Origin of the sequence: Burkholderia sp. Cy-637 (assembly GCF_011753175.1) — a bacterium.
GTDB classification, from domain to species: Bacteria; Pseudomonadota; Gammaproteobacteria; order Burkholderiales; family Burkholderiaceae; genus Burkholderia; species Burkholderia gladioli.
Window position 1 is genome coordinate 57672 of sequence record NZ_VWWC01000008.1, and the last position, 45854, is coordinate 103525.

The following is a 45854-nucleotide window of genomic DNA, read 5'->3' on the forward strand; positions in this document are numbered from 1 at the left end:
CCGTGGCTCCGAGACTGGAGACCCGATCCCGCGCCAATCCACCTCCATGTCGCGCCGTCGGCGTCGGCCACGATCGACTCGACGATTACGCAAATGAAGCTGGCCGCGCATCTCGTGCTGATGCCCGACGTGCAACCAAGCCAGATGAAAGGCATGATGCGGATGTATTTCCTTGATCCATACGCGCTGCCGTTCCAGTTGGATATGTTGCTTGCCAAACGTCGCGCATACCTCGCATGCAGCGTGCCCCTGGATTCACAAGGACGTCGACCGGAATCGTCGAGACGAATCAGGCATCTTCGACAGCAAGCAGCAACAAACCTATGACACCGAATACGAAGCGCATTGGGTCTGCAATGGTGATCACGATAATCGTGACAGCGTCCGCATGCGGCCGCTGCGCACCCGGCAGCCAGTCGGAAAGCCTCGGACCCCGCTCCGAAAGCCAGTGGAACGATCCCAATGTCAACATCGTCACGGCGGGCTCCTATAACTACACCGATTACGACATCTACGGTGTCTACCTTCTGCCGCCAGACACGAACAGCCTCGACTACGCGGCAAGCGCGGACGGCGCGAGGGCCACGCCACGATCCGAGACAGCTTGGTCCGGCGGCCCGGGGTCGCGAGCGAGCCTGGCATGGAATTTTCGCTGGAAGACGCCAAAGAGGATCAAGGTATGGTGGGAGCGTGTGGTCGACAAACGCCTGATGGACGCTTCGGCCAGGAATTACGACCCATACACGCAACGGCAAACGCAGCCAGGTATGGCTTGGTGCGAGGGAGAAATTACCATCACGCGGCCTCCAATCAAGGACAAGAATAGCGGGCTGCTTCTACATTTCTTTCCAGACGGACGTGTGGAGGGCGATATGGATCTGTTCGTCGGCACGGCCCCTGAGAAAGTCGATATTGCCAAGCGAAATGACCAGCCCCGGTTGACGGATCGACCATGCTTGAAGGAGATCCCCAATCCGTTCTATGGCCGCAAGAAGCCGGTTCAGTGGAACTGAAGCCAGCGAGAACTGCTGAACTACCTAAACACCGCCGAAGCCCTATCAGCTTCGGCGGGCAGGAGACTGAACGGGCAACGAAAAGGAGCCAATCGCTGCCCTTTAGCCACGCACGGGCATAACAATGCCCGCAGCCACTGAATTGCGCTCTCCTGCGAAGCATTCTCCGTCTCACGGTAATGCACCCGACTCGGCTACGAGCGATCCCGGCAGATCACCACCGTAGTTCCCGCCCCGCTCGAGTGCGGCCGCAACGATCGGCCCGATCCTCGCGAGTGCCTGTGCGCTCATCATCGTTTCGTGCAGGCACTCGACGTCATGCGTCTCGATTCGGCCCTGCACATAGGGCTGCCATGCACCGACCTCGCGCTGTGGATAAGCATCCGCCTGACTGAGCGCGGCCCTAAGAAACAGCACATCGCCATGGAATATCTCCGGCACGAACATGCCGGCCAGGGCTGGTGCGATCTGGAATTGCCGCACGATCGATGCGAACGTCGGATCGCTGATCGTCTGGAACATCGGATTGCTCCGCGCCAGGTGCGCTTTCAGCGTTGCTATCGTCAACGGTTCGGCGGTTGTCGGTTGCGGTGAATCCGAGAACGCTTGCATCAGCACCCCCATGACCTCCGATTCCGTCGGCGAGGAAATAGCCTCGATCTCCGCCATCGGATAACCGTCGAGCATCGCGAGCAACGCTACGCTCTCGCCGGCGAGTTGTAGCTGCGTGGCAATCGCATGCGCGATATGGCATCCGAGCGACCAGCCGAGCAGATGATAAGGGCCGCTGGGCTGCACGCCGCGGATTTGCCGGACGTAATCCAGTGCCATCTCCTCGATCGACTCCACTTGTTCGTCTGCTTCCGCGAGCGCGCGCGCTTGCAGGCCATAGAGCGGACGATTCGGCAGATGGTGAGCGAGGCCCGCGTATGGCCAGCTGAAACCGCCAGCCGGGTGGATGCAGAACAGCGGCGGTTTCGATCCCAGCGTCTGAATCGGCAGGAGCATGGCCAGCGCGTCGGACTGAACCGCTGTGTGTACTCGCGGCGCCAATTGCGAGACAGTCGGCGCCTCGAAGAGCGTGCGAATCGATACGTCGTGTCCGAATGCTTCACGCAGCCGCGCGAGCATGCGGGTGGCGAGCAGCGAATGGCCGCCGAGCGCGAAGAAGTTGTCGTGCCGGCCCACGCGCTCGACGCCGAGCAGTTCGGCCCACAGCGCGGCGATGGTCTGCTCGGTTTCGCCTTGCGGCGCTTCGTATTGCGCCTGCGCGAACGCCTCGTCATCCGGCTCCGGCAACGCGCGACGGTCCACCTTGCCGTTCGGCGTCAGCGGCAAGGCGTCGAGCACGACGAACGCGGCCGGCACCATGTATTCCGGCAGCCGCGCAGCAAGGTGCTCGCGCAAGCCTCGAACAAGCTCGGCACGCGGCGCCGCGTCAAGCAAGCTCACGTAGGCCAGCAAGCGAGCATTGCCCGCCGGATCCTGCCGAGCGACGACGATCGTCTCGCGCACCGCTTCGTGCGTGGCGAGCTGCGCCTCGATCTCCCCGGGTTCGACGCGGAAGCCACGGACCTTGACCTGCTCGTCGTTACGACCGAGGAACACGATGTTGCCGTCTGGCTGGTAGCGCGCGAGGTCACCGGTTCGATACATGCGCGCCTCGGCATCGCCCGCAGCACGCGCGAACGGATCGGCAAGGAAGCGTTGCGCAGTGAGATCCGGTCGATTGAGATAGCCTCGCGCGACACCGGCACCGCCGATGTAGAGTTCGCCGACAGCGCCCAAGGGAACCAGCGCCTGGTTCTCATCGAGCAAGTAAATGCGCGTATTCGCGATCGGCTTGCCGATCGGATAAACCGCGTCGCCGGCAGACGGCTCGATCTCGGCCGAGGTCGCAACGACCGTGGTTTCGGTCGGGCCATAGTTGTTGACGATGCGCAGCGATGGCGGCAACCCCGAAGGCAGCGACGTCACGCGATCGCCGCCGATCAGCAGCGATTTCAGCCTCGGCGGCAATTCAGACTGCATCGCCAGCAGCGCCAGCGGCGTGACGAGGAATGCGCAATCCATCGACTGTTGTCGCCACCAGTTCAACAACGCGGCAGCATCGGACGACAGCCCAGGCGGCAGCAGCAACAAGCTTGCACCGGCACACAGCACGGGCCAAAGCTCCCACACGCTCGCGTCGAAGGCCAGGCTTGCGGTGGCTGGGACACGAGAGCCCACCCGAAACTCGAAGCGATCGATATGCCAAGTCACGAGATTCGAGAGTTGGCGATGCTCGACCATGACGCCCTTGGGCGTGCCGGTGGAACCTGACGTGTAGATCACATAGGCAAGATGCGATGAATCCAGCCCGAGCGAGCGCGGCGGAAGATTGTCAGAAGCCAGTTCATCCCACGGCGCAGAAGACACGCTCAAATCAACCATCACATGCTTGGCCAGACGCGCCTCGCCGAGCGCTTCACGCCCAACCGCATCGGCCAGCATGACGGGCGGTGCCGCATCATCGAGGATATGAGCGAGGCGCGCACTCGAATAAGCGGGATCGATCGACAGGTAAGCGCCGCCCGCCTTGAATACCGCAAGCAACGCAACAACCATCGCGACGCTGCGCTCCGCGCACACGGCAACCGGAATATCCGGTCCAACGCCGAGCTTGACGAGATAACGAGCAAGCCGATTCGCACGCGCATTGAGATCGCCATAGGTCAACCGCTCATCGCCAGCAACCAGCGCAATCGCCTCGGGCATCTGCCCTGCCCGATCCTCGACCAACTCATGAACACATCGATGCCGCGGATAATCCGCTCCCGTCGCATTCCACGTCTGCAGCAACAAACGCCGCTCGTCGGCATCGAGCAAATCGATCCGCTCGATCAGTTGCTCCTCGTCGCGGACCATGACACGCAAGGCCGCAAGCAAATATGCGCAATGACGCGCGATCGAGGCTTCCTCGAACAAGGCGGTGGCATAACGCAGCGCCCCGGATATCACCTGCCCATCGTCGAGCAGGTCGAGTTCGAGATCGAACTTCGCGCGATCGAACGCGCCGCCCACCGGCGTGAACGCCAGATCCGGCAATTCGATGGTTCGCATGTCGGTGTTCTGCCACGAGATCATCACCTGGAATATCGAGGTGTGAGCAAGCCGCCGTTGCGGCTTCACGATCTCCACGACCTGCTCGAACGGAAGATCCTGATGGTCCTGCGCGGCGACGACCGTCGATTGAACGCGGTCGAGCAGTTGCGCGACGGACGGCATGCCCGACAAATCGATGCGCAGTGCCAGGGTGTTTACGAACAGACCAACGACAGCCTCGAGTTCGGGTTTGGAGCGATTCGCCACCGGCGTGCCGATGACGACATCCTCCTGGCCCGCGAGGCGCCCCAGCACTGCCGCCCACGCCGCGGTGACGACCGCGAAGACAGTCGTGCCGCGTCGTGCAGCGAGTCGTCTCAAGTCCTGCGTGAGCATCGGGTCGAGCTCGAGCGGCAGGCGTGCCGCATCGAACTGCTGCTGCGCGGGACGAGGATGATCCGTCGGCAGATCCAACAGCGTCGGAATACCCGCCAGCGTTGTTTTCCAATAAACGGCTTCGCGTTCGCGACGCTCAGCGCCGAACCATTGGCGCTGCCAACTCACATAGTCGGGATACTGGATCGTCAGTGCGCCGAGCGGATCCGGGCGCTCCTCCGTCACGGCACGATAAAGCGCGCCGAGCTCCTTGACGAGCACCGCCAGGGACCATCCATCGCAGATGATGTGATGCAGGGTGAGCATGAGCGTGTGCTCGTTGGCGGCCAGCCTGACGAGACGCGCTCGCACCAGCGGCCCGCGTGCGAGATCGAACGCTTGCGTGGCTTCCTCCTCGCACAGAAGCAACCATTCGTCTTGCGAAGCATCGAGTCTCGAGGACAAATCGTCCTCCCGCCAGGGCATGCCATCGTCGGCTGGGAGCAGTTCCGCGTCACCGCCCTCGCCAGTTCCAGACGTGTCGAGAAATACCGTACGCAATGCTTCGTGACGCGCCCATAACATGTCGAGGGCACGACGCAATGCGTTTATGTCCAACTTGCCGTCGATACGCAACACGAGCGGGACGTGATAGATCGTGCTTGCGCCATCGAAACCGCTCAGGAACATCATGCGCTGCTGGGCGAACGACAGAGGAAGGCGCGCGTCGCGAGCCACGCGAACGATCGAAGGCGCGACGCTTCGGCTTCCGAAGCCGATCGCCTGGGCAACTGCGCTCACGGTTGGATGATCGAACAATGAGGAAAGCGATAGATCCACCGCTTGCGTCACCCGCAAGCGATTCAACATCCTCACGGCAAGCAGCGAATGGCCGCCGAGCGCGAAGAAGTTGTCATGTCGGCCGATTCGTTCGATGCCGAGCAGCTCGGACCAAAGCGCTGCGATGGTCTGCTCGGTTTCGCCTTGCGGTGCTTCGTATCGAGACTGGACGAAGGCGTCGTCGGCGGGCTCCGGCAGCGCGCGGCGGTCCAGCTTGCCGTTCGGCGTCAGCGGCAGCGTTTCGAGAACCACGAACGCGGCAGGCACCATGTATTCGGGTAGCCGAGCCGTCAAATGCTCGCGCAGGCTTCGGGCCAGTTCCTCCCGCTGTGCCGACTCCTGGGACGTCACGTAAGCCAGAAGCCGCGCGTTACCCGCCGAATCCTGCCGTGCGATGACGATCGCCTCGCGCACCGCTTCGTGCTTGGCGAGCTGCACCTCGATTTCGCCGAGCTCGATACGGAAGCCACGAATTTTGACCTGGTCGTCGTTGCGGCCGAGGAAGACGATATTGCCATCCGGCAGGTAGCGAGCCAGATCGCCCGTGCGGTACATCCTCGCTTCAGGATGACCGGCGGCACGCGCGAACGGATCGCCAAGGAATCGCTGCGCGGTGAGATCAGCGCGATTCAGGTAACCACGCGCGACGCCAACTCCGCCGATGTAAAGCTCGCCTATCGCACCCAACGGCACAGGTTCCTGATGCTCATCGAGCAGATAGATACGTGTGTTGGCGATGGGTTTGCCGATCGGAACGGCTTGCGCGTCGAAATCCGGCGGGCAGGTAAACGCAGTGACGTCGATGGCCGCTTCGGTCGGGCCGTAGAGATTGTGCAACTGCGCATGAGGCAGCCGCTCCAGGCATCGTCGGGCGATCGGAGCCGGCAAAGCCTCGCCGCTGCAGATGATTCGCGAGAGCGTCTTGCAGCGCGTTAGATCCTGCGCCTCAAGGAAGCCAGCGAGCATCGAGGGGACGAAGTGCAACGTGGTAACACCGTGCTTCGCGATGATCTCGGTCAGATAGTCGGCATCGCGATGCGCGCCGGGCTCGGCCATGACCAGTGTGGCGCCATTGGCCAGCGTCCAGAAGAACTCCCAAACCGATACGTCGAAGCTGAACGGGGTCTTCTGCAGCACGACATCTTGCCCACCGAGCCGATAAGCCTCCTGCATCCATGTCAGACGATTGACCAACGCATCATGCTCGTTCTGCACGCCCTTGGGCATGCCGGTAGAGCCTGAGGTGTAGATCACATAGGCGAGATGGCGTGGATTCAATCCAAGCGCGCTCGGCGAGAGCGGATCGGAAGAGAGCTTATTCCAAGGCGCAGATGCGGCACTCACATCGATCAATCCCTGCTCGGCCAGCTTTTCATCGCCGAGCGCATCGACAAGAGCCTCGCGCCCCGTCGCATCAACCAGCACGACAGCAGGCGCGGAATCGGAAACGATATGCGCGATGCGCGGCCCTGGATAAGCAGGATCGATCGGCACATAAGCCCCGCCCGCCTTGAGGATGCCAATCAGCGAAACAACCATCGCCGTGCTGCGTTCGAGACAAACGGCAACAAGCGCATCGGGACCAACGCCCAGATCGACCAGGTACCGAGCGAACCGATTCGCGCACGCATCGAGCTCGGCATAAGACAGCCGCTCGTCACCGGCAATCAACGCGATAGCCTCGGGCGTGCGCCGAACCTGCGCCTCGAAAAGCCCATGCAGATACTGATTCCGATCGTAAGGCGAATCCGTCGCGTTCAGCGTATCGATCAGCAAGGCCCGTTCGTCACTCGACACGAGTTCGATCCCCCGAGCCGACACGCTATCGTCCTCGCACGCGTGCTCGATAAAATCAAGCAAACGTCCCGCATGCCGCTCGACAGATTCCGAATCGAATGCATTGCCGTTGTATCGGAGCTCGATATCGATCGGCGCGCTCCTGCCGAACTGGGTAAACAGGAACGAGAGGCCATGCTCGGGCCCGGACAACCACTGAACATGCGCGGGCTGGCCGCCCACTTCAACGGGATGGCGCAGGAACAGGGTATTGACGCTGATCTCGATATGCCGGGGATCGAACCCGTAACGCCTGACCATCTCGCCGAACGGAAATCGTCCGTGCTGCATCACGTCCTTGAATGCATCGCGAATTCCGTTCAACGTCGCCGAAAGGGGAATATCGCCCTGCCCGATCGATACCGGAAGCGGAATGACCTTGGCGAACTGCCCCGGAATATCGAGCGCTTCCCGAGTTCGGTTCAGGAACGACACGCCGAGTACCGTGCTCCTTTCACCCGTGACCCGCATCAGATACAGAGCGGTCAACGCGGTCAGGCATTCCGCTGGCGACAACGAGAGCTTCCGCGCAGCGTTCAGGACCCGCTCTTGCAGCGTCTGCGGAAACACCTTGCGCAAGGATCGAACCACGCCGCGCGCATCCACGGGGTGAGCATGGTCGGCCACGAGCGTTACCAATGGCTGCCCGTCGATTCGCGCGCATGCCGATTGCCAGAACGCGGCGTCGCGCTCGTAGGTCGGCGAGCAGAGATAACGTTCGTCGAGCGACAAGGTATCGAGAAAGATCCGATCCATGTCGAACGTGCGGGCCGGGTCGCTCTCGAGCGCGGCGTAGTTCCTGCCGATGCGCTCGAAGTATCGAATCGCAGACCATCCGTCGTTCTGCACATGAGGCGAGCGCAACGCCACCAGCACGCTACCAGGAGAGTCGAACACGGCGACAGCACCGGACTTGTCGCGCGGATCCTCGTTGAGCTTCTCATGCCACTCGATCACCGCCCGTCGCATCGCTTCGTCGGTCATCGTCGTTGGTTCGACGAAATGCTGGAAGCGTGTCGTCGGCATGGGCGCCTCGCATTGCAGGCCAGCGTCGGAAACTTGAAGCCAGAACGCCTGGTTCTGATCGATCAAAGCTCGCGAGGCAGCAACCAGACGCATTCGATCGACCTCCGGCGCGCAGCGCATGGCCGCGACCGAGAAGAACGACGTCCCCGGCCGCGCCGCCTGCTCCTGCAGCCAGACTGCCTGCTGCGCCGGCGAGAGCGCGTACCAGGTTCCCGCCGGGCTGCCCGGGCGGTCGATCAGACGCGAGGCATCCGGGCCCGACGCCGCGGCCCTCGCACTGGCGACGCCGGCATCCCAAAGCTCGTCAACCACCGCATCGGGCCGCTGCACGCTTTCCGCCAGGAAGCGCAGGAACAGTTCGATCAGCGCATCGATGCTCTCGGCGTCGAACAGATCGGCGCTGTATGAGACGTCCGCACTGAGATATTCGCCCGCGTCCAGGAACACGACCGCGAGATCGGCACCTCGCGCCATGCGCGTGCGCGGAATGGCTTCGATCGTCATGTCGGCGATCGTCTCGCGAGTCTTTCCAGGGCCTTGCTGGAACTGGCAAAACACCTGGAAGATCGGATCGTGGGAAGACGCGCGCGGTGGATTGACGGCAGCCACCACGTCGGCGAACGGCAGTTCGCTCGCCTCGAGTGCGGAAAGAAGTTCACGCGAGGTCGCGAGCAAGTGACTCGCGACGGAGGCGGTTCGATCCAGCCGATGGCGCAGCGGCAGTGTGTTGACGAACAGGCCGACCATATCCTCGGTGGCGGCATGCGTTCTCCCTTCGGCCACCGTGCCTATCACGATGTCGCGGCTGCGCGCGAGTTGCGCGCAAGCGATTGCGAGCGTGGTCTCCAGCACGATAAAGGGCGTGACCTTGTATGCCGTGGCGATCCGTCGGATCCCTTGCACCAGATCCGGCGCGAGCATGCGTTCGATCCGTCCCGCGCGGTCCGACAATTTGTCCGGCCTTGGCCGGTCAGCGGGTAGATCCAGGTAGACAGGCGCACCAGCGAGACGCTCCCGCCAGGTCTGCCGCAATTGAGCGAGACGCTCGGCATCGACCTGTCTTGTCGTCCAGGCCGCATAGTCCCGGTACTGCAGCGCCAACGGGGCCAGCGCTGGCGGTTCGTCGGCGGCCAGCGCGGCATACGCCTGCCGGAAATCGCGCCAGACGATGTTCCAGGACGCGGCGTCCATCGCGATGTGGTGAATCGCTATCATCAGGATCGCGCGCTGCGGTGACTCGACAAACAGCGTCGCGCCGAAGACCGGCCCCCGGAAGCAGTCGAGATGCCTGGCGGCTTCCGATTGCGCGATCGGCATCGCGTCGTCCTCGGCCACTTCGCGGCGCTCGAGGCGGAAGAGTGCCGAGCGCCCGATGACCGGCACGAACGACCCGGTGGCCTCGTCGTCCGCATAATGCGTGCGCAGGATCTCGTGACGCTCGACCACCGCGCGCAAGGCACGATCCAGCACATCCTCGCGCACGCGCCCCGACAGGATGAAAAGACGCGATGAGTTGAGCATCGCGCCACGCGTGCCACCCGCTTCGATCGCGAGCACCCGTTCCTCGGCGAAGGACAGCGGCATCGTCACATTGCGGTCGATGCGAACGAGATCATGAGCGCGTTCTGACGACGTCACATCCGAGAGTGCGAGAGCCAGTTCCGCGAGCGTCGGTGCTTCGAACACCTTTCGCAGCGGCAGGGACTTTCCGGTTGCATTGACGATGCGCGAAATCATTCGGATTGCGACGAGCGAATGGCCGCCGAGCGCAAAGAAGTTGTCGTGTCGGCCGATGCGTTCGATGCCGAGCAGGTCTGACCAAAGCGCGGCGATGGCCTGCTCGGTTTCGCCTTGCGGTGCTTCGTATCTGGACTGGACGAAAGCGTCGTCAGCCGGCTCCGGCAGCGCGCGGCGGTCCAGCTTGCCGTTCGGCGTCAGCGGCAGCGTTTCAAGAACCACGAACGCGGCAGGCACCATGTATTCGGGTAGCCGAGCCGTCAAATGCTCGCGCAGGCTTCGGGCCAGTTCCTCGCGCGATGCCGATTCCTGAGGAGTCACGTAAGCCAACAATCGAGCGTTACCCGTCGGATCCTGCCGAGCGATGACGATCGCCTCGCGCACCACTTCGTGCTTGGCGAGCTGCACCTCGATTTCGCCGAGCTCGATGCGGAAGCCACGGATCTTGACTTGGTCGTCGTTGCGGCCGAGGAAGACAATATTGCCATCCGGCAGGTAGCGAGCCAGATCGCCCGTGCGGTACATCCTCGCTTCAGGATGACCGGCGGCACGCGCGAACGGATCGCCAAGGAATCGCTGCGCAGTGAGATCAGCGCGATTCAGGTAACCACGCGCGACTCCAACTCCACCGATGTAAAGCTCGCCTATCGCGCCCAACGGCACAGGTGCCTGACGCTCATCGAGCAGATAGATACGTGTGTTGGCGATGGGTTTGCCGATCGGAACGGCCTGCGCGTCAAAACCCGGAGGACAAGTAAACGCAGTGACGTCGATGGCCGCTTCGGTCGGGCCATAGAGATTGTGCAACTGCGCATGAGGCAGCCGCTCCAGGCATCGTCGCGCGATCGGAGCCGGCAAGGCCTCGCCGCTGCAGATGATTCGCGAGAGCGTCTTGCAGCGAGTCAGATCCTGCGCCTCCAGGAAGCCAGCGAGCATCGAGGGGACGAAGTGCAACGTGGTAACGCCGTGCTTCGCGATGATCTCGGTCAGATAGTCGGCATCGCGATGCGCGCCGGGCTCGGCCATGACCAGCGTCGCGCCATTGGCCAACGTCCAGAAGAACTCCCAAACCGATACGTCGAAGCTGAACGGGGTCTTCTGCAGCACGACATCTTGCCCACCGAGCCGATAAGCCTCCTGCATCCAGGTCAGACGATTGATCAACGCATCATGCTCGTTCTGAACACCCTTGGGCATACCGGTAGAGCCTGAGGTGTAGATCACATAGGCGAGATGGCGTGGATTCAATCCAAGCGCGTTCGGCGAAAGCGACTCGGAAGAGAGCCCAACCCAAGGTACAGACGTGACATCTACATCGATCAGCCCATACTCGGCCAGCTTTTCATCGCCGAGCGCATCGACAAGAGCCTCGCACCCCGTCGCATCAACCAGCACGACAGCAGGCGCGGAATCGGAAACGATATGCGCAATGCGCGGCCCCGGATAAGCAGGATCGATCGGCACATAAGCTCCGCCCGCCTTGAGGATGCCAAGCAGCGAAACGACCATCGCCGTGCTGCGTTCGAGACAAACGGCAACAAGCGCATCGGGACCAACGCCCAGATCGACCAGGTACCGAGCAAACCGATTCGCACGCGCATCGAGCTCGGCATAAGACAGCCGCTCGTCACCGGCAATCAACGCGGTAGCCTCGGGCGTGCGCCGAACCTGCGCCTCGAAAAGCCCGTGCAGATACTGATTCCGATCGTAAGGCGCATCCGTCGCGTTCAACGTATCGATCAGCAGCGCTCGCTCATCCTCAGGCACCACCTGCAGATGATCGAGCGATCTCGATCCCGCATCGAGTGCATCCGCCAATTGCTCCAACGCATGCTGCATATACGCGCATATCCTGTCGGGCAGCTCCGGCGCGATGACCTGCGCGGCAAACTCCAACGCATCGCCGTAATCCTCGACGGACAGCGTCAACGGATAGTTCGTCCGCTCATGCGCCTCCAGCAGCTCGACATCGCGCGGCCATTGCGAAGGAGCATCGAGACGCACGTTATGGCGGTAATTCAGCAGCGCGCTGAAAAGCGGCGCGTTCGCGCCGATCCCGCTGCATCGTTGCGCCAGCGCCAGCGATGCGTGCTCGTGTGCCAACAAACCGGCGAGCCGTATCTGTGTATCGCGAACCGCCGCTCGCACATCGGTCGCGTCGATATCGATGCGCAGCGGCAGCGTATTGATGTACAGGCCCATGGTGCGATCGCTGCCGGCTCCAGCCGCCATGCGCCCGAACAACACCGTTCCGAACACGACCTGCCTCTGCCCGCTGGTGCGTGCCAGAACCATCGCCCAAGCGAGATGGCACATAGTCGCGAGGCTCACGCCGATGGTTCTCGACAGCGCGCGCAACCGCGCATCGAGCCCGGCCGGCACGATTCGACGCGCTTCGTACACCGGCGCCATGTCGTCATGTGCAAGCGCGAGGCCGAATGGAAGCGTGGGCGTATCGACGTCGCCCAGCATCTTGCTGAAGAACGCTTCGTGAGCACTGGCGGGTAACCCCAGCCTGGCGTGCGCGACCAGGTTGCGATAGGGCTGCGGTTCGGGAAGAAGATGGGCCTGCCCGTCGATCGTCGCCTGGACTTCCTCGTTCAGGATCGCGAGGGTGGAATGGTCGCCGACGAGGTGATGAAGCAGCATGATCGCCTGCCAGCGCCCTCCCGCCTCTTCGGCAACCACGAAGCGCAGCAGCGGCGCCTGCGCCAGGTCCATCCTGTAGCGCGCCGGATGGATGCGATCCTGCAACTGCTTCGCGATTGGCTCGCCGTTGCCGTCGAGGGCAAGCTCGCTCACCTTGACACTCGCCTGCCGCAGGACGACCTGCACCGGCGAGCTCAGCCCTTCCCACAGCACGGCGGTGCGCAGGATGTCGTGCCGCTCGACGAGGCCCGCTATCGCGTGAAGGTAGCGATCGAGCGCCGCGCGATCGGCAAAGGCCAGATGCGCGCTCAACAGATAGGGATCGCCGTGCGTGCTGAGAACATGGTGAAACAGGATGCCGTCTTGCAACGGCGAAAGCGCGTAGATATCCTGGATGTTCGCGATACCGCCTGGAACCTGGGCGACGATGCGATCGATATCGGCTTGCGATAGATCGGCAAGCGGCAGGAGATCGGGCGTGATGGCTCGCGTGTCGGGGCCGATCCGGTTCTCCGGAACCACGACTTCACGCGATTGACCAAGCGTGGCGGAAAGCGCGGCAAGTGCCGGTTGCTCGAACAAGTCGCGGATGGCGAGCGTCAAGCCGATCTGGCGCAGACGCTCGATAAGCTGAACGGCCAGCAGCGAATGGCCGCCGAGCGCGAAGAAGTTGTCGTGCCGGCCAACGCGCTCGACGCCGAGCAGTTCGGCCCACAGCGCGGCGATGGTCTGCTCGGTTTCGCCTTGCGGCGCTTCGTATTCCGCCTGCGCGAACGCTTCGTCATCCGGCTCCGGCAACGCGCGACGGTCCACCTTGCCGTTCGGCGTAAGCGGCAAGGCGTCGAGCACGACGAACGCAGCCGGCACCATGTATTCCGGCAGCCGCGCAACAAGGTGCTCGCGCAAGCCTCGAACAAGCTCGGTACGCGGCGCCGCGTCCTGCAGGCTCACATAAGCCAGCAAGCGAGCATTGCCCGCTGGATCCTGCCGGGCGACGACGATCGTCTCGCGCACCGCTTCGTGCGTGGCGAGCTGCGCCTCGATCTCCCCGGGTTCGACTCGGAAGCCACGGACCTTGACCTGCTCGTCGTTACGACCGAGGAACACGATGTTGCCGTCAGGTTGGTAGCGCGCGAGATCCCCCGTGCGATACATGCGCGCCTCGGCATCGCCCTCAGCACGCGCGAACGGATCCGCAAGGAAGCGTTGCGCGGTGAGATCCGGTCGATTGAGGTAGCCTCGCGCGACACCGGCACCCCCGATGTAGAGTTCGCCGACAGCACCCAAGGGAACCAGCGCTTGGTTCTCATCGAGCAAGTAAATGCGCGTATTCGCGATCGGCTTGCCGATCGGATAAACCGTGTCGCCGGCAGACGGCTCGATCTCGCCCGAGGTCGCAACGACCGTGGTTTCGGTCGGGCCATAGTTGTTGACGATGCGCAGCGATGGCGGCAACCCAGAAGGCAGCGATGTCACACGATCGCCGCCGATCAGCAGCGATTTCAGCCCCGGCGGCAATTCAGATTGCATCGCCAGCAGCGCCAGCGGCGTGACGAGGAATGCGCAATCCATCGACTGCTGGCGCCACCAGTTCAACAACGCGGCAGCATCGGATGACAGCCCAGGCGGCGGCAGCAACAAGCTTGCGCCAGCACACAGCACGGGCCAAAGCTCCCACACGCTGGCGTCGAAGGCCAGGCTTGCGGTGGCCGGAACGCGATAGCCCACCCGTAACTCGAAGCGATCGATATGCCAAGTCACGAGATTCGAGAGTTGGCGGTGTTCAACCATCACGCCCTTGGGCGTGCCGGTGGAACCTGACGTGTAGATCACATAGGCAAGATGCGATGAATCCAGCCCGAGCGAGCGCGGCGGAAGATCATCTGAAGGCAAGTCATCCCACGGCGCAGAAGACACGCTCAAGTCAACCATCACATGCTTGCTCAGACGCGCCTCGCCAAGCGCGTCACGCCCAACCGCGTCGGCCAGCATGACGGGCGGTGCCGCATCATCGAGGATATGAGCGAGGCGCGCACTCGAATAAGCGGGATCGATCGACAAGTACGCGCCGCCCGCCTTGAACACCGCAAGCAACGCAACAACCATCGCGACGCTGCGCTGCGCGCACACGGCAACCGGAATATCCGGTCCAACGCCGAGCTTGACGAGATAGCGAGCAAGCCGATTCGCACGCGCATTGAGCTCGCCATAAGAAAGCTGATCATCGCCAGCAACCAGCGCAATCGCCTCGGGCATCTGCCCAGCCCGATCCTCGACCAATTCATGAACACATCGAAGCCGCGGATAATCCGCTCCCGTCGCATTCCACGTCTGCAGCAACAAACGTCGCTCATCAGCATCGAGCAAATCGATCCGCTCGATCGGCTGCTCCGGATCCGCCAGCGCCGCCTCGATGAAGTGCAGCAAGCGCTTCCGATGCGCCTGCACGCTGGCGTCGTCGTAAAGCTCGGCGTTCGCATCCACATGCAGCGTGCAGCCGGGATCGCGGGGATTGCCCGTCACGGTCACCGCGAAATCGTTGACCAAGCCATTGGCGAGCGCGTGCAAGGTCGCGCGACCGTCATCGAACTCCCAGCGGTTGTCGTAGGGAACGATATTGATGCGCGGACCGAACACCGGCCCGGCGAACGCACCGCGCATCTGCCTGATCTCCTTCACGCGGAACTGCTGGTGCTTCATATGCGCGAAGACTTCGGTGCTCACCTGGCGCGTCAGCTCCGTCAGCGTCGTGCCCGGCGTGATGGGCAGCCGCATCGGCAGGATATTGGCGAACATGCCGGGCAGCGCACGCGTCTCCTTGCTGCGCGCCGAAACCGGAAAATCGAACACGGTTACACGGCCGTTGCTCATCCGGTAGAGATAGGCCGCCACGATGGCGGTGAGCACGAGCGGCCACTTCGCGATCCGCGTCTCGATCTGGTCGAGCTGGTCGATGAATGCAGCGGGAAGCGGCGCCGATGCCCGATTGAAGGAACCGCTCGCGCGGGGCGCCGCACCGACGATCGTCTCCGTGGCAGGCAAGGCATGGACGTAGTCCTGCCAATACTGGCGGTCGCTCGCGTAGCGCGGCGAGGACCGATACGCGCGATCGCCGCTCATCATCAGATCGATCGCCCCGAAGTCCGCCTCGGGAACCGGCGCCTGCCGCATCAGCGCCGTGTAGATCGCCGCCACCCGGCGCGTCGCGAGCGGGATGCTGGCGCCATCCATCACGATATGGTGATAGCGCTGGTACCAGACATGCCGCTGGTCGCCCAGCTTGAACAGCGTTTGACTGAACAGCCTGCCGGAGAGGACATCGTAGGGACGATTCGATTCGGCCTGCATCGCGCTCCAGCAAGCCGCGAATGGATCGTCCTCGCGCGAGACGTCGATGAACGTCGGTTCGAAGGCATCTCCGCCAGCTTCGAATTGAACCGGCCCCGACGATGTTTCAAGGAAACGGAAATGCAGGATCCGGGCTTCCTCGATGAAACGGCGCACCGCCGCCTCGAAAGCCGGGTAATGGATCGCCCCCCCGATATCCACATAAGCGCGGCTGTCGAACAAGGGATTGTCGGGCTCGCGTTGCTGCGAAAACCACATTTCCAATTGCGCCGCGGTGAGTTCCAGAATTTCCTGAGGGTTTTTGGCGTTCAAAATTATCCTCGTCATTATTTAGCGCAGGCAATGCGCCACGGCAGCGCGGGAATTATTGGCGGTTGCCCATGCAATATCATCGAGCGTTTGATAAATCGAAAAACCAGGCTGATTCTTGCCGATTTCAAGGCAATTCGGGGGTGGACATAGCCGATCGCCCAGGCAAGACCAACCGAGCCGGGCATGAAAGCCCGGCTCGGTTTTTCGATTTACCTGGATTGAATATTCCGTCTACGGAAAGATTTGAAACATACTGTATCACGACGATGACAAGGAAATTACCCCGTGCATACCGATACATTTGAAATCAGGCACCATCAATAACAAATGGCACCTTTGATTTGAATTTCAGTAATGGTGAAAATAATCGCCGCTCAATTTCAATTCCATCGACCAATTCGACCTTCCTGATCGCCGCGCCGCGGGCGGCCACGCGGCACGCCGCCATCGTTTCAATCCGGCCCCACGCGATACCGCGAAGCCGCCGCTCGATCACGGCACAGCCGAAACGACTGCCGCTCCCCGCGATGGATTGCGCCCCTCACGCCTGAAATTTGAACATCACGGAGTTGTCGAACGTTCAGCGTAAAATGCCGCCAACCGCCGCGACACACCGGCGTAGGCCTTTACGTCAGTAATGCACGTCGACCTTCTTACCCTATATTTCCTCGCGATCGGAACGCTGTTCGCCAGTGCCGGACTGACGTTCTGGGAGCACCAGGCTCATCCCCATCGCAGCAAGGCATTGCGGATCCTGGCCGCCGGCTACACCACGCTCGGCGTGGGCTGCGCCGTGGTGCTGGTGCGCCGCGCCATGCCCGGCGCGTCGGGCGCCGTGCTCAGCAACCTGGTGATCCTCGGCGGCTACCTGCTGATCCTGGGCGGGGTGGCGGCGCTGAACGGCCGCCGCGCGACGCGCGTGGCGATCGGCGTGCTGACGGTGGACGCGCTGGCCTGGGCGATCTGCTGGACGCGCTGGGCGGACTTGATGTGGTACTACATCAGCGCCCTGCCGATCGCCTTCGTGAGCGGCATGACCACCCGCGAACTGCTGCGCTGCGAGGGCATGAAGGCCCTGCAGGCGCGCCGCATCGCGATCCTCGTCACCGGCCTGCATGCGCTGTTCTATATTGCGCGGGCGCTGGTGCTGCCCTGGCTGGCGCAGCGCTACGGCATGCCGCTGGTGATGCTGGCGAGCCAGGCCACGCTCTACGAGGGCGTGCTGTATTCCGTGATCCTGCCGATGACGCTGCTGCGGCTGATCCGCGAGGAAACCCATGGCCGCCTGCTGCGCGAGGCCCAGACCGACTACCTGACGCGCCTGGGCAATCGCCGCTGGTTCTTCGAGGAAGGCACGCGGGCGATCCAGGCGGCCGGCGGCAAGCTGCCGTTCGCCGTGCTGGCGCTCGACCTCGATCAGTTCAAGCGCATCAACGACCGTTACGGCCATCACACCGGCGACGAGGTGCTGAAATCGTTTGCGGAGGTGGCGCGCACCGTGTTGGGGTCCGAAACGATCCTGGCGCGCATCGGCGGCGAGGAATTCGCGGCGCTGCTGTCGAGCTACGACGCCTCGCGCGCCGCGGAACTCGGCGAGTACGTCGCGCAGCGCTTCGCCGAGACGATCGCCGCCAAGATCGACGGCATCGACATCCAGGCCACCGTCAGCATCGGCCTGGCGCGCTACGAAGCGAACTCGGTGCCGGCCCTGGCCGAGATGCTGGCCGCCGCCGACGCCGCGCTCTACACGGCGAAATCGCTCGGCGGCAACCGGCTGGTGCAGGGCTAGGCGCACCGCCTGGAGCCGCCGCCCGCTGCCTGGGCACTAGCACTTCACCAGGTCGAACAGCTCGCGCATCGAGCGCCGCGCCAGATGGCGCATCAAGGAAGGATCGAGCCGATCGGCCGGCCCGCTCGCGCCGAGCGCGGCCACCATGCGTCCCCGCAACCGCAAGGGCAGCGCGAAGCAATTGAGCCGCGCCTGCGAGGCCTGCAGGTCGAACGCGAAACCCTGCTCGCCGATCGTCGGCAACTCGCTGTCGAGCGCCGCCGGCAAGGCGCCGGCCTGGCGCAGCCGTCGAGCCAGCGCCGGCGTATGCGCCAGGAATATCTTGCCGATCGCGGACGTCGTCAGCGCATCGCGCCGCTCGTTGACGGGCTGGTCCAGCGCGCGACCCTCGCCGTCGAGCGCATCGAGCGTCAGGTAGGCCCGCGTCCCGCACGGCACCGCCAGGAAGCAGTTCTCGCCGCACAAGGCGTTGAAGGCACGCAGCGCCGGCACGAAGGCCTCGCGCAGGCGCGCGCCTTGCGGCAGCAGCGGCCGGGCGGTCGCCGCCAGTCGCAGGCCCAGCGCGTAGCGATGCCGCTCGCGCGTCACGTAGCCCATCTCGACCAGCGTATCGAGCACGCCATGCGCGGTGCTCTTGCTCAGGCCCGTCGCCGCCGCGATCTCCATCAGCCGCGCCGAGCCGCCCTGCGCGCTCAGCGCCTCGAGCAGCGCCATCGCCCGCTGCACCGATTGAATTGCCTTGCCGCCACGTTCCATCCCGCTTCCTCTCTTGCATCCGCTCCGGCCTTTATACCGGGTTTGCGCACCCGCGCGTTCGGCCCTGCCGAACTTTCGCCGCTATTTGCCGCGAGGCGCCCGCCACGCGCGCGGCGTCGCTTATCGTCCTCGCCTCTGCTCCCCATCGACAAGGATATCGACATGGATCTTCAACTGACTGGCGCAAACGTCCTGATCAGCGGCGGCACGCGCGGCATCGGCCGGGCGATCGTCGAGGGCTTTCTCGCCGAGGGCGCGAGGGTGGGCTTCTGCGCGCGCGGCGCGGCCGGCGTGCAGGCCGCCCAGGCCGAACTCGGCGAACGGGCCTTCGGGCAGGTCGTCGACATCGCCGATGCCGCCCAGGTGAGCGCCTGGGTCGAGGCGGGCGCGGCGCGGCTGGGCGGGATCGACGTGATCGTGCCCAACGTCAGCGCGCTGGCCGGCGGCAACGGCCAGCTCGAAAGCTGGCGCCGCGGCTTCGACACCGACCTGCTCGGCACGGTCAGCTTCGTCAATGCCGCGCTGCCCTACCTGCGTCGCTCGCCATCGCCCGCGGTGGTGCTGATCTCGAGCGTGTCGGGACGCGAGATCGACGATTTCGCCGAACCCTACGGCGTCCTGAAGGCTGCCCTGGTCCACTACGGCAAGACGCTGTCGGCGCGCCACGCTCGCGAGGGCATCCGCGTCAACACCGTCTCGCCCGGCAACATCCATTTCGAGGACGGCGTGTGGGGCCGGCGCGAACGCGAGGATCCGGCCGGCTTCGCGCGCGCCCTGGCCGCCAACCCGATGGGCCGCATGGGCCGCCCCGAGGAAGTGGCGAAGGCCGCCGTGTTTCTCGCCAGCCGCGCCGCCGGCTTCACGACCGGCACCAACCTGCTGGTCGACGGCGGCCTCACGCGCGGCGTTCAGTTCTGAACCGGGAGGCGGGTGGCCAGGCCGCCGTCGATGTCGGCCAGCGCGGCCGCCAGCGCGTCGACGAACAGCGCCACCTTGCGCGAGCGGCTGCGGCTGACCGGGTGGATCGCATAAAACGCCACCGGCTCGGGCTCGAACGCGTCGAGTACGGTCAGCAGCCGCCCCGCATCGAGATGCCCGGCCACTTCCCACCAGGATTTCTGCGCCAGGCCGAGCCCCGCCAACGCCCAGGACACCGGCAGCTCCGAGTGGTTCGCGACCAGCGCGCCTGTCACGCGCAGCTTGCGCGCCGCCGCGCCCTGGCCGAAGCGCCAGTCGGCGTGGCGATGCGGCTCGCTGTTGAAGACCAGGCAGCGATGCGCGGCCAGCTCGTCGGGGCTGCCCGGCCGGCCGTGGCGCGCGAGATAGGCCGGGCTGGCCACCACCACGCGCCGCGTCTCGAACAGGCGGCGCCCGATCAGCGGCGTGTCGACCACCGGGCCGCCGCGCACGGCGACGTCGAAACCCTCGGCGACGATGTCGGCGAAGCGGTCGTCGAGCGTCAGGTGGATGCCGATCTCGGGATACTGGCCGGCGAAACGCTCGATGAACGGCGAGATCCACTGCCGGCCGAGCGGCGTCGGCGCCGTCACGCGCAGGATGCCGCGTGCCGAGGCGGCGCTGTCGACCACCCGGCTCTCCAGCGTCTGCCATTCGTCGAGCAGGCGGCTGGCCTCCTGGAAATAGGCCGTGCCGGCCTCGGTCAGCGCCTGGCGCCGCGTGGTGCGCAACAGCAGGGGCACGCCCAGGCGCTTCTCGAGCCCCTTCACGCGATCGGCCACCACCGAGGGCGCCAGCCCGAGGCGCCGCGCGGCCGCGGAAAAACTCCCGTGCCGCACGACTTCGACAAAGATTTCCAGCTCGGTGAAGGCATGCATCGATTTCGCGGATTCTCCGGTAAGTCTTCGCGAAATTACCTCATTTTTCGCGAACGGGTCGCATCGCAAAATCGGGCGCATCATTCATCCACGCCCGGAGGCCCATGAATCCCGCCACCCTCGCCCGCCGCGCGACATCGCTCGCCGCCGCCAGCCTGCCGCTGCTCGCGGCGCTCGCCTGCCTCGCCCCCACTGCCCGCGCCGCCCGCGTTGACGACGCGCCGCTGATCACCACCCAGAAGCTGCGCTGGCAGACCGCCCAGGCGCTCGCCGCCGAGGCCGTGCGCGTATGCGCCGCCGACGGTTATTCGGTCACCGCCACCGTGGTCGACCCTTCCGGCCACGCGCAGGCGGTGGTGAAGGGCGACACGGTTCCGCTGCAGTCGCTGTCGGTCTCGTATCGCAAGGCCTACACGGCCTTCTCCTACGGCATGACCTTCAACCTCGACACCACCAGCCAACTGATCGCCGCCAAGGTGACCGGGCCGCTCGACGGCGCGGTGCTGGCCACCGAGCCCGAGGTGCTGTTCATCCCGGGCGGCGTGACCTTGCGCCGGGCCGATCGCGGCGTGATCGGCGGCATCGGCGTGTCCGGCGCGCCGGGCGGCGACAAGGACGAAGCCTGCGCGCAGGCCGCCGTCGCCAAGTACCAGGACCGCTTCCGCTGAACGTCGCGCCGGTGCCCGACCGCGCGCACCGGCCTTCCCCTTTCCCGCCTTTGTCTCGCCCCTCCCGTCACACGGCACCCTACGCGTCGCCCCGAGATGATATAACATATCATTTTCGTATCCCGCATCGCATCCCGCCGTCGCGATGCCCGAGGCCGGCCCCGGAGGATTCCCATGCGATTGACCGTCAACCAGCAGCGCGTGCTGGCCGCCCTCAGGCAGGCGGCCGGTCCGCTCAGCGCCTACGCGCTGCTGGCGCGGCTGCGCGAGCAGGGTTTCAGCGCGCCGGCCCAGGTCTACCGGGCGCTGGAGCGGCTCACCGCGCAAGGCCTGGTGCACCGGCTCGAATCGCTGAACGCCTACCTGGCCTGCCGGCAGACGGCCGCCTGCGGGCCCGGCCTGCGCGCCTTCGCGATCTGCGACGAATGCGGGCAGGTCGACGAATTCGTCGACCCGGAAGTCGGCCGCTGCCTGGGGCACTGGATGCGCGAGCACGCATTCTCCCTGCGCCAGGCCGCCATCGAGCTTCACGGCCAGTGCGCGGCCTGCGGCGCACGTGAACAGGCCACGCACGGCTGAGTCGCCATCGAGCGAAGCCAGCGCGCGCCATTATCGAGATCCCCAAGATGAGCCAAGCAACCTCCACTTCCCCCTCTCCCGGCAGCCTGCCGGTCACGGTGCTGTCCGGCTTTCTCGGCGCGGGCAAGACCACCTTGCTGAACCACATCCTCAACAATCGCGAGGGCCGGCGCGTGGCGGTGATCGTCAACGACATGTCGGAGGTGAACATCGACGCGGCCCTGGTACGCGAGGGCGGCGCCGAGCTGTCGCGCACCGACGAGAAGCTGGTGGAGATGAGCAACGGCTGCATCTGCTGCACGCTGCGCGAGGACCTGCTGGAAGAGGTCGACCGGCTGGCGCGCGAGGGCCGCTTCGATCAGATCGTGATCGAGTCGACCGGCATCTCCGAGCCGCTGCCGGTGGCCGAGACCTTCACCTTCGAGGGCGAGGACGGCCGCAGCCTCAACGAGATCGCCCAGCTCGACACCATGGTGACGGTGGTGGACGGCTACAACTTCCTGCTCGACTACAGCTCGCGCGACAGCCTGCAATCGCGCGGCGAATCGCTGGGCGAGGAAGACCGGCGCACCGTGGTCGACCTGCTGATCGAGCAGATCGAGTTCTGCGACGTGATCGTGCTGAACAAGATCGACCTGATCAGCGACACCGAGCGCGAGCGCCTGATGGCGATCCTGCGCGGCCTGAACCCGCGCGCGCGCATCGAGCTGGCCGAATTCGGCAAGGTGCCGCTCGAGCGCGTGCTCGGCACCGGCCTATTCGATTTCGACGCAGCCTCGAAGGCGCCGGGCTGGCTGCAGGAAATGCGCGGCACCCACACGCCCGAAACCGACGAATACGGCATCCGCAGCTTCGTCTATCGCGCGCGCCGCCCGTTCCACCCGCAGCGCTTCCACGCGCTGATCGGCAGCGAATGGCCCGGCGTGGTGCGCTCGAAGGGCTTCTTCTGGCTGGCCAGCCACCCCACCCTGGCCGGGAGCTGGTCGCAGGCGGGCGCCGTGGCGCGCCACGGCCCGGCCGGCTACTGGTGGGCCGCGGTGCCCGAGGAGCGCTGGCCGCAAGACCCGGAGGCGGTCGCCGCGATCCGCGCCAAGTGGGACGAGCGCGTCGGCGACGCGCGGCAGGAACTGGTGCTGATCGGCATGGACATGGACGAGGCGTCGATGCGCGCCCGGCTCGATGCCTGTCTGCTCAGCGACGAGGAAATGTCCCGCGGCCCGGCCGTCTGGACCACCTGGCCGAGTCCGTTTTCCGACTGGCCCTGATCGAACCAGCGCTCCTTGCTCCAGACCGGGTGGGGACGCATCTCCACCGAACCGAGAGCATGAACGCAGCCCTTCCCGACGTCTCCCTGACCGACCTCGCGCCCAGCCTGAGCCCGCTGGCCTGGGTCGGCATGCAGCAGATCGACCTTCCCGTCACGATCGACGAGCCCGGCTATCGGCGCGCCCTGCACGCGCGCGCCGACGTGCAGGTCGATCTGCCCGCCCCGCAGGTCAAGGGCATCCACATGTCGCGCCTATATCGCCTGCTCGACACGCTCGGGCACGACGAGGCGCTGTCGCCCGCCGGCCTGGTCGCGCTGCTGCAGGCGATGGTCGACAGCCATCGCGACTGCGACAGCCGCAATGCGCGCCTGCGCCTGCGGGCCGAGCTGCTGACGCGCCGCCCGGCCCTCGTCACCGAGGGTCTGTCGGGCTGGAAAGCCTACCCGGTGCGCATCGACGCGACGCTGATCGACGGCCGCCCGAGCCTGCATGCACGCGTCACGGTCGCCTATTCGTCGACCTGCCCGTGCTCGGCGGCGCTGTCGAGGCAACTGGTGGAACAGGCCTTCCTCAAGGACTTCGAAGCGAGCGCCGCGCTCGACCCGGTGGAAGTCGCCGCCTGGCTGAAGTGTCATGCCACCTTGGCCACGCCGCACAGCCAGCGCAGCGAGGCCGAGGTGAGTATCGGGATCGCCGCCGATGCGCGCGATTTCGGCCTGCTCTCGCTGATCGACCGCATCGAGGCGGCCGTCGCCACGCCGGTGCAGACGGCGGTCAAGCGCGCCGACGAACAGGCCTTCGCGGCGCTGAACGGCGCCAACCTGATGTTCGTCGAGGACGCCGCGCGGCGCATCCAGGCCGCGCTCGCCGGCCTCGGCGGCGCGCACGTGCATGTGCGCCACCTGGAAAGCCTGCATCCGCACGACGCGGCGGCCTGGTCCGTGCCGGTGCGAGCGGGAGGAGTCCAGCCATGAGCGACGCGATCCGCCTGCACAACACGCTCACGCGCCGCAAGGAAGTCCTTCGGACCTCCCGGCCCGATCGCGCCACCATGTACGTCTGCGGCCCCACCGTCTACAACTTCGCGCACATCGGCAACGCGCGGCCGGCGGTGGTGTTCGACGTGCTGGCGCGCCTGCTGCGCCACGACTATCGCGAGCTGGTCTACGCGCGCAACTTCACCGACGTCGACGACAAGATCAACGCGGCCGCGGCCGCCGCGGCCTTGCCGATCGGCGCGATCACCGAGCGCTACATCGCGGCCTATCACGAGGACATGCAGGCGCTGGGCGTGCTCGCGCCCGACCTCGAACCGCGCGTCACCGAGCACATCCCCGAGATCGTCGCCCTGATCGAAACCTTGATCGCGCGCGGCCATGCCTATGTCGCGGAAGGCCACGTGCTGTTCCATGTGCCGTCCTACGCCGACTACGGCCAGCTCTCGGGCCGCCGCACCGAGGACATGATCGCCGGCGCGCGCGTGGAGGTGGCGCCCTACAAGCGCGATCCGCTCGACTTCGTGCTGTGGAAGCCCTCGACGCCCGAGCTGCCCGGCTGGGACAGCCCCTGGGGCCGCGGTCGCCCCGGCTGGCACGTCGAATGCACGGCGATGATCGGCCGCCACCTCGGCCATACCATCGACATCCACGGCGGCGGCCAGGACCTGATCTTCCCGCATCACGAGAACGAGATCGCGCAAGGCAGTTGCGCCCACGACGCGCTGTATTGCCGGACCTGGGTACACAACAGCTTCGTCACCGTCGACGGCCAGAAGATGTCGAAGTCGCTCGGCAACGTGCTGCTGGTGCGCGAGCTGCTGGCCGAGGCACCCGGCGAGGCAATCCGTTTCGCGCTGCTGGCCACGCATTACCGCAATCCGCTGCACTGGAACGCGCGGCGCCTGGCTCAGGCGCGGCAGACGCTGACGCGCTGGTACGGCGCGCTGGCGTGTGTCGAGGCGCACGACGGCGGGCCTGCTCCGGCCCAGCCCGTCGAGCCCGATGCGCTGGTGCTGGCCGCGCTGCGCGACGACCTCAACGTGCCGCTCGCGATCAGCCGCCTGCACGAGCTCGTATCGCAGCTCGCCCACGCCACCGATCCCGACGAGCAGCGCGAGGCCGCGGCGCGGCTGCGTGCCTCCGCGGCGCTGCTCGGGCTGCTACGGCAGCACGCCCGAAGCGCCCTCGCCGCGCTGCGCCACCAGTCCCGCGATCCGCGCCATGCGCCGCTGACGCCCGAGCGCGCCGAGGCGCTGGTGGCCGAGCGCGATGCCGCGCGCCAGCGTCGCGACTTCGCCCGCGCCGACGCGCTGCGCCAGGAACTCGACGACGGCGGCGTGCTGCTCGAGGACACGCCGCAAGGCACGCAATGGCGTTTCGCCGATCACGAGGTGCAGCCATGACGCCTCCCCTCTCCCCCCTTCCCGAAGCCATGATTCCTTCCACCCTGGCCGAATCCATCGACCTCACCCTGCCCGACGGCTCGCATCGCGGCGTCGCGACAGGCACCACGGTGGCCGAGGTGGCCGCCGCGATCGGCCCCGGCCTGGCCAGGCGCGCCGTCGCCGGCGAACTCGACGGCCGGCTGGTCGATCTCGGCGACGCCATCGAGCACGATGCGAGGCTTCGCATCATCACGCCCGCCGACGAGGAAGGGCTCGCGATCATCCGCCACTCCTGCGCCCACCTGCTCGGCCACGCGGTCAAGCAGCTCTACCCGGACGCGAACATGGTGATCGGCCCGGTGATCGAGGACGGTTTCTACTACGACATCGCCTATTCGCGCCCCTTCACGCCCGAGGACCTGGCGGCCATCGAGCAGCGCATGCGCGAGCTGATCGACCTCGACTACGCGGTGATCAAGCGCGTGCTGCCGCGCGAGGAAGCGATCCGCCTGTTCCGCGAGCGCGGCGAGGCCTACAAGCTGCGCCTGATCGAGGAAATGCCCGAGGTCGCGGCGATGAACCTCTATTTCCACCAGGAATATGTCGACATGTGCCGTGGCCCGCACGTGCCGAACACGCGTTTCCTCAAGGCCTTCAAGCTCACGCGCCTGGCCGGCGCCTACTGGCGCGGCGACGCGCGCAACCCCCAGCTGCAACGCATCTACGGCACCGCCTGGGCCGACGCGCGCCAGCTCGCGGCCCATCTCGAGCGGCTGGAGGAAGCCGAGCGGCGCGACCATCGCCGGCTCGGCCGCGAGCTCGACCTGTTCCACTTCCAGGAGGACGCGCCCGGCGCGGTGTTCTGGCATCCGCGCGGCTGGACCGTGTTCCGCGAGCTGATCGCCTACATGCGCCGCCGCCAGGAGGAAGCCGGCTACGTCGAGGTCAACTCGCCCGACGTGATGGACCGCAGCCTGTGGGAAATCTCGGGCCACTGGCTCAACTATCGCGACCACATGTTCACCACCGCCACCGAGGACGGCCGCTCGCTCGCGCTCAAGCCGATGAACTGCCCCGGCAGCGTGCTGCTGTACCGCCACGGCCTGAAGAGCTATCGCGACCTGCCGATCCGCATGGGCGAATTCGGCAAGGTGCATCGCTACGAGCCTTCGGGCGCGCTGCATGGGCTGCTGCGCGTGCGCCACTTCACGCAGGACGACGCCCACATCTATTGCACGCCCGCGCAGATGGACCAGGAATGCCGCGCCGTGGTGGCGCTGGTGCTCGACATCTACCGGCAATTCGGCTTCGAGGACGTGCGCATCAAGCTCTCCACGCGGCCCGCGAACCGGATGGGCGACGAGGCCACGTGGGATCGCCTGGAAGGCGCGCTGGTGAACGCGCTCGACGCAATGGGCCTGGATTACCGGCTCAATCCCGGCGAAGGCGCGTTCTACGGCCCCAAGCTCGAATTCGTGCTGCGCGACGCGATCGGCCGCGACTGGCAATGCGGCACCCTGCAGGTCGACATGAACCTGCCCGAGCGCTTCGGCATCGAGTACGTCGACGAGGATGGCCAGCGCAAGCGGCCCGTGATGCTGCATCGCGCGCTGTTCGGCTCGCTGGAGCGTTTCATCGGCATCCTGATCGAGCATCACGCCGGCAAGCTGCCGCCCTGGCTCGCGCCGGTGCAGGCGATGGTGCTGTCGATCACGGAGGAACATGCCGATTACGCGCGCGACGTGACGCAGCTGCTGGCCGCCTCCGGCCTGCGCGCCGAGGCAGACGTTCGCCGCGAGAAGATCGGCTACAAGATCCGCGAGCAGACCCTGCAGCGGATTCCGTTCCTGCTGGTGGCCGGCGCCCGGGAACGCGAGACCGGCAGCATCGCGATCCGCTCGCACGGCGGGCTCGACCTCGGCACGCTGCCGCTCGCGCAGGCCGTCGCGCTGCTGGTCGACGCATGCCAGGCACCCGACCAGGCCGCGCGCATCGCGGCGCGGCAGGCGCTGTTCGCGCGCGTCGGACTGCATACCCCCAACACGACAGGAGCATTGCAATGAGCCACGTACCCAAGAACACGGCGAGCGAGGGCGTGACGCTGGCCTCGCGCGATTCGGTCGAGCAGGTCGAGGAGGGCCATGCCCTCGCGCCGCGCTTCGACCGCGACGGCCTGATCGCCTGCATCACCACCGAGGCCGCCAGCGGCGAGGTGCTGATGCTCGGCTACATGAACCGCGAGGCGCTGGCGCTGACCATCCGCAGCGGCGAGGCGCACTACTGGAGCCGCTCGCGGCAGGCGCTGTGGCGCAAGGGCGCCACCAGCGGCCTGGTGCAGCGCGTCGAGGAGATGCGCATCGACGACGACCAGGACGCCGTCTGGCTGCGCGTGAGCGTGGCCGGCTCCGGGGCGAGCTGTCATGTCGGCTACCGCTCCTGCTTCTATCGGCGCGTGCCGGTCGGCGCGCAGCACGAGCAGGACCCGGCGCTGGTCTTCACCGAGGCGCGGAAGACCTTCGATCCGCTGCAGATGTACGGCGACGCGCCCAATCCGACGATCCTGTAACCATCGAACCCGCACGAGGACCATCATGGCCCGGCATCCCGCCATCGACATCGACTACACACGCGGCGCCGGGCTGGCGCGGCTGCTGCAGGCGCGCATCGCAATCCTCGACGGCGCGATGGGCACCATGATCCAGCGCGAGCGCCTGGGCGAGGCCGAGTTCCGCGGCGACCGCTTTCGCGACTACCCGCGCGACCTGAAGGGCAACAACGAGCTGCTGTCGCTGACGCGGCCGCAGCTGATCCGCGAGATCCACGACGCCTATTTCGCGGCCGGCGCCGATATCGCCGAGACCAATACCTTCGGCGCGACCTCGATCGCGCAGGCCGACTACGGCCTCGAAGCGCTGGTGCGCGAGATGAACCTCGAATCGGCGCGGCTCGCGCGCGCCTCGGCCGACCGCCATGCCACGCCCGGGCAGCCGCGTTACGTGGCCGGCGCGATGGGGCCCACGCCGCGCACGGCCAGCATCTCGCCCGACGTGAACGATCCCGGCGCGCGCAACGTCAGCTTCGACGAGCTGCGCGAGGCCTATCACCAGCAGGCGGCGGCGCTGCTCGAAGGCGGCGTGGACCTGTTCCTGGTCGAGACCGTGTTCGACACGCTCAATGCCAAGGCAGCGCTGTTCGCGCTCGACGAGCTGTTCGAGCAAACCGGCGAGCGGCTGCCGATCATGATTTCCGGCACGGTCACCGATGCCTCGGGGCGCGTGCTGTCGGGGCAGACCGTGGAAGCGTTCTGGAATTCGCTGCGCCATGCGCGCCCGCTCACCTTCGGCCTGAACTGCGCGATGGGCGCCGCGCTGATGCGGCCTTACCTGGCCGAGCTGGCCAAGCATTGCGAAACCTATATCTCCTGCTACCCGAACGCGGGGCTGCCCAACCCGATGAGCGAGACCGGCTTCGACGAAACGCCCGACGTCACCTCCAGCCTGCTCGGCGAATTCGCCGAGGCCGGCCTGCTCAATATCGCCGGCGGCTGCTGCGGGACCACGCCCGAGCACATCGCCGCGATCGCGCGGGTGATGCGCAGCAAGGCGCCGCGCGCGCTGCCCGGCCGGCCCGTCGCGGCGGAGCCCGAGGCATGAGCCAAACGCGGCCGGCCGACGGCGTGATCGACTACCTGGATGCCTTCGATCGCCTGCTGCAAGCGCGGCTGCCGATGCCCGAGCCGGCCGGCCCGCTGCCCTCGATCGAACTCGATCATGATCGCCCGCTGGCGATGCTGGTCTCGCCGCATCCCGACGACGAGTGCCTGGTGGGCGGCCTCGCGCTGCGCCTGCGTCGCGAGGCCGGTTACGCGGTGCTGAACCTGGCGGCCACGCTCGGCAGCCGCGTCGAGCGCCGCGAGGCGCGCTGGTGCGAGCTGAGCCAGGCCTGCGGGCGGCTCGGCTTCGCGCTGGCCGATGCCGGCTTCACGGGCCGCGAGCCGATCAGCGAGGCGCGCCGCCACGCGGACCCGGCCAGTTGGGAACGCGACGTCGCGCTGCTGGCCGCGCTGCTCGACCGGTATCGTCCGCGCCTGCTGGTGTTCCCGCATGCGCGCGACGGCTCGGCCACCCATATCGGCGTGCACCGGCTGGTGCTCGACGCCCTGCAGCGATACGAACGACCGCTGTGGCTGGCGCAGACCGAGTTCTGGGGCACGCTGGACGATCCCAACCTGCTGCTGGAACTGCGCAAGGCCGAGGTCGCCACCCTGCTCGACGCCCTGCTCTGCCATCGCGGCGAAATCGCACGCAATCCCTATCACCTGCGCCTGGCTTCCTGGCTGTCCGACTCGGTGCGGCGCGGCGGCGAGAACGTGCCCGGCGCCGGCGCGCAGCCGCCGTCCTTCCCGTTCGGCGCGCTGTATCGCGTGGATCGATGGAGCGGGTGCGCGATCGAAACCGTCGAACGGCGCGCCATCCTCGACGGCGGCGCCGACCTGCGCGAGCTGTTTCCGCCGCTCGACGCGCGCTGAGCGCTTCTCGCCTCAGCCCACCTCAGCCTCCCTCGCTCCGGCGCGCGGCGAGCCGCTCCCGGTACTCGCTCGGCGTGGTCGCCAGGTACTTGTGGAAGGCGCTGCGCAGCCGCGCATCGGAAGCGAAGCCGCTGCGGAACGCCAGCGACTTCATCGGCAGGCGCGTATCGGCCAGCAGGCGCTTGGCCTTCTCGAGCCGCGCCATCTCGATGAACACGGCCGGGCTCGAACCGGTCTCGCGCTGGAACATCCGCGAGAAATGCCGCGAACTCATCGCGAAGCGCGCCGCCAGCGCCTCCACCGACAGCCGCTCGCCGAGGTGATCGAGGATCCAGGCCTGCATCTCGCGCACGGTCGGCGATTGCGTCAGCTGGCTCTGCAGGCTGGTGCTGACCTGCGCCTGCCCGCCGGGCCGCTTCAGGTAGATCACCATGTCGCGCGCGATCGCGAGTGCCAGCTCGCGGCCATGATCGTGCTCGACGAAGGCCAGCGCCAGGTCGATCGCCGCGCTCACGCCGGCCGAGGTCCAGACCCGCCCCTCCTGCACGAAGATCGCGTCGGTATCGAGCCGCACGCGCGGATAACGCTCGGCCAGCAGGGCCGCCACGCTCCAGTGCGTGGTGGCCTGCTTGCCGTCGAGAAAGCCGCTCGCGGCCAGGAACAGCGTGGCCGAGCACAGCGCGGCCAGCCGCTCGACGCGATGCGCGACGCGCTCCAGCCAGTCGACGATGGCGCGCGATTCGTCGAGCGCCGCTTCGATGTCGCGCGTGCCGACCACGATCACGGTGGAGGCAAAGTGCCGGGTGTCGAGCGGTTCGGTGGCCTCCAGCGGCACCGGCGTGTCCGAGCGCACGGGGCCCGGCACGGGCGCGGCGATCCGCACCTCGTAGCCGGGCGCGCGCCCGCTCTCGCGCAGATGGTGGTTCGCATAGCTGAACACCGTCAGCGCGCTGATGGCCTCGAGCATCTTGAAGCCCGGGTAGACGACGATGTCGATGCGATGGGGGGCAGGCTGTGGCATGAGGGATTTCCGGCGGAATGCGTCAGGTGAGCATGATCGCGAAAAAACGCGCGGCGTGCCGGCCGATGTCCGGATTCGTCGCCAGTGTGTCCGGATCCGGTCGGGATCGGCGGCCCGCCGCGCCGCCGTGCTTCGTAGACTGGCCTCACCTCCACCCCGATGGGAATCCTGTCATGCAATACGCCAAACCCGGCCAACCCGGCTCGCTGCTCTCGGTCGCCTCGCGCTACGGCAACTTCATCGGCGGCGAATTCCGCGCGCCCGTGAAGGGCCAGTACTTCCTGAACCGCTCGCCCGTCACCGGCGAGACCATCGCCGAATTCCCGCGCTCCAGCGCCGAGGATATCGAGCTCGCGCTCGACGCGGCGCATGCCGCTGCCGACGCCTGGGGCCGCACCTCGGTGGCGCAGCGCAGCCTGGCGCTGCTGCGCATCGCCGATCGCATCGAGCAGCACCAGGAGCGGCTGGCGATCGCCGAGACCTGGGACAACGGCAAGCCGATCCGCGAGACGCTGGCGGCCGACCTGCCGCTCGCGATCGACCATTTCCGCTATTACGCCGGCGTGATCCGCGCGCAGGAAGGCGCGACCGCCGAGATCGACGAGCATACCGCCGCCTATCACTTCCACGAGCCGCTCGGCGTGGTGGGCCAGATCATCCCCTGGAACTTCCCGCTGCTGATGGCGGCCTGGAAGGTCGCGCCGGCGCTGGCCGCCGGCAACACGGTGGTGCTCAAGCCGGCCGAGCAGACACCGCTGTCGATCACCCTGCTGCTGGAGATCGTCGGCGACCTGCTGCCGCCCGGCGTGCTCAACGTGGTGCATGGCTTCGGCAAGGAAGCCGGCGAGGCGCTGGCCTCCAGCCGGCGCATCGCCAAGATCGCCTTCACCGGCTCGACGCCGGTGGGCCGGCAGATCCTCCACCACGCGGCCGAGAACATCATCCCCTCCACCGTCGAGCTGGGCGGCAAGTCGCCGAACCTGTTCTTCGAGGACATCATGCAAGCCGAGCCCGAGTTCATCGACAAGGCCGCCGAAGGGCTGGTGCTCGGCTTCCTGAACCAGGGCGAGATCTGCACCTGCCCGTCGCGCGCGCTGGTGCAGGAATCGATCTACGAGCCCTTCATGGAGCGCGTGATCGAACGCGTGAAGCGGATCCGCCAGGGCGACCCCTTCGATACCGAGACCACCATCGGCGCGCAGGTTTCCGAGCAGCAATACGACAAGATCCTCGGCTACCTGACGATCGCGCGCGAGGAAGGCGCGCAGTTCCTGGCCGGCGGCGCGCCGGGCAGGCTGGCGGGCGAGCTGGCCGGCGGCTACTACGTCGAGCCGACCCTGGTGAAGGGGCACAACCGCATGCGCGTGTTCCAGGAGGAGATCTTCGGGCCGGTGATCGCCGTCACCACCTTCCGCGACGAGGCCGAGGCGCTGGCGATCGCCAACGACAGCATCTTCGGCCTGGGCGCCGGGCTGTGGACGCGCGACGCGAACCGCGCCTATCGCGTGGGGCGCGGCATCAAGGCCGGCCGCGTGTGGACCAACTGCTATCACCTGTATCCGGCGCACGCGGCCTTCGGCGGCTACAAGCAATCAGGGATCGGGCGCGAGACCCACAAGATGATGCTCGACCATTACCAGCAGACCAAGAACCTGCTGGTGAGCTACGACGCGCGGCCGGTCGGGCTGTTCTGATCGGGCAAGGCGGCAAGAGGAACGAGGCGCGCAGCAAGCATCCGGCTCGCGGCGCGCCGTTCTCGTTCAGGCAGCCTGTTTCGCGGGCGCGGCGGCCGGCTCGGCGTCGCGATAATCTTCCGCGTCGATGTCGTAGCCGGAAGGCTCCCAGCGCAGCAGCAGGAGCGCCGTCAGCGAGGCCAGCGGCGCCAGCGCGATCAGCCAGAACACCCGCGTGCCGAACGTGGCGGCCAACACCGGGAACAGGAACAGCGACACGGTGGACAGGCCGCGCGCGACGGTCTGCGAGAAGCCGACGCCGACGCCGCGCAGCGAGGTGGGATAGCTGAGCGTGGCGTAGGTCATCGAATGCGAGCCGGGACCGAAGCCCTGCCCGAACAGGTAGGCGCCGAGCAGCAGGATCGCACCGACAACCAGGGCCGCGCCGCTCGGCTTGCCGATCAGCGCCAGGCCGATCAAGGACGCGAACTGCAGGGCCACGCCGGCCACCGTCATCTTCCAGGCGCCGATGCTGGCGGCCGTGCGCACGCCGATCAGGCCGCCCACGAAGGCGAACAGCAGGTTCAGCGCCAGCGCGGCGACGATGGTGGTGAGCGGCCCCTGCTTCAGGAAGCTGGCGAGGATCACCGGCAGGCCGTAGACGATCGCGTTGTAGCCGAACGAGGACGCGCCGCCGATCACCAGCGCCAGGATGGTGCGCTTGCGATAGGTGGGATTGAACAGGGCCGCAAAGCTGCGCCACGAGGCGCGCGCGGGCCGCGGCGTGCCGAGCTCGGCGCCCTCGGCCACCACCGCGTCGATGCCGTGCGAGCGCTTGAGGATGCGCGCCGCGCCCGCCAGGTCGCCCTGGTTGGCGGCCCACACCGGCGATTCGCTGATGTAGCGGCTGCGCACCGCGATGATCGCCAGCGCCGGCACCGCGCCGAAGGCCAGCACCACGCGCCACAGCCAGCCGAGCTGCGCATCGGGCAAGACGGCATAGAGCCCGAGGATCAGCAGGTAGCAGGCACTGGTGGCCGCGTACCAGGCCGGGCACCAGGCGGCGATGCTGGACGCCTTGTTGCGCTTGCCCGAGACGCGCGAGAACTCGGCCAGGAAGGCCATCGCCACCGGCAGGTCGAGGCCGACGCCGATCCCCATCACGAAGCGCGAGATCGCCAGCACCCAGGCATTCGGCGCCAGGCCGGCGGCGATCGCCGCGACCACGAAGAACACCATGTCGGCCATGAACACGCGATAGCGGCCGATCCGGTCGGTCAGGTAGCCGCCGGCCAGGGCGCCCACCAGCGCGCCGAAGGTGATCGCCGAGGACACCAGGCCGACCTGCACCGGGCTCAGCGCGAACTCGCGCGCGATGTCCTTGATGCCGTAGGCCAGCGAGGTGAGGTCGTAGGCGTCGAGGAACACGCCGCCCAGCGCGATCGCCACCACCGCGCGCGCGTGGCCGCCGGGCGCGGCGCCGCGGTTGGCCAGGCGCGCCACGTCCTGGGCCGAGCGGATCAGCTCGGGCGCGCCGGCGGCGGAATCGGCTTGCGCCGGCGCGGCGCGATCGAAAGCGAGGGTCGACATGGTTCGGCTCGTCAGCGAGAAGAAAACGAGTTGCGACTATATCGACCGGAAATACGCGCTCAAATGCCGATTTCGGGGATCCTTATCGCGCGCGCTGCGTAGGCGGCGCGCGGGGATTCGGCTGGGGAAAGGGGCGTCGTCACGGTCCGCGGCGCGGGCGGCGCTGCGCCGTGAACACCTCGGGCTCCCATTCGCGCAGGGCCAGCAGCAGGCCCATGCCGTGTTTCTGCTCCAACGGCGTTCCGGTCGCCTCGGCATGCAACGCGTCCATGCGCGCGCGCAAGCGGCGCATCTCCAGCTTCAACTGCGCCGCGCCCTGCGCCGTCAGCATGCCGTGGATGAATTCGAGCGATTCGCCCTCGCCCGCGAATCGGCTCGCGAGGAAATCGTGCAGTCCCTGCGCAAGGAAGAACTGGCGAATCGGCCCGTTCGGCAACCAGTCGAAATCGCGCGCCACGCGCAGGCGAATACGATCGCCCGGCAGCAGGCTGACGATCTGCATGTGCTCCAGCGTCAGCAGGTGCCGGATGCATTGCGCGCGCGTGATGCGGTACACGCTCTCGATTTCCTCGATGGTCCAATGGTTCAGCGCACAGACCGTAATCAGCAGCAGCGTGTCGTCGGCCACCAGTTGACGCTCCTGCTTGTCGCTCAGCACCCGGATCGCGGGCGCGGAAGCCGCGGCCGCCTGCACCAGCTCGGCCATCGTCAGCCCCAGCAGGCGCGCGAAGTCGCCGAGCCGCTCGAGCGTGAAGCGTCCGTTCGCGATCAGCCGCTTCACGCTCGGCTCCGAGATGCCAAGCGCCTGCGCCGCGTCGCGATAGGTCATGCCGCGCGCCTTGAGCTCGCGCTTGATCGCGGCGCAGATCTGGTCGATTTCTTCCATAAGGATCATTTCTCGATACTTTTCGTCGCATTATATGATCCGGAATCAGGAAAATCACCGAGATGTGATACCTCGTGGAAATATCCGTCCCACTTCCAAACCGGACAGGACGGCCCCATGCAGGCAATCAACGACGTAAGCGGACTCAACCGGATCCTGGTGGCCGGCGTGGCGAGCCCCACCTCGACGGACGAGGTGGCGGCCCTGCTGCGCGGCGCCACGCTGCCGGTCTCGATCGGCGGCGGCCACTTCAGCATGGGCGGCCAGACCGCCAGCCACGGCACGCTGCACCTCGACCTGCGCGCCATGAACCGCGTGCTGCGATTCGACGTGGCGGCCGCGCGGATCTGCGTGCAGGCCGGCATTCGCTGGTCCGACGTGCAGCGCGCGATCGACCCGCACGAGCTGGCCGTCAAGGTGATGCAGACCTACGCGAACTTCACCGTGGGCGGCACCTTGTCGGTCAACGCGCACGGCCGCTATATCGGGCATGGGCCGATGGTGACCTCGGTGCGTTCGATCGTGCTGGTGCTGGCCGACGGCCGCGTGGTGGAAGCCTCGCGCGAGACGCACGCCGAGCTGTTTCGCGCCGCGATCGGCGGTTACGGCGCGATCGGCGTCATCACCGAGGTCGAGCTCGATCTGGTGCCGAACACCCGCGTCGAACGACGCGTCGCGAAGATGCGCCTGCAGGACTACGCGGCCTGGTTCGATGCCGAGGTACGCTCGCGCGACGACGTTGTGTTCCACAACTTCGACCTCTACCCACCGCATTACAGCCGCGGCCTGGCCGTGAGCTGGATCGAGACGGAATTGCCGGCCAGTTCGCCGCGCCTGCGCGATGGGCAACGGCAACACGGCCTGAACCGCTACCTGCTCTGGGCGATCACCGAAACGCCGGCGGGCAGGCTGCGTCGCGAGTTCCTCTACGACCCGCTGATCCATGCACGCCCCGCCGTGCACTGGCGCAACTACGAGGCCGGCTACGACGTGGCCGAACTCGAGCCCGCCGATCGCGCGCGCAGCACCTACGTGCTGCAGGAATACTTCGTGCCGGTACGACAGCTCGAACGCTTCGCCGCCGCGATGGGCGAGGTGCTGCGCCGCCATCGCGTCAATGCGGTCAACGTCTCGATCCGCCACGCCCGCGCCGACGAGGAAACCCTGATGTCCTGGACGCGCGGCGAGACCTTCGCCTTCGTCCTCTACTACAAGCAGCGCACCGACCGGGCCGCCTGCGAGCACGTGGCGAACTGGACCCGCGAACTGATCGACGTCGCGCTGGAGGCCGGCGGCACCTACTACCTCCCCTACCAGCCGCACGCAACCGAGGCCCAGTTTCATCGCGCCTATCCGCGTGCGCGCATGCTGTTCGCGCTCAAGCGCGAACTCGACCCGCACTATCGCCTGCGCGGCGCCCTGTGGGACCGCTACTATGCAGCAGCATCGCGGGCCGTGGGCGAACGCGAGTCGCTGTTCCGCGCGGTGTACGGCGACGAAGCGGCGCGCACGCGTTTCCATGGCTTCCTGAGCAGGATCTTCGCGATCGTCCCGCCTGACGGCCTGCACGCGCTGATCGAGAGGAGCACCGCGGGCAGCACCGACGACGAAACCATCTATCGCGCCATCCAGGCCGGCTTGCCGGCCATCACGCCGCGCCTGGCGATGTTCACGCATGCCTTGCCCTCCCTGGCCCGCCAGAAAACCGTGATGGGGGAGCAGGCCGCGCGGCTCGTCGGAGCGCGCAAGCTGCGCGACTACGTGGAGATCGGCACCACCGGGCGCTACGCCGCCACGCTGCGCCGGCACCTGGCCTTGTCCGGCCGAACGACGCTGGTGAATGAGCTCGAGCCCACGTATTCGCCGGTCGATATCGTCGAGCGCGGCTCGATCCGCCAGCGCGCCGCCTTCGTGCCGCTCGACGGTTATGCGCCGATCGCCATGAAGCCGTCCAGCGCCGACCTGGTGTCCTGCTTCATCGGCCTGCATCACGCCGCGCCGGATCGCCTCGACGCCTTCCTCGCCTCGATCGTTAGCGTGCTGCGGCCCGGCGGCTTGTTCCTGCTGCGCGAGCATGACGTGCGCGACCCGGCGATGGACCGTTTCGTCTCGCTGGCGCATGCGGTGTTCAATGCCGGGCTCGGCGAAAGCTGGGAAACCAACGCGGCGGAAGCGCGTCACTTCCGGAGCGCGAAGGATTGGGTCGCGCGACTCGAAGCGGCGGGGCTTCGTGCGATCGGGCCGCGCCTGCGCCAGGACGGCGACCCGACCGACAATCTCCTGATGACCTTCGTGAAGCCGGAGGCGACGGCATGAGCGCCATCCTCGCCAGATCGATCCTCGCGCTGGCGCTGGCGGGCCCGCTGGTCGCCGCCGAGGCCGCTGCGGCCCCGTCGGCACCGGCTGCCGGCGTCGCCATCGCATCCGACAGCTTGGTACCTCCCGCGGATCGCCGCGGCGCCGAGCAGACCTTGCTGACCTACCCGGAATGGTTCCTGGTGCACAGCCCGGCCGAATATGCGCGCCTGGTGCAGACACGGCCGCCGCACGAATTTCCGTTCTTGCGCCATATCGGCCAGCTCTGGTCCGGATATGCCGAGGTCGGCTACGAGCAATGGCGGCTCGGTTATCCGCTCAATCCCGGCTATCACCTCATGATCGGCGTGATCGCGGGCAGCACCACGCTCGAATACGGCATACGCGCCGTCTACGGCAACACCATCGGACGCTTGAGCTGGGTGCTGGGCGGTAGCCGGCTGACGGAAGAGGATCGTTTCGATGCACTGGCCGCGCAGCAGTATGTCGACTTCATCCGCCAGCAGCCCTGGTACCTGTTCGATTTCGGCTCGCGCCTGGAGCAGCTCTGGACCGAGGTGCCGATGCACGGCCCCGGCACGATCCGGAAATGGGAGCGGCGCTTCGCACTGAGCTGCGAATACGGCATCAAGGCCGCCTACGGCAAGCTCATCAAGGTGGCGACGCATGCCGCCTACGACGCGCCGCGGATGAACACCGACGTGGTGGTGGAAAGCCTTCCCGCGGACTGGACGCCGCCGCCCGAAGTCAGCCTGCTCTCGCGCTTTCCGGATGGCCGGGCACTGCTCTCGCTGCCGCGCTACTACGACTTCCGCATCGCGGCCACGGCGTTGGCGAAGCAGGGCGTGCGGATCGTCGACGTGGCCGGCAACCGCTCGACCATCCTGGTTTCGGCCTGGGCACACGCGGGCGCGAGCATCGACGCCCACGGCGGCCGCGTACTGTTTACACAAGCGATCGAGACGCCGGCCGACACGCAGCGCGCCGTGATGCTGGTACCGGTCGGCGAATTGTCGAGCGTGCTCGCGCAGGCCGATTCGCACGGCCTGACCATCGAGCACGTCTACGACTACTGAGGCCTCGCCGCCATCAATACGAAGGCTTGATATTGAGCGCCGAGTTCTTCGCGAAGGTCGCGCTGGTCGACCACAGCCGCCACTTGCGCTCGATCTCGGAAGCCGAATCGGTAGACACGTTCGGGCGCGCCGGCCAGAAGGTCGGGTCGTACCAGCCCCAGTAGTTCGGCGCGGTGCCGTTGACGGCCTTGTAGGCCCATTGCGTCCAGCTCAGCCCGGCGTTGTTGTAGGCCGTGATGCAGTACTGCCAGACGCTCGGGTCGGTCGAGAAGGCATTGAACTCGCCGACATAACCCGGCACGTTCCAGGAAGCGTGATTGGCGAAGTCGCGCGCCTGGTTGTCGGCGCCGTTCTTGATCACCGAGGCGTTGCCGTTCGCCCCCCACTGGTACTCGTGCATCTCGTAGACCACGTTGGTCCAGCCGTATTGCGAGGGCGGCGGCAGCATGTCCCAGTTCCAGTTGCCCCAGGTGCCCTCGATGAAGATCATGTGATCGGGATCGATGCTGCGGATGCTGTTGTAGAAGCGCGAGTAGGCGCTCCACACGGCGTTGTTGTTCGGCGCGCCGGTCGGTTCGTTGATCAGGTCGTAGCCGGCCACGGTGGTATTGCCCTTGAAGTGATTCGCGATCTGCCACCACAGCCAGGCCGTATCCGACTGGAACTCGGTATTGCTCCAGAACGCATTGCGATTGCCCTGGCCGGTATCCACGTCGGTGCCCTGGCCGCCGATCACGCCGTGCATGTCGAAGATCACGTAGATGCCGTTGGCCGCCGCGTTGGCCACCAGCTGGTCGAGCTCGACGAAGGCATCGCTGCGCCAGCCCGGAATGGTCGGATTGTCGAGATCGAAGAACTGCCCCCACCACAAGGGCACGCGCACCACGTTGAAACCGGCGGCCTTGATATTGGCGAAATCCTGGGCCTGGATCCAGGTGTCCTGGTAGGCCTTCATCAGCGCGCGTTCCTCGGTCACGCCGTAGGCGGCGTCGAGCTGCTTCATCACGCTGTAGGTATCGGTCAGGCTGCCGGCATCCATCGGCGACATGTAGCCTTCCATCACGAACCAGCCGCCGAGATTGAAACCCTTCAACTGGACCGTCTTGCCGCTGGTATCGACGATCTGCCGTCCACTCGCGTGCAGCATCGACAAGGCCGCCTGCGCATCGGCGCCCGAGGCGGCGAACATGGCGAATGCGGCGGAGGCAAGGATGGCAGCTTGACGGAGACGTCCGATGGCGGACTTGCGGGGCGTTTTCATTCAGTATTCCTGTTCGAATGTCCGATGCCTGGCATCGGGCGCGTTGCAAACCAGGCCGCTTCGGCGAAGCGGCACGGGGGCTCGGCACAGCAAACTCATCGTCGCGACACGTGACGCGTTATTCACTTTTCTTGGGGTGTCGGCGATGACTCGGCAAAACGCGAGAGGCATTCGAATCAAATACCATTTCCCTGCTGCCCGCAATGCGGGAATGGTATGGTCCGCGGCCCGAATCGATATCAATAAGAATTCGGAATGAGGCGATCAAACACGGCGCGTCAGCATGTCGTCGAAAACCGGGACAAACGCGAGCGCGAACACCACCAGCGCGAGCGGCACGGTGGCGATGAAGCCGAGATGGCCGAAGCCGAGCGCGCCCACCACGCCGCCGGACAGGAAGGACAGGAACAAGGTGCCGAGCAGCACGATCTTCTGGCGATCGGCGCGCACGCGCTCTTCCGGATCGCCCCCGGCATTCCAGTACAGCAGCTTGCCGAGTTCGATGCCGATGTCGGTCACCAGGCCGGTGACATGCGTGGTGCGAATCTCGGCCTTGGAGATCTTGGTGATCATCGCGTTCTGCAGGCCCATCACGTAGCAGAGCAGGCAGACCGTGACCGGCACGAACAGCAGGCGATGGATTTCGAGGTTGGCGCCGAGCAGGCCGAACGCCAGCAGCAGCGATGCCTCGAGCAGCAGCGGGATCGCGTAGCGGCTGCGCAACTGCCGGCGGCGGCCCCAGTTGATCAGCATCGCCGAGCTGGCCGCGCCGGCCAGGAAGGACAGCAGCGAACCCAGGCCGGCGGCCACCAGATCCAGGTGGCCGAGCGCGAAGTTGTCGGCCAGCGAGGAGACGATGCCCGACATGTGCGAGGTGTATTGGCCCACCGCCAGGAAGCCGCCGGCATTGGCGGCCCCGGCGACGAAGGCGAGCGTGCGTCCCAGGCGGCGATTGGCGGCGTCGCTGCGTTGCGGCGTGGTGAAGCCGCGCAGGTAGTTGAGAGGCATCTGGCAGGCTCCCGGTGTGGATCACGCGTCAGCGGCCGGCTCGCGCTGGATGGCGAGCCCGCGACGCCCTGCATTGTATCGAGCCCGCGGCCGGTTACCTGGCAGCCGATGCCGGGTGCTTGCGCCCTGCCATGTACGCCAGGTAAGTCACCACCAGGTCGATCTCGCGATCGCTGAGCTGCGCCGCCGAGAAAGCCGGCATCGCACGGCCCGGCCAATCGCGCAGCGAAGCCGGGTTGCGGATATAGCGATGCAGGGCGGCCGGCTGGAAGTATTCGGTCGGGTTCATCGGCAGGTTGAGGTCGGGGCCCATGTTCGAGCTACCCGCGCCGTTCAGGCGATGGCAAGCCAGGCACTGCGTGATGAACAAGGTCTGGCCGGCGCGCACGGGATCGGTGGCCGGCAGCGCGGCATCGACCGCGAGCGCGGGCCAGCGCGCCGCCGGCGAGGGCTGCAGGGCCAGGTGCGTGACCTGGTAGGGCCACTGCTCGCTGCGCACCGAGGCGGCCTGCCTGCCGACCCAGACCAGGTAGAACGGCCCGGCGCCCACCGCTTTGCCCGGCAGCTTCGGCCAGGGCCGCGCCGGCTCCTCGATCGCCAGCCACGCCACGGCGCGCGACGGATCGCGGTTGAGCACCAGGTCCATCGGCAACTGCGCGGCGAAGCCATCGGCGGCGCGCGTCTCGAGTACCTCCCCGGCCGGCAGCGTCGCGCCCGCCAGCAGGTCGGCCAGCGGCACCGCGCGATAGCGCATCGGCTTGCCGTAGGAGACGTCGCGCGCCACCTCGATATCGGCCGCGTCGGCACGCGCCAGCAGCGCGGCGCGCGTGAAGGAGACGGTCTTGCCGGCGGTGGCGAGGTCGACGGCGGGTTCGGCGGCCAGCGCATGGCCGATCGCGCAGATCGCCCACAGCAGCGCGCACAGGCTTCGTTTCAGCATGATTCTCGGGTCGGTCGTATCGGTCGAAGCGGGGGCGCCTTCATGGCGCGCCCGGGCCGCGTGAATTATCGGCAAAGCGCGGCGGCATGTCGAACGACTTTCCGGGCGGGAAGCCCATGTCGTGGCCGCTCCCGGGCCGCGACGATTATCTTTTCGCCTTCCCGTCACTAACTGAACATATTTATTAATTCAACAATTACAGACATGCCGGATGTGAAAATCAAACTCACGCCCGACGCCGAACCGCGACGACATCGATTCGGCGCCGCCCGCATTTCACTTGTTGACGTTCTCGCAACTCTTGGGATCGTCGCCCCAACTCTTGCCGCCGCCGTTCTTGCATTGCTGCTTGGTGTATTGCTCCGGCGGCCCGTTCTTCGGCAGCTTGCCGTCGTCCGGGCAGTTGTGGTGGTAATAGCAGAATGCCTTTGCCGCTGCGTTCGCGGCATTGCCGCCAATCAGCAAGCCGCTGGCCAGCGCGATCAAGACGATTTTTCCGAGCTTCGACATCGTGGTCTCCCGAGCTAGAAAACGACGAAAGAACCGCCACGCGGTCATACCTGGATTCGAAATGGCGTCCGCAATGACAGAACCGGAATCAGATTATTCCCGGCCAACATGGCGGTCAACGCATTTCAATACGATTCCCCCGCCTGCCATTCCGGGATTTTAAAAACATCGGATGCTATTCATGGCGGGATATTGAAAAATCAATCTCATCGTTCTCGTTCGCATTATCGAATCGGCGCAGGTATTCCCGGCAAACCCGTGCGCCGCCCTGCCATCAAGCCGACATGCGGCCGCCACACACTGCCCGCTCCTTCCGCCTGTCGCCCGCGCGCGCCTCCCGCCATGCTCCCCCTGCTTCTCGCCGCCTTCTACGAAACCGCCCGCCAGGGCAGCGTGACCGCCGCGGCCAGGCGGCTCGACATGAGCCAGCCCACCATCACCTCGCGAATCCAGCAGCTCGAGCGCCATTACGGGGTCGAGCTGTTCCATCGGCGCGGCAACCGGCTCGACCTCAGCGACGCGGGCGCCTCGCTGATGCCGCTGGTCGGCCAGATGATGCAGATCGAGAACGACATCGACTTCGCGCTGCGCAACGAGCGCGAGCTGCGCACCGGCAACCTGCGCGTCGGCACCACCGGCCCGTTCTACATCCTGCCCGCGATCGCGGCGTTCCGGCGCCAGTATCCGGCCGTGAAGATCAGCATCGAGATCGGCAACTCGCAGCAGGTGCTCGACGCGCTGGTGGATTTTCGCGTCGATATCGCCGTCTCCTCGCAGCGCGACGACGATCCGCGTTTCGTGCGGCACACCATCGCCAACGATCCGCTGGTGGTGGTGGTGCACCCGTCCCACCCGTTCGCCACGCGCGAGGCCATCCCGCTCGCGGCGCTGGCCGGCGAGGCGCTGCTGCTGCGCGAACCGGGCTCGCGCACGCGCTCGATGATGGAAGACGTGTTGCGGCTGGCCGGTATCGAACTGCCCGCCAGCGTGATCGAGCTGGGCAGCCGCGAGGCGGTGCGCGAGGCGGTGCGGCACGACATGGGCTGCACCCTGATGCCGCGCGGCGAGGTGGGCAGCGATCCGGAGCTGTGCGCGATCCCGCTGGTCGACGAGATGCCGCCGATGCACGAGTACCTCTACTACCTCGACGCGCGCGGCGGCACGCGGCTGATCTCGGCCTTCATGGCCAATGTCGAGCCGCGCGCCGGCTCGCGCATCGAAGAGCGCGAGCCCGCGCCCGCCGCCCGGCTCAGCCGAGCACGCCCATTGCCGGATCGCTGATGCCGTCGCGGCCGGTCTCGACGCGGCCGGCGAAGCGCCGCGACAGGCCATTCTCGGCGCTCAGCGTGAAGTCGTACCAACTGCTCGACGCATCCAGCGTCCAGTACGGCTCGACCTGCATGCCGGCCGGCACCGCGTAGCTCCACGGGCCGTCGCTGCGATAGGCGTTCGAGCTCACCGTCATCTGGCTGGCCGCCTTGCCGACGTTCATGATGGTGAGGTAGACCGCGTTGTTGGTCGGGTCGTAGCAGACGCGCACCTCGGGAGCCGGGCCGTTGGCGGCAGCGCTCACGTTGCCCTTGAACTCGCGCAGGAAGCCGTTCGGCCCGAGCACCCAGAGGTCGTAGTTGCCCGCGTCGTCGGCCACCGCGTTCCAGGAATCCGACAACTGCTTGCCGGCCTCCACCGTATAACGACGCGGCACGCGATCCAGGTGCAGCTTGTCGTAGACATGGAACACCGCGCCGGCCGAGCCGGTATTGCTGAACGACAGCCACAGCTTGCCGCCCGCCACGTCGGCGTTGGCGCTGGTGTGCAGCTCGTAGGGCAGCGCACGCGAGCCGCGCGTGCCCGATTGTTGCGTGGGCATCGTCTGCGCGCTGACCGACGGCACCGGCACCGCGCCCGCGTGGCTCTGCTGGGTCGACTGCGCGTCCGCGGCGGCCTTGGTGGGCGCCGAGCGCGCGCTGGTCGCGGCCGCGTTCGGATTGCGGAAATTGAAGGCCGAGGTCAGGTCGCCGAACACCGTGCGGCGCCACGGGCTGATGTTCGGCTCCTGGATGCCGAAGCGCTGCTCGAGGAAGCGCAGCACCGAAGTGTGGTCGAACACCTGCGAGTTGACCCAGCCGCCCGCGCTCCACGGCGACACCACGAACATCGGCACGCGCGGCCCCGCGCCATACGACAGGCCATCGGGCTTGAGCGGCGAGGAATCGCCGGTCGGGTTCGGCACCGTGAAGTATTCGTACTGCGTGGTGACGGTGGAGTTGCCCGCGTAGCTGCCGTCGGCATTGCGCGTGGGCGCGTTCGGCGGCGGCATGTGGTCGAAGAAGCAGTCGTTCTCGTCGTAGTTCACGAGCAGCACCGTCTTGCTCCAGACATCCGGGTTCGCGGTCAGCGTATCGAGCAGCAGTTGCAGGTAGTAGGCGCCCTGCCCCGGCGTCGACACGCCCGGGTGCTCGCAATAGGCTTGCGGCGACACGATCCAGCTCACCTGCGGCATGCGGTTGGCCGCGATGTCGTCGGCCAGCGCCTGCAGGAAGCCGCCGTCGGGCATGGTGTTGCCGATCCCCTTGTAGAGCGGCGAGAGCGCTTCCATGGCCGGCGTGTAGGGCGCGTCCGGCGAACCCGCCAGGGTCTCGTTGACCTTGCGGAAGGTGGCGAAGCCGGCCAGCGGGTTGTCGGTGTAGTTGTCGGGCTGGTTCTGGTAGACCTTCCAGCTCACGCCGGCCGCCTGCAGGCGCTCTGGATAGGTGGTCCACGACAGGCCCGTGGCCGACGGGCCGAAATCGTCCCAGCCGTTGTTGTTGACCACCGCCGTGTTCGAGCCGGTCGGGCCGTTGGTGCCGGTCCACTGGAAGATGCGGTTCGAGTTGGTGCCGCCGTGCAGCGAGCAGTGATAGGCGTCGCAGATCGTGAAGGCGTTGGCCAGCGCGAAGTGGAACGGCAGGTCGCCCTGCTGCAGGTAGCCCATCGAGGCATCGCCCTTGGAGGCGGGCCAGGCGGTCATGCGCCCGCCGTCCCAGGCGGAATGCGCGTCGGACCACGAATGCGCGCCGCCCACCAGCAGCGCGTTGCCCTTGGTGCTGTCGAGGTAGAACGGCAGCACCGGGCGCACGCCGTCGCTCTGCTGCCAGACCGTGGCGCCGCCCGGCTGCGGGATCGTGAAACGATCGCCGAAGCCGCGCACGCCGGCCATGCTGCCGAAGTAATGGTCGAAGGAACGGTTTTCCTGCATGAAGATCACGACGTGCTGGACGTCGTTGATCGTGCCGGTCTGGTTGTTGGCCGGAATCGCCAGCGCGCGGCGGATCGCCGGCGGGAACATCGAGAAGGCCGTGCCGGCGGCGGCGGCACGGAGGAAGGAGCGGCGGTCGATGAGGGTCATGATCGGATCAGGGTTCGTCGCGGGAAGGCGCGCGTCACGGCGCGCAGCGCAGCTGGGCATTCAGCGAGGGCGACGGCAGCGCGGTCGTCCCCGAGGCCGGGCACGGCCCGGCGCCCGGCATCACCACGATCGGCACCGGCGCGCTGGCGCCGCCGGAGC

Annotated in this window: 29 protein-coding genes; 17 read left to right on the forward strand and 12 right to left on the reverse strand. The window is 66.6% G+C overall.

Features of this window, described 5'->3' with window-relative positions; translation table 11 throughout:
- The first annotated feature begins 93 nt into the window (after nt 1-93).
- Together F3J10_RS04355 and F3J10_RS04360 are read left to right on the forward strand one after the other, a co-directional pair.
- Entirely contained in the window at nt 94-327 is a 234-nt protein-coding gene (locus tag F3J10_RS04355; RefSeq protein WP_167241224.1) for a hypothetical protein, read from the forward strand.
- Nucleotides 324-1013, forward strand: a complete 690-nt coding sequence (locus F3J10_RS04360) for a DUF3304 domain-containing protein (protein ID WP_240155364.1) — start codon at nt 324-326, stop codon at nt 1011-1013. The genes F3J10_RS04355 and F3J10_RS04360 overlap by 4 nt, the downstream gene beginning before the upstream one ends.
- Before the next feature lie 171 nt (nt 1014-1184).
- Here F3J10_RS04360 and F3J10_RS04365 read toward each other — a convergent pair whose 3' ends face one another.
- Both F3J10_RS04365 and F3J10_RS04370 read right to left on the reverse strand, forming a co-directional pair.
- Nucleotides 1185-16220: a non-ribosomal peptide synthetase gene (locus F3J10_RS04365; RefSeq protein WP_167241226.1), complete on the reverse strand. Its 15036-nt coding sequence runs from the start codon at nt 16218-16220 to the stop codon at nt 1185-1187.
- Nucleotides 16221-16527: 307 nt separating this feature from the next.
- Nucleotides 16528-16716 carry a hypothetical protein gene (locus F3J10_RS04370; RefSeq protein WP_167241228.1) on the reverse strand — a complete coding sequence of 63 codons (189 nt, stop codon included), beginning with the start codon at nt 16714-16716 and terminating at the stop codon, nt 16528-16530.
- A 141-nt stretch (nt 16717-16857) separates the two neighbouring features.
- On the opposite strand from F3J10_RS04370, the gene F3J10_RS04375 reads away from it, so the two are divergent.
- The gene (locus F3J10_RS04375; protein WP_167241230.1) at nt 16858-18009 is read left to right on the forward strand and encodes a GGDEF domain-containing protein; all 1152 of its coding nucleotides are present in this window, start codon (nt 16858-16860) and stop codon (nt 18007-18009) included.
- 36 nt (nt 18010-18045) lie between these two features.
- Here F3J10_RS04375 and F3J10_RS04380 read toward each other — a convergent pair whose 3' ends face one another.
- Nucleotides 18046-18765, reverse strand: a complete 720-nt coding sequence (locus F3J10_RS04380) for a helix-turn-helix domain-containing protein (protein WP_201446769.1) — start codon at nt 18763-18765, stop codon at nt 18046-18048.
- Between the two features lie 162 nt (nt 18766-18927).
- On the opposite strand from F3J10_RS04380, the gene F3J10_RS04385 reads away from it, so the two are divergent.
- The gene (locus F3J10_RS04385; RefSeq protein WP_025101879.1) at nt 18928-19683 is read left to right on the forward strand and encodes an SDR family oxidoreductase; all 756 of its coding nucleotides are present in this window, start codon (nt 18928-18930) and stop codon (nt 19681-19683) included.
- Here F3J10_RS04385 and F3J10_RS04390 read toward each other — a convergent pair.
- Nucleotides 19674-20600 (reverse strand): LysR family transcriptional regulator, encoded by a 927-nt coding sequence (locus F3J10_RS04390; protein ID WP_025101878.1) that lies wholly within the window; start codon nt 20598-20600, stop codon nt 19674-19676. The genes F3J10_RS04385 and F3J10_RS04390 overlap by 10 nt on opposite strands.
- A 104-nt stretch (nt 20601-20704) precedes the next feature.
- Here F3J10_RS04390 and F3J10_RS04395 point away from each other — a divergent pair, with 104 nt between their 5' ends.
- The 9 genes from F3J10_RS04395 (at nt 20705) to F3J10_RS04435 (ending at nt 30026) form a co-directional block, all read left to right on the forward strand.
- Nucleotides 20705-21268 (forward strand): heme-binding protein, encoded by a 564-nt coding sequence (locus tag F3J10_RS04395; RefSeq protein WP_166910635.1) that lies wholly within the window; start codon nt 20705-20707, stop codon nt 21266-21268.
- Between the two features lie 174 nt (nt 21269-21442).
- Nucleotides 21443-21847 (forward strand): Fur family transcriptional regulator, encoded by a 405-nt coding sequence (locus F3J10_RS04400; protein ID WP_013688971.1) that lies wholly within the window; start codon nt 21443-21445, stop codon nt 21845-21847.
- A gap of 47 nt (nt 21848-21894) precedes the next feature.
- Nucleotides 21895-23112, forward strand: coding sequence for a zinc metallochaperone GTPase ZigA (gene zigA, locus F3J10_RS04405; RefSeq protein WP_167241232.1), 1218 nt, complete (start codon nt 21895-21897; stop codon nt 23110-23112).
- A 59-nt stretch (nt 23113-23171) separates the two neighbouring features.
- A complete protein-coding gene (gene folE2, locus F3J10_RS04410) occupies nt 23172-24089 on the forward strand; it encodes a GTP cyclohydrolase FolE2 (RefSeq protein ID WP_167241234.1) in 918 nt (305 codons plus the stop codon).
- Entirely contained in the window at nt 24086-25516 is a 1431-nt protein-coding gene (gene cysS / locus F3J10_RS04415) for a cysteine--tRNA ligase (RefSeq protein WP_167241237.1), read from the forward strand. The genes folE2 and cysS overlap by 4 nt, the downstream gene beginning before the upstream one ends.
- A gap of 29 nt (nt 25517-25545) precedes the next feature.
- The gene (gene thrS / locus F3J10_RS04420; RefSeq protein ID WP_205200149.1) at nt 25546-27561 is read left to right on the forward strand and encodes a threonine--tRNA ligase; all 2016 of its coding nucleotides are present in this window, start codon (nt 25546-25548) and stop codon (nt 27559-27561) included.
- Nucleotides 27558-28064 carry a phosphoribosyl-AMP cyclohydrolase gene (hisI, locus tag F3J10_RS04425; RefSeq protein ID WP_167241241.1) on the forward strand — a complete coding sequence of 169 codons (507 nt, stop codon included), beginning with the start codon at nt 27558-27560 and terminating at the stop codon, nt 28062-28064. Before thrS ends, hisI begins: the two co-directional genes overlap by 4 nt.
- A 25-nt stretch (nt 28065-28089) precedes the next feature.
- Nucleotides 28090-29151: a homocysteine S-methyltransferase family protein gene (locus tag F3J10_RS04430; RefSeq protein WP_160294510.1), complete on the forward strand. Its 1062-nt coding sequence runs from the start codon at nt 28090-28092 to the stop codon at nt 29149-29151.
- On the forward strand, nt 29148-30026 hold the full coding sequence (locus tag F3J10_RS04435; RefSeq protein WP_167241243.1) for a PIG-L family deacetylase: 879 nt from the start codon (nt 29148-29150) through the stop codon (nt 30024-30026). Before F3J10_RS04430 ends, F3J10_RS04435 begins: the two co-directional genes overlap by 4 nt.
- Before the next feature lie 22 nt (nt 30027-30048).
- On the opposite strand, the gene F3J10_RS04440 is transcribed toward F3J10_RS04435, so the two are convergent.
- The gene (locus F3J10_RS04440) at nt 30049-31047 is read right to left on the reverse strand and encodes a helix-turn-helix domain-containing protein (RefSeq protein ID WP_166910622.1); all 999 of its coding nucleotides are present in this window, start codon (nt 31045-31047) and stop codon (nt 30049-30051) included.
- Nucleotides 31048-31220: 173 nt separating this feature from the next.
- Here F3J10_RS04440 and F3J10_RS04445 point away from each other — a divergent pair, with 173 nt between their 5' ends.
- The gene (locus F3J10_RS04445; RefSeq protein WP_167241245.1) at nt 31221-32741 is read left to right on the forward strand and encodes an aldehyde dehydrogenase family protein; all 1521 of its coding nucleotides are present in this window, start codon (nt 31221-31223) and stop codon (nt 32739-32741) included.
- A gap of 66 nt (nt 32742-32807) precedes the next feature.
- Here the strand turns inward: F3J10_RS04445 and F3J10_RS04450 are convergent, their stop codons facing one another.
- Together F3J10_RS04450 and F3J10_RS04455 are read right to left on the reverse strand one after the other, a co-directional pair.
- Nucleotides 32808-34310, reverse strand: a complete 1503-nt coding sequence (locus F3J10_RS04450; RefSeq protein WP_025101780.1) for an MFS transporter — start codon at nt 34308-34310, stop codon at nt 32808-32810.
- A gap of 139 nt (nt 34311-34449) precedes the next feature.
- Nucleotides 34450-35196: a helix-turn-helix transcriptional regulator gene (locus F3J10_RS04455; RefSeq protein ID WP_167241247.1), complete on the reverse strand. Its 747-nt coding sequence runs from the start codon at nt 35194-35196 to the stop codon at nt 34450-34452.
- Nucleotides 35197-35313: 117 nt separating this feature from the next.
- Between F3J10_RS04455 and F3J10_RS04460 the strand changes: the two genes are divergently transcribed.
- Both F3J10_RS04460 and F3J10_RS04465 read left to right on the forward strand, forming a co-directional pair.
- Entirely contained in the window at nt 35314-37512 is a 2199-nt protein-coding gene (locus F3J10_RS04460) for an FAD-binding protein (RefSeq protein ID WP_167241249.1), read from the forward strand.
- A complete protein-coding gene (locus F3J10_RS04465; RefSeq protein ID WP_240155366.1) occupies nt 37509-38588 on the forward strand; it encodes a hypothetical protein in 1080 nt (359 codons plus the stop codon). Before F3J10_RS04460 ends, F3J10_RS04465 begins: the two co-directional genes overlap by 4 nt.
- A 13-nt stretch (nt 38589-38601) precedes the next feature.
- Here the strand turns inward: F3J10_RS04465 and F3J10_RS04470 are convergent, their stop codons facing one another.
- From F3J10_RS04470 to F3J10_RS04485, 4 genes are all read right to left on the reverse strand, one after another.
- Complete coding sequence (locus F3J10_RS04470) at nt 38602-39777, reverse strand: cellulase family glycosylhydrolase (protein WP_226285292.1); 1176 nt, start codon at nt 39775-39777, stop codon at nt 38602-38604.
- Between the two features lie 336 nt (nt 39778-40113).
- Nucleotides 40114-40857, reverse strand: coding sequence for a YoaK family protein (locus F3J10_RS04475; RefSeq protein WP_167241251.1), 744 nt, complete (start codon nt 40855-40857; stop codon nt 40114-40116).
- Nucleotides 40858-40951: 94 nt separating this feature from the next.
- Nucleotides 40952-41797 (reverse strand): cytochrome c, encoded by an 846-nt coding sequence (locus tag F3J10_RS04480; protein WP_167241252.1) that lies wholly within the window; start codon nt 41795-41797, stop codon nt 40952-40954.
- 276 nt (nt 41798-42073) lie between these two features.
- Complete coding sequence (locus F3J10_RS04485; protein ID WP_025101773.1) at nt 42074-42307, reverse strand: hypothetical protein; 234 nt, start codon at nt 42305-42307, stop codon at nt 42074-42076.
- Nucleotides 42308-42649: 342 nt separating this feature from the next.
- Here F3J10_RS04485 and F3J10_RS04490 point away from each other — a divergent pair, with 342 nt between their 5' ends.
- On the forward strand, nt 42650-43588 hold the full coding sequence (locus F3J10_RS04490) for a LysR substrate-binding domain-containing protein (RefSeq protein ID WP_167241253.1): 939 nt from the start codon (nt 42650-42652) through the stop codon (nt 43586-43588).
- Here the strand turns inward: F3J10_RS04490 and F3J10_RS04495 are convergent.
- On the reverse strand, nt 43557-45695 hold the full coding sequence (locus F3J10_RS04495) for a phospholipase C, phosphocholine-specific (protein WP_167241254.1): 2139 nt from the start codon (nt 45693-45695) through the stop codon (nt 43557-43559). The genes F3J10_RS04490 and F3J10_RS04495 overlap by 32 nt on opposite strands.
- Nucleotides 45696-45854: the final 159 nt, after the last annotated feature.

Excerpts from the sequence above, each read along its gene's own strand:
- F3J10_RS04495 (WP_167241254.1), bottom strand. The coding sequence starts at position 45,695 with ATGACCCTCATCGACCGCCGCTCCTTCCTCCGTGCCGCCGCCGCCGGC.
- F3J10_RS04430 (WP_160294510.1), top strand. The coding sequence starts at position 28,090 with ATGGCCCGGCATCCCGCCATCGACATCGACTACACACGCGGCGCCGGG.
- folE2 (WP_167241234.1), top strand. The coding sequence starts at position 23,172 with ATGAACGCAGCCCTTCCCGACGTCTCCCTGACCGACCTCGCGCCCAGC.
- F3J10_RS04385 (WP_025101879.1), top strand. The coding sequence starts at position 18,928 with ATGGATCTTCAACTGACTGGCGCAAACGTCCTGATCAGCGGCGGCACG.
- F3J10_RS04360 (WP_240155364.1), top strand. The coding sequence starts at position 324 with ATGACACCGAATACGAAGCGCATTGGGTCTGCAATGGTGATCACGATA.
- F3J10_RS04390 (WP_025101878.1), bottom strand. The coding sequence starts at position 20,600 with ATGCATGCCTTCACCGAGCTGGAAATCTTTGTCGAAGTCGTGCGGCAC.
- F3J10_RS04440 (WP_166910622.1), bottom strand. The coding sequence starts at position 31,047 with ATGCCACAGCCTGCCCCCCATCGCATCGACATCGTCGTCTACCCGGGC.
- F3J10_RS04475 (WP_167241251.1), bottom strand. The coding sequence starts at position 40,857 with ATGCCTCTCAACTACCTGCGCGGCTTCACCACGCCGCAACGCAGCGAC.
- F3J10_RS04395 (WP_166910635.1), top strand. The coding sequence starts at position 20,705 with ATGAATCCCGCCACCCTCGCCCGCCGCGCGACATCGCTCGCCGCCGCC.
- F3J10_RS04455 (WP_167241247.1), bottom strand. The coding sequence starts at position 35,196 with ATGGAAGAAATCGACCAGATCTGCGCCGCGATCAAGCGCGAGCTCAAG.
- thrS (WP_205200149.1), top strand. The coding sequence starts at position 25,546 with ATGATTCCTTCCACCCTGGCCGAATCCATCGACCTCACCCTGCCCGAC.
- F3J10_RS04480 (WP_167241252.1), bottom strand. The coding sequence starts at position 41,797 with ATGCTGAAACGAAGCCTGTGCGCGCTGCTGTGGGCGATCTGCGCGATC.
- F3J10_RS04490 (WP_167241253.1), top strand. The coding sequence starts at position 42,650 with ATGCTCCCCCTGCTTCTCGCCGCCTTCTACGAAACCGCCCGCCAGGGC.
- F3J10_RS04435 (WP_167241243.1), top strand. The coding sequence starts at position 29,148 with ATGAGCCAAACGCGGCCGGCCGACGGCGTGATCGACTACCTGGATGCC.
- F3J10_RS04460 (WP_167241249.1), top strand. The coding sequence starts at position 35,314 with ATGCAGGCAATCAACGACGTAAGCGGACTCAACCGGATCCTGGTGGCC.
- F3J10_RS04470 (WP_226285292.1), bottom strand. The coding sequence starts at position 39,777 with ATGTTCGCCGCCTCGGGCGCCGATGCGCAGGCGGCCTTGTCGATGCTG.
- zigA (WP_167241232.1), top strand. The coding sequence starts at position 21,895 with ATGAGCCAAGCAACCTCCACTTCCCCCTCTCCCGGCAGCCTGCCGGTC.
- F3J10_RS04445 (WP_167241245.1), top strand. The coding sequence starts at position 31,221 with ATGCAATACGCCAAACCCGGCCAACCCGGCTCGCTGCTCTCGGTCGCC.
- F3J10_RS04450 (WP_025101780.1), bottom strand. The coding sequence starts at position 34,310 with ATGTCGACCCTCGCTTTCGATCGCGCCGCGCCGGCGCAAGCCGATTCC.
- F3J10_RS04375 (WP_167241230.1), top strand. The coding sequence starts at position 16,858 with ATGCACGTCGACCTTCTTACCCTATATTTCCTCGCGATCGGAACGCTG.
- F3J10_RS04380 (WP_201446769.1), bottom strand. The coding sequence starts at position 18,765 with ATGGAACGTGGCGGCAAGGCAATTCAATCGGTGCAGCGGGCGATGGCG.
- F3J10_RS04400 (WP_013688971.1), top strand. The coding sequence starts at position 21,443 with ATGCGATTGACCGTCAACCAGCAGCGCGTGCTGGCCGCCCTCAGGCAG.
- hisI (WP_167241241.1), top strand. The coding sequence starts at position 27,558 with ATGAGCCACGTACCCAAGAACACGGCGAGCGAGGGCGTGACGCTGGCC.
- cysS (WP_167241237.1), top strand. The coding sequence starts at position 24,086 with ATGAGCGACGCGATCCGCCTGCACAACACGCTCACGCGCCGCAAGGAA.
- F3J10_RS04465 (WP_240155366.1), top strand. The coding sequence starts at position 37,509 with ATGAGCGCCATCCTCGCCAGATCGATCCTCGCGCTGGCGCTGGCGGGC.
- F3J10_RS04355 (WP_167241224.1), top strand. The coding sequence starts at position 94 with ATGAAGCTGGCCGCGCATCTCGTGCTGATGCCCGACGTGCAACCAAGC.
- F3J10_RS04485 (WP_025101773.1), bottom strand. The coding sequence starts at position 42,307 with ATGTCGAAGCTCGGAAAAATCGTCTTGATCGCGCTGGCCAGCGGCTTG.